52 protein-coding genes and 3 tRNA genes (1 of these 55 only partly in view) are annotated in these 56517 nt (G+C 65.1%); 41 read left to right on the top strand and 14 right to left on the bottom strand.

Going from position 1 to position 56517, the window contains the following annotated elements:
* Nucleotides 1-791: the 3' portion of a S49 family peptidase gene (locus tag PNO31109_RS05180; RefSeq protein WP_150554585.1), read on the top strand. The gene continues 265 nt to the left of window position 1, outside the view; only the last 791 of its 1056 coding nucleotides appear in the window; the start codon falls outside the window, past its left edge; it ends in the stop codon at nucleotides 789-791.
* A gap of 133 nt (nucleotides 792-924) precedes the next feature.
* Here the strand turns inward: PNO31109_RS05180 and PNO31109_RS05175 are convergent, their stop codons facing one another.
* A complete protein-coding gene (locus PNO31109_RS05175) occupies nucleotides 925-1641 on the bottom strand; it encodes an SAM-dependent methyltransferase (protein WP_150554584.1) in 717 nt (238 codons plus the stop codon).
* Nucleotides 1638-2258, bottom strand: coding sequence for a Maf family nucleotide pyrophosphatase (locus PNO31109_RS05170; protein ID WP_150554583.1), 621 nt, complete (start codon nucleotides 2256-2258; stop codon nucleotides 1638-1640). Before PNO31109_RS05170 ends, PNO31109_RS05175 begins: the two co-directional genes overlap by 4 nt.
* Nucleotides 2259-2436: 178 nt before the next feature.
* On the opposite strand from PNO31109_RS05170, the gene PNO31109_RS05165 reads away from it, so the two are divergent.
* The 21 genes from PNO31109_RS05165 (at nucleotide 2437) to nagZ (ending at nucleotide 22295) form a co-directional block, all read left to right on the top strand.
* Complete coding sequence (locus PNO31109_RS05165; RefSeq protein WP_150554582.1) at nucleotides 2437-3039, top strand: DUF177 domain-containing protein; 603 nt, start codon at nucleotides 2437-2439, stop codon at nucleotides 3037-3039.
* 128 nt (nucleotides 3040-3167) lie between these two features.
* Complete coding sequence (gene rpmF / locus PNO31109_RS05160; RefSeq protein WP_039405487.1) at nucleotides 3168-3347, top strand: 50S ribosomal protein L32; 180 nt, start codon at nucleotides 3168-3170, stop codon at nucleotides 3345-3347.
* Between the two features lie 118 nt (nucleotides 3348-3465).
* On the top strand, nucleotides 3466-4518 hold the full coding sequence (gene plsX / locus PNO31109_RS05155; RefSeq protein WP_150554581.1) for a phosphate acyltransferase PlsX: 1053 nt from the start codon (nucleotides 3466-3468) through the stop codon (nucleotides 4516-4518).
* A 39-nt stretch (nucleotides 4519-4557) separates the two neighbouring features.
* A complete protein-coding gene (locus PNO31109_RS05150; protein ID WP_150554580.1) occupies nucleotides 4558-5547 on the top strand; it encodes a beta-ketoacyl-ACP synthase III in 990 nt (329 codons plus the stop codon).
* Between the two features lie 143 nt (nucleotides 5548-5690).
* The gene (fabD, locus tag PNO31109_RS05145; protein WP_150554579.1) at nucleotides 5691-6620 is read left to right on the top strand and encodes an ACP S-malonyltransferase; all 930 of its coding nucleotides are present in this window, start codon (nucleotides 5691-5693) and stop codon (nucleotides 6618-6620) included.
* Between the two features lie 23 nt (nucleotides 6621-6643).
* A complete protein-coding gene (gene fabG, locus PNO31109_RS05140) occupies nucleotides 6644-7393 on the top strand; it encodes a 3-oxoacyl-ACP reductase FabG (RefSeq protein WP_150554578.1) in 750 nt (249 codons plus the stop codon).
* Between the two features lie 136 nt (nucleotides 7394-7529).
* Nucleotides 7530-7769, top strand: coding sequence for an acyl carrier protein (gene acpP / locus PNO31109_RS05135; protein ID WP_150554577.1), 240 nt, complete (start codon nucleotides 7530-7532; stop codon nucleotides 7767-7769).
* A gap of 143 nt (nucleotides 7770-7912) precedes the next feature.
* Complete coding sequence (gene fabF / locus PNO31109_RS05130; protein ID WP_150554576.1) at nucleotides 7913-9151, top strand: beta-ketoacyl-ACP synthase II; 1239 nt, start codon at nucleotides 7913-7915, stop codon at nucleotides 9149-9151.
* A gap of 168 nt (nucleotides 9152-9319) precedes the next feature.
* Nucleotides 9320-9919, top strand: a complete 600-nt coding sequence (gene rpoE, locus PNO31109_RS05125; RefSeq protein WP_010805230.1) for an RNA polymerase sigma factor RpoE — start codon at nucleotides 9320-9322, stop codon at nucleotides 9917-9919.
* A 38-nt stretch (nucleotides 9920-9957) separates the two neighbouring features.
* Nucleotides 9958-10653: a sigma-E factor negative regulatory protein gene (locus tag PNO31109_RS05120; RefSeq protein WP_150554575.1), complete on the top strand. Its 696-nt coding sequence runs from the start codon at nucleotides 9958-9960 to the stop codon at nucleotides 10651-10653.
* A complete protein-coding gene (locus PNO31109_RS05115) occupies nucleotides 10654-11709 on the top strand; it encodes a MucB/RseB C-terminal domain-containing protein (protein WP_150554574.1) in 1056 nt (351 codons plus the stop codon). It abuts the gene before it with no gap.
* Nucleotides 11710-11839: 130 nt separating this feature from the next.
* Complete coding sequence (locus tag PNO31109_RS05110) at nucleotides 11840-13324, top strand: DegQ family serine endoprotease (RefSeq protein WP_150554573.1); 1485 nt, start codon at nucleotides 11840-11842, stop codon at nucleotides 13322-13324.
* Between the two features lie 15 nt (nucleotides 13325-13339).
* Nucleotides 13340-13594 carry a glutaredoxin family protein gene (locus tag PNO31109_RS05105; protein ID WP_150554572.1) on the top strand — a complete coding sequence of 85 codons (255 nt, stop codon included), beginning with the start codon at nucleotides 13340-13342 and terminating at the stop codon, nucleotides 13592-13594.
* Nucleotides 13595-13781: 187 nt separating this feature from the next.
* Nucleotides 13782-15587, top strand: coding sequence for a translation elongation factor 4 (gene lepA, locus PNO31109_RS05100; protein WP_150554571.1), 1806 nt, complete (start codon nucleotides 13782-13784; stop codon nucleotides 15585-15587).
* A gap of 18 nt (nucleotides 15588-15605) precedes the next feature.
* Nucleotides 15606-16520, top strand: coding sequence for a signal peptidase I (lepB, locus tag PNO31109_RS05095; RefSeq protein ID WP_150554570.1), 915 nt, complete (start codon nucleotides 15606-15608; stop codon nucleotides 16518-16520).
* 255 nt (nucleotides 16521-16775) lie between these two features.
* Complete coding sequence (gene rnc, locus PNO31109_RS05090) at nucleotides 16776-18005, top strand: ribonuclease III (protein WP_217433182.1); 1230 nt, start codon at nucleotides 16776-16778, stop codon at nucleotides 18003-18005.
* A gap of 59 nt (nucleotides 18006-18064) precedes the next feature.
* Nucleotides 18065-18958: a GTPase Era gene (era, locus tag PNO31109_RS05085; RefSeq protein ID WP_150554569.1), complete on the top strand. Its 894-nt coding sequence runs from the start codon at nucleotides 18065-18067 to the stop codon at nucleotides 18956-18958.
* The gene (recO, locus tag PNO31109_RS05080) at nucleotides 18945-19946 is read left to right on the top strand and encodes a DNA repair protein RecO (protein WP_241013906.1); all 1002 of its coding nucleotides are present in this window, start codon (nucleotides 18945-18947) and stop codon (nucleotides 19944-19946) included. The genes era and recO overlap by 14 nt, the downstream gene beginning before the upstream one ends.
* On the top strand, nucleotides 19943-20704 hold the full coding sequence (gene pdxJ, locus PNO31109_RS05075; RefSeq protein ID WP_150554568.1) for a pyridoxine 5'-phosphate synthase: 762 nt from the start codon (nucleotides 19943-19945) through the stop codon (nucleotides 20702-20704). The genes recO and pdxJ overlap by 4 nt, the downstream gene beginning before the upstream one ends.
* A gap of 50 nt (nucleotides 20705-20754) precedes the next feature.
* Nucleotides 20755-21261, top strand: a complete 507-nt coding sequence (gene acpS, locus PNO31109_RS05070) for a holo-ACP synthase (RefSeq protein WP_150554567.1) — start codon at nucleotides 20755-20757, stop codon at nucleotides 21259-21261.
* Nucleotides 21261-22295 (top strand): beta-N-acetylhexosaminidase, encoded by a 1035-nt coding sequence (gene nagZ, locus PNO31109_RS05065; RefSeq protein ID WP_150554566.1) that lies wholly within the window; start codon nucleotides 21261-21263, stop codon nucleotides 22293-22295. Before acpS ends, nagZ begins: the two co-directional genes overlap by 1 nt.
* A gap of 201 nt (nucleotides 22296-22496) precedes the next feature.
* Here the strand turns inward: nagZ and efp are convergent, their stop codons facing one another.
* Entirely contained in the window at nucleotides 22497-23054 is a 558-nt protein-coding gene (efp, locus tag PNO31109_RS05060) for an elongation factor P (protein ID WP_150554565.1), read from the bottom strand.
* A 139-nt stretch (nucleotides 23055-23193) separates the two neighbouring features.
* Nucleotides 23194-24471, bottom strand: a complete 1278-nt coding sequence (gene earP / locus PNO31109_RS05055; RefSeq protein WP_150554564.1) for an elongation factor P maturation arginine rhamnosyltransferase EarP — start codon at nucleotides 24469-24471, stop codon at nucleotides 23194-23196.
* Nucleotides 24472-24676: 205 nt separating this feature from the next.
* On the opposite strand from earP, the gene uvrC reads away from it, so the two are divergent.
* Nucleotides 24677-26983, top strand: a complete 2307-nt coding sequence (gene uvrC / locus PNO31109_RS05050; protein WP_150554563.1) for an excinuclease ABC subunit UvrC — start codon at nucleotides 24677-24679, stop codon at nucleotides 26981-26983.
* A 40-nt stretch (nucleotides 26984-27023) separates the two neighbouring features.
* Here uvrC and kch read toward each other — a convergent pair whose 3' ends face one another.
* Nucleotides 27024-28250 carry a voltage-gated potassium channel protein gene (gene kch / locus PNO31109_RS05045; RefSeq protein WP_244958129.1) on the bottom strand — a complete coding sequence of 409 codons (1227 nt, stop codon included), beginning with the start codon at nucleotides 28248-28250 and terminating at the stop codon, nucleotides 27024-27026.
* Nucleotides 28251-28427: 177 nt separating this feature from the next.
* On the opposite strand from kch, the gene pgsA reads away from it, so the two are divergent.
* The 4 genes from pgsA to PNO31109_RS05025 all read left to right on the top strand — a co-directional run bounded on the left by pgsA (nucleotide 28428) and on the right by PNO31109_RS05025 (nucleotide 29585).
* Nucleotides 28428-29021, top strand: a complete 594-nt coding sequence (pgsA, locus tag PNO31109_RS05040; RefSeq protein WP_150554562.1) for a CDP-diacylglycerol--glycerol-3-phosphate 3-phosphatidyltransferase — start codon at nucleotides 28428-28430, stop codon at nucleotides 29019-29021.
* A gap of 177 nt (nucleotides 29022-29198) precedes the next feature.
* A tRNA-Gly gene (locus PNO31109_RS05035) sits at nucleotides 29199-29274 on the top strand.
* Nucleotides 29275-29322: 48 nt separating this feature from the next.
* Nucleotides 29323-29398 (top strand) — tRNA-Gly (locus PNO31109_RS05030).
* Nucleotides 29399-29511: 113 nt separating this feature from the next.
* Nucleotides 29512-29585 (top strand) — tRNA-Cys (locus tag PNO31109_RS05025).
* 89 nt (nucleotides 29586-29674) lie between these two features.
* On the opposite strand, the gene PNO31109_RS05020 is transcribed toward PNO31109_RS05025, so the two are convergent.
* Nucleotides 29675-32581, bottom strand: a complete 2907-nt coding sequence (locus PNO31109_RS05020) for an autotransporter family protein (RefSeq protein WP_150554561.1) — start codon at nucleotides 32579-32581, stop codon at nucleotides 29675-29677.
* Between the two features lie 299 nt (nucleotides 32582-32880).
* The gene (locus tag PNO31109_RS05015) at nucleotides 32881-33516 is read right to left on the bottom strand and encodes a GntR family transcriptional regulator (RefSeq protein ID WP_150554823.1); all 636 of its coding nucleotides are present in this window, start codon (nucleotides 33514-33516) and stop codon (nucleotides 32881-32883) included.
* A 258-nt stretch (nucleotides 33517-33774) separates the two neighbouring features.
* Between PNO31109_RS05015 and PNO31109_RS05010 the strand changes: the two genes are divergently transcribed.
* The 4 genes from PNO31109_RS05010 to PNO31109_RS04995 all read left to right on the top strand — a co-directional run bounded on the left by PNO31109_RS05010 (nucleotide 33775) and on the right by PNO31109_RS04995 (nucleotide 38402).
* Nucleotides 33775-34536: an alpha/beta fold hydrolase gene (locus PNO31109_RS05010; protein WP_244958128.1), complete on the top strand. Its 762-nt coding sequence runs from the start codon at nucleotides 33775-33777 to the stop codon at nucleotides 34534-34536.
* On the top strand, nucleotides 34533-35798 hold the full coding sequence (locus PNO31109_RS05005; RefSeq protein WP_150554560.1) for an iron-containing alcohol dehydrogenase: 1266 nt from the start codon (nucleotides 34533-34535) through the stop codon (nucleotides 35796-35798). The genes PNO31109_RS05010 and PNO31109_RS05005 overlap by 4 nt, the downstream gene beginning before the upstream one ends.
* 145 nt (nucleotides 35799-35943) lie before the next feature.
* The gene (locus tag PNO31109_RS05000) at nucleotides 35944-37326 is read left to right on the top strand and encodes an MFS transporter (protein WP_150554559.1); all 1383 of its coding nucleotides are present in this window, start codon (nucleotides 35944-35946) and stop codon (nucleotides 37324-37326) included.
* A 266-nt stretch (nucleotides 37327-37592) separates the two neighbouring features.
* Nucleotides 37593-38402, top strand: coding sequence for a fatty acid hydroxylase family protein (locus tag PNO31109_RS04995; protein WP_150554558.1), 810 nt, complete (start codon nucleotides 37593-37595; stop codon nucleotides 38400-38402).
* Nucleotides 38403-38574: 172 nt separating this feature from the next.
* Here PNO31109_RS04995 and PNO31109_RS04990 read toward each other — a convergent pair whose 3' ends face one another.
* Together PNO31109_RS04990 and gbd are read right to left on the bottom strand one after the other, a co-directional pair.
* Nucleotides 38575-40020, bottom strand: coding sequence for an NAD-dependent succinate-semialdehyde dehydrogenase (locus PNO31109_RS04990; RefSeq protein ID WP_150554557.1), 1446 nt, complete (start codon nucleotides 40018-40020; stop codon nucleotides 38575-38577).
* 133 nt (nucleotides 40021-40153) lie between these two features.
* Nucleotides 40154-41293, bottom strand: coding sequence for a 4-hydroxybutyrate dehydrogenase (gene gbd / locus PNO31109_RS04985; RefSeq protein WP_150554556.1), 1140 nt, complete (start codon nucleotides 41291-41293; stop codon nucleotides 40154-40156).
* A 121-nt stretch (nucleotides 41294-41414) separates the two neighbouring features.
* Between gbd and PNO31109_RS04980 the strand changes: the two genes are divergently transcribed.
* Both PNO31109_RS04980 and PNO31109_RS04975 read left to right on the top strand, forming a co-directional pair.
* On the top strand, nucleotides 41415-42353 hold the full coding sequence (locus PNO31109_RS04980; protein ID WP_150554555.1) for a LysR family transcriptional regulator: 939 nt from the start codon (nucleotides 41415-41417) through the stop codon (nucleotides 42351-42353).
* Nucleotides 42354-42549: 196 nt separating this feature from the next.
* On the top strand, nucleotides 42550-43893 hold the full coding sequence (locus PNO31109_RS04975; protein ID WP_150554554.1) for an MFS transporter: 1344 nt from the start codon (nucleotides 42550-42552) through the stop codon (nucleotides 43891-43893).
* Between the two features lie 66 nt (nucleotides 43894-43959).
* Here the strand turns inward: PNO31109_RS04975 and PNO31109_RS04970 are convergent, their stop codons facing one another.
* Nucleotides 43960-44787, bottom strand: a complete 828-nt coding sequence (locus PNO31109_RS04970) for an AraC family transcriptional regulator (RefSeq protein WP_241013904.1) — start codon at nucleotides 44785-44787, stop codon at nucleotides 43960-43962.
* A gap of 93 nt (nucleotides 44788-44880) precedes the next feature.
* On the opposite strand from PNO31109_RS04970, the gene PNO31109_RS04965 reads away from it, so the two are divergent.
* Nucleotides 44881-45498, top strand: a complete 618-nt coding sequence (locus PNO31109_RS04965) for an MSMEG_1061 family FMN-dependent PPOX-type flavoprotein (RefSeq protein ID WP_150554553.1) — start codon at nucleotides 44881-44883, stop codon at nucleotides 45496-45498.
* A gap of 41 nt (nucleotides 45499-45539) precedes the next feature.
* On the opposite strand, the gene PNO31109_RS04960 is transcribed toward PNO31109_RS04965, so the two are convergent.
* The 3 genes from PNO31109_RS04960 to PNO31109_RS04950 all read right to left on the bottom strand — a co-directional run bounded on the left by PNO31109_RS04960 (nucleotide 45540) and on the right by PNO31109_RS04950 (nucleotide 49067).
* Nucleotides 45540-46286 carry a FadR/GntR family transcriptional regulator gene (locus PNO31109_RS04960; RefSeq protein ID WP_150554552.1) on the bottom strand — a complete coding sequence of 249 codons (747 nt, stop codon included), beginning with the start codon at nucleotides 46284-46286 and terminating at the stop codon, nucleotides 45540-45542.
* Between the two features lie 229 nt (nucleotides 46287-46515).
* Complete coding sequence (locus PNO31109_RS04955) at nucleotides 46516-47688, bottom strand: porin (RefSeq protein ID WP_280525219.1); 1173 nt, start codon at nucleotides 47686-47688, stop codon at nucleotides 46516-46518.
* A gap of 95 nt (nucleotides 47689-47783) precedes the next feature.
* Nucleotides 47784-49067 (bottom strand): glucarate dehydratase family protein, encoded by a 1284-nt coding sequence (locus PNO31109_RS04950; RefSeq protein WP_150554551.1) that lies wholly within the window; start codon nucleotides 49065-49067, stop codon nucleotides 47784-47786.
* 309 nt (nucleotides 49068-49376) lie between these two features.
* On the opposite strand from PNO31109_RS04950, the gene PNO31109_RS04945 reads away from it, so the two are divergent.
* The 4 genes from PNO31109_RS04945 (at nucleotide 49377) to PNO31109_RS04930 (ending at nucleotide 53611) form a co-directional block, all read left to right on the top strand.
* The gene (locus PNO31109_RS04945; protein WP_150554550.1) at nucleotides 49377-50552 is read left to right on the top strand and encodes an ABC transporter substrate-binding protein; all 1176 of its coding nucleotides are present in this window, start codon (nucleotides 49377-49379) and stop codon (nucleotides 50550-50552) included.
* 121 nt (nucleotides 50553-50673) lie between these two features.
* Nucleotides 50674-51753, top strand: coding sequence for an ABC transporter ATP-binding protein (locus tag PNO31109_RS04940; RefSeq protein ID WP_150554549.1), 1080 nt, complete (start codon nucleotides 50674-50676; stop codon nucleotides 51751-51753).
* The gene (locus tag PNO31109_RS04935) at nucleotides 51750-52649 is read left to right on the top strand and encodes an ABC transporter permease (protein WP_150554548.1); all 900 of its coding nucleotides are present in this window, start codon (nucleotides 51750-51752) and stop codon (nucleotides 52647-52649) included. Before PNO31109_RS04940 ends, PNO31109_RS04935 begins: the two co-directional genes overlap by 4 nt.
* Before the next feature lie 53 nt (nucleotides 52650-52702).
* Nucleotides 52703-53611, top strand: a complete 909-nt coding sequence (locus PNO31109_RS04930; protein ID WP_241013917.1) for an ABC transporter permease — start codon at nucleotides 52703-52705, stop codon at nucleotides 53609-53611.
* 110 nt (nucleotides 53612-53721) lie between these two features.
* On the opposite strand, the gene PNO31109_RS04925 is transcribed toward PNO31109_RS04930, so the two are convergent.
* The gene (locus tag PNO31109_RS04925; protein WP_150554546.1) at nucleotides 53722-54756 is read right to left on the bottom strand and encodes a cation diffusion facilitator family transporter; all 1035 of its coding nucleotides are present in this window, start codon (nucleotides 54754-54756) and stop codon (nucleotides 53722-53724) included.
* A 205-nt stretch (nucleotides 54757-54961) separates the two neighbouring features.
* Between PNO31109_RS04925 and PNO31109_RS04920 the strand changes: the two genes are divergently transcribed.
* The 3 genes from PNO31109_RS04920 to PNO31109_RS04910 form a co-directional block, all read left to right on the top strand.
* A complete protein-coding gene (locus PNO31109_RS04920) occupies nucleotides 54962-55354 on the top strand; it encodes a COG4315 family predicted lipoprotein (RefSeq protein ID WP_150554545.1) in 393 nt (130 codons plus the stop codon).
* A 264-nt stretch (nucleotides 55355-55618) separates the two neighbouring features.
* The gene (locus PNO31109_RS04915) at nucleotides 55619-56203 is read left to right on the top strand and encodes an RNA polymerase sigma factor (protein ID WP_150554544.1); all 585 of its coding nucleotides are present in this window, start codon (nucleotides 55619-55621) and stop codon (nucleotides 56201-56203) included.
* The coding region (locus PNO31109_RS04910) for an anti-sigma factor family protein (protein WP_370749801.1) at nucleotides 56203-56517 on the top strand (315 nt) is incomplete at its 3' end. The genes PNO31109_RS04915 and PNO31109_RS04910, both read left to right, overlap by 1 nt.

Raw genomic sequence — 56517 nt, 5'->3', positions numbered from 1 at the left:
CGACCTCGACCGGTTCCGCGTCGGGCAAACACACGGCGCTCGTCACGCTGACGGGCGAGATCTCTCCGGATGGACAGGCCAGCGCGTCGAAAATCAACTCGGCGCTGGAATCGGCTTTCGAGGATTCGTCGGCCGCCGGCGTGATCCTGCGCATCAACAGTCCCGGCGGGAGTCCGGTGCAGGCCGGCATGATCTACGACGACATCGCGCGGTTGCGAGCGAAATACCCGAAGAAGCCGCTGTATGTCGTGGTCGAGGAGATCTGCGCCTCCGGCGGTTACTACGTGGCGGCGGCGGCCGACAAGATCTACGTCGACAAGGCGAGCATCGTCGGCTCCATCGGCGTTCTGATGGACGGCTTCGGCTTCACCGGGCTGATGGACAAACTCGGCGTCGAGCGTCGCCTGCTGACGGCGGGGCGCAACAAGGGTTTCCTCGATCCGTTCTCGCCGCAGACCGAACAGCAAAAGACCTACGCGCTCGACATGCTCGAGCAGGTGCATCAACAGTTCATCGGCGCCGTGAAGAAGGGGCGCGGCAATCGCCTCAAGGACGATCCGGACCTCTTCAGCGGCCTGTTCTGGACGGGCCAGCGCGCCGTCGATCTCGGCTTGGCCGACGGGCTCGGCACTGTCGATTCGGTCGCGCGCGATGTGCTCAAGGCCCCCGATCTGGTCGACTACACCGTCAAGGAAAACCTCCCCGAGCGCGTTGCGCGCCGGTTCGGCGCGGCCGTCGGGGAAGCCGCCATGAAGACGATGATGATGGGATCGGCCCTGACGCTCAAGTAACCGGCGTCGCATCGCGACGACCGGCAGGCGTTACGACAGCGCCCCACGGAAATTCCGATTTTCGTGGGGCACTGTCTCGTTTTGCGGCGGTCGCCGCGAGCACGGAAGGGCGGCGCAGTGGCGCGTTGGCCGATTATTGCGCGAGAAACAGGAAGATCGCGGGCCGTTTGTGAAGTTCGACGCGCGCCTGCGGCCAACCTTTGACGCGATGGGTGACGATCTGCTCGCCGTCTTGCGTCACGTCGACGGCCACGCACAGGAGCGTGGAGGCGTCGCAGTGCTGCAGCAACGCATCGAGCATGGCCTTGTTGCGGTAGGGCGTCTCGATGAAGATCTGCGTCTGTTTTTCCTTGCGCGAGCGCTGTTCCAGGTCGCGCAGGCGCTTGGCGCGTTCGCCGGCATCCGTCGGCACATAGCCGTGAAACGCGAAGCTCTGGCCGTTCAGCCCGCTGGCCATCAGGGCCAGCAGAATGGAGCTCGGCCCGACGAACGGCACGACGCGCACGCCTTTCTCGTGCGCGCGGCGCACCAGCAGCGCGCCGGGGTCCGCGACGGCAGGGCAACCCGCTTCCGACACGAGGCCGCCATCTGCGCCGGCCAGAATGGGGGCGAGCAGGGCGTCGACGGCCGCCTGCGGCGTATTGACGTTCAGCTCGCGGATATCGATTTCCTGAATCGGCGTGCTGGCCCCGACCAGTTTCAGGAACGCGCGCGTGCTCTTGGCCTGTTCGCCGACGAAGTACTTCAGGCCCGCGGCCACGGCGCGGACGTCCTCGGGCAGCACGGCCGGCAGCCCGCCGCGGGTGTTCGCGCCGAGCGTGTTGGGAATCAGGTACAGCGTGCCGCTCATGCCCGGCCTCCAGGCAGCCCCGGCCCGGGCAGGCGAACCCCTGCCTGCATCAACATCGTCGTGAGGGCGATGAGCGGCAGGCCGATGAGGGCCGTCGGGTCGTCGTTCTCGATGGTTTCCAGCAGCATGATGCCCAGCCCTTCGGACTTGGCGCTGCCGGCGCAGTCGTAAGGCGTCTCGGCGTGCAGGTAGGCGGCCAGCACGTCGTCGGGCAGGTCGCGAAACTTCACGCGCGTGACCACGTCCTTTGCCTGGCTCTTGCCGTTGCGGGCGTCGTGCACGCAAAGTGCGGAGTGAAATTCGACGACTTTGCCGCGCATGTCGCGCAGTTGCGACATGGCGTTCTCGAAGTTGCCGGGTTTGCCGATCTGGCGTCCTTCGAATGTGGCGACCTGGTCGGCGCCGATGACGATGGCCTCGGGGTGGCGCTCGGCCACGGCCCGCGCCTTTTGGCGCGCCAGACGCAGGGACGTGTCGTGCGGGGTTTCGCCGGCGGCGGGCGCCTCGTCGATGTCCGGGGCGACGACGGTAAACGGCAGGCGCAGGCGCTCGAGCAGTTCACGGCGATAGCGCGATCCGGAGGCCAGGATCAGCGATGGCAGGGGCTGTGCGGTCATCGGGTTTAAGTGTTTGACGAGAAACGAAAAACTATTTAGAATTCACGGCTTTTGCAATCTGGCGCTCGGTCCCGCCGGTTCGCGCGATACGGGTTCGAATGCCGGAAAACGGCGTCGGATCAAGGCGCGGCGAGCCAGTCGAGGCGTGAAATTCGCGGCCAGATGCGCCAAGGCAAGGATGAGCGTGATGAGCGAATATATCGTCGATCTGTTCGAATTCGCGCGTACCGGCCGGGTGGCGGAAGGCGACGTGCAACTTGCGGCGTTGCCGCGCATGGTAACCGAAGTGCCCGCCGAAGTCTCGGCGTCCGACCGTGCGAGGGGCGTGTTTCACTGGCGCGCCGAAGGCGCTGAAGAGCAGGTGCTGCGCGCAGACGGCAAGCCGGCGGTGGCGCAGTTCCTGACGCTCTCGGTCAAAGGGCCGATGTGGCTCGAGTGCCAGCGTTGCCTCACGCCGTACCAGGAGCCGCTCGACTCGCAGACGACCTTCGAGATCGTGCGCGACGAGGCTGCGGCCGAAGCCCGCCCGCTCGACGAAGACGAGCTCGAGGCGCTGGTCGGCTCGAAACATTTCGATCTGCGCGAGCTGATCGAGGAAGAATTGCTGTTGGCCCTGCCGATCGTTCCCAAGCACGAGGTTTGTCCGAGTGTTCACGATAGCCTGGCCACGGGCAGCGACGGGTTGGCCGAACCGGAACCCGCGCCCGAAGAAGAGGATAAGCCGTCTCCGTTCGCGGCGCTGGCAGCGCTCAAGCGCTCGCCGGACAAGGACGGAAAGTAATGTGCGGCCGGATTTCCGGCTCACCAAAGTACATGTTTGCGTTAGTCGCACAGGGCGGGCCGGCAGGCCGACACCGTAGGGCGGCGCTCGAACTGTGTTAAAATTTCGCGATATTTTGAGGAGTTATCATGGCCGTTCAACAGAACAAGAAGTCGCCGTCGAAGCGCGGCATGCACCGTTCGCACGATTTCCTGACCGCGCCGGCGACCGCCGTCGAGCCGACGTCGGGTGAGACGCACCTGCGTCACCACATCTCGCCGAACGGTTTCTACCGTGGTCGCAAGGTCATCAAGACCAAGAACGACTAACTCGGCCCAACAGGCGATACGCGCCCATCATGGCGCTGTTTGATCGTCCGATGTGGCAAAAGCGGCACTCATCCTGCCGCTTTTTTTGTTACCTGTACCGCAAGCCAATCACGTCGACATGACAGTCACCCTGACGATCGATTGCATGGGCGGAGATCACGGCCCATCGGTGACGGTGCCGGCCGCGGTGCGCTTCGTGCAATCCACCGACGACGTCGAACTTGTGCTGGTCGGACAGCAGGAGATCATCAACGCACAGCTCGCGAAGCTGCGCGTGGCGGATCACCCGCGGCTGTCCGTGGTCAATGCGAGCGAAGTCGTCGCCATGGACGACTCGGTCGAGACCGCCCTGCGCAAGAAGAAAGACTCCTCGATGCGTGTGGCGCTCAATCTGGTCAAGGACGCGCGCGCGCAGGCTTGCGTGTCCGCCGGCAACACCGGCGCGCTGATGGCCGTCTCGCGCTATGTGCTCAAAACGCTGCCCGGCATCGAGCGCCCGGCCATCGCCACGGTGCTGCCCAATCAGAAGGGCGGCTACACCACCATGCTCGATCTGGGCGCCAACGTGGATTGCGAGCCGACCCACCTGCTGCAATTCGCCGAGATGGGCCATGCGCTCGTTGCGGCGGTCGACGGCAAGGAGCGGCCGTCGATCGGCCTGCTCAACATCGGCGAGGAAGTCATCAAGGGCAACGACGTCATCAAGCAGGCGGGCGAGCTGCTGCGCGGCTCCACGCTGAACTTCTACGGCAACGTGGAGGGCAACGACATCTATCGCGGCACGACCGACATCGTCGTGTGCGACGGATTCGTGGGCAACGTCGCGCTCAAGACCTCCGAAGGGCTTGCCCAGATGCTCGGCGACATGATCCGCGAAGAATTCACCCGCACGTGGTGGACCAAGCTGATCGCCGTCGTTGCGCTGCCGATTCTCACGCGCTTCAAACACCGCGTCGATCACCGCCGCTACAACGGTGCGGCGCTGCTCGGACTGCGGGCGCTCGTCATCAAGAGCCATGGCTCGGCAGACGCCTATTCGTTTGAATGGGCTATCAAACGCGGCTATGATGCAGTTCGCAACGGCGTGCTCGAGCGCCTGTCGCACGCCATGCAAGAGAATCAGACCCAGCTCCAGGACACCAAGCCCGTGAGCGCCATCCCGGCGCTCTGAGCCAGGCGGCCCCGTCCCGGCGCGCTAACCGATCATAAGATGACCCAGTCCGCGATTCATTCCCGTGTCGTCGGTACCGGCAGCTACCTGCCGGCACGACGCGTGACCAATCAGCAGTTGGCCGACGAGCTCGCCACGCGCGGCATCGAAACGAGCGACGAGTGGATCGTTGCCCGTACCGGCATCAAGGCCCGCCATTTCGCCGCGCCGGAACAGACGACCAGCGACATGGCCGTGGAGGCCGCCAAGCGTGCGCTCGAGATGGCCGGACTGGAGGCCGGGCAGGTCGACCTGATCATCGTCGCGACCTCGACGCCCGATTTCGTCTTCCCGAGCACGGCCTGCCTCGTGCAGAACAAGCTCGGCATCACCAACGGCTGTGCCGCGTTCGACGTGCAGGCCGTCTGCTCGGGTTTCGCCTACGCGATGGCCACGGCGGACAACTTCATCCGCTCGGGCGCGTACAAGAACGTGCTCGTCATCGGCGCCGAAACGTTCTCCCGCATTCTCGACTTCAACGATCGCACCACGTGCGTGCTTTTCGGCGACGGCGCGGGTGCGGTCGTGCTGCAGGCGTCGGGCGAGCCGGGCATTCTGTCGAGCGCCCTGCACGCCGACGGCAGCTACGCGAACATCCTCTGCGTGCCGGGCAACGTGGACGCCGGCGCCGTGCGCGGTGAGGCGTTCCTCTATATGGATGGTCAGGCCGTGTTCAAGCTGGCCGTCAAAGTGCTGGAAAAAGTGGCCCAAGAGGCCCTGGATAAGGCCGGGCTGGAGCAGTCGGCGATCGACTGGCTGATTCCGCACCAGGCCAATCTGCGCATCATGTCGAGCACGGCCCGCAAGCTCGGGCTGTCCGAAGACAAGATGGTCGTCACCGTCGACCAGCATGGCAACACCTCCGCCGCCTCGATTCCGCTCGCGCTCGACGTCGCCGTGCGGGACGGGCGCGTCAAGCCGGGCCAGAACGTCATGATCGAAGGCGTGGGCGGCGGCTTTACGTGGGGCGCGGTGTTGTTCCGCATGTAAGCGTTCCGGCGCCTGAGCGCCACGCGGCGCCCGCCGCGCATGGCGGCGCGGCCCACGCGTCGGGGGGGGCTCCCCGGTGCGTCACACCGACGCGCGATACCACGCCGCCATGTTTCTGAAAAATTGACTGTAAAACCAGCGCCATGACATTCGCTTTCGTTTTCCCGGGACAAGGTTCCCAGTCGGTCGGCATGCTCGACGCCTTTGCGGACAACGCCATCGTGCGCGAGACGCTGGCCGAGGCCTCGGACGCCCTCGGGCAGGACGTGGCCCAGCTGATCGCGGCAGGGCCAGCCGAGGCCCTCAATCTGACGACCAACACGCAGCCGGTGATGCTCACGGCCGCCTACGCGATGTATCGCGCGTGGCTTGCCGAGGGCGGCGCCAAGCCGGCGTTCGTGGCCGGTCACAGCCTGGGCGAGTACACCGCGCTGGTCGCAGCGGGCGTGATCGCGTTCAAGGACGCCGTGCCGCTCGTGCGCTTTCGCGCGCAGGCCATGCAGGACGCCGTGCCGGTCGGGCAGGGCGGCATGGCTGCCGTCCTGGGGCTCGACGACGACACGGTTCGCAACGTCTGCGCCGAAGCGTCGGCGGCGGGCGTGGTCGAAGCCGTCAACTTCAATGCGCCGGCACAGGTCGTGATCGCCGGGGCGAAAGCCGGCGTCGAGAAGGCCTGCGAACTGGCCAAGGCGGCGGGTGCCAAGCGCGCGCTCGTGCTGCCGGTGTCGGCGCCGTTCCACTCGTCGCTGCTCAAGCCTGCGTCGGATCGTCTGCGCGAGTACCTCGCGAACGTGACGTTCAGCGCACCGCAGATCCCGCTCGTCAACAACGTCGACGTGGCCGTGGAGACGGACGTGGCGCGCATCAAGGACGCCCTCGTGCGTCAGGCTGCTGCGCCGGTGCGCTGGGTCGAGTCGGTCAAGTGGCTCGCGGCGCAAGGCGTGAGTCAAGTGGTGGAGTGCGGCCCGGGCAAGGTGCTGACCGGTCTGACCAAGCGCATCGACGGCAATCTGACCGGCCTGGCGATTACCGATCCGGCCTCGCTCGCCGACGTGCGCGGCCAGCTAGCGTAAGTCACAGACAGGATATTTCTGACATGAGCAAGCAACTCGACAACCTCGTGGCGCTGGTGACGGGCGCCTCGCGCGGCATCGGCCGCGCCATCGCCCTCGAACTCTCCCGTCAGGGCGCCACGGTCGTGGGCACGGCTACAAGCGAAAGCGGCGCCCGGGGCATCGATGCCTACTTCGCCGAAGCCGGCCTCGCCGGCAAGGGCATCGTCCTGAACGTGACCGACGCCGAAGGCGTGGCCGCCGCGCTCGACGACATTCTCAAGCAGCACGGCAAGCTCGACATCCTCGTCAATAATGCCGGCATCACGCGCGATAACCTCGCGATGCGCATGAAGGACGACGAGTGGGACGACGTGATCGACACCAACCTGAAGGCGATCTTCCGCCTCTCGCGTGCCGTGATCAAGCCGATGATGAAGGCCCGCAGCGGCCGCATCATCAACGTCACGTCGGTGGTTGGGTCGGCCGGCAACCCGGGGCAGGCGAACTACGCCGCCGCCAAGGCCGGCGTTGCCGGCATGTCGCGCTCGCTCGCCGCCGAGATCGGCAGCCGAAACATCACGGTCAACTGCGTGGCGCCGGGCTTCATCGACACCGACATGACCAAGGCGCTCGGCGAAGCGCAGCATGAAGCGCTCAAGGCGCGGATTCCCCTGGGACGCCTCGGCGCACCGGAAGATATCGCGAACGCCGTGGCGTTCCTCGCGTCGCCGCAGGCCGGCTACATCACCGGCACGACGCTCCACGTGAACGGCGGCATGTTCATGAATTGATGGTTGTTCGCGCAAATTGCGATAGAATTGCGCGATTTTGCGTGGCGTTGAACATTATTTGGCGCAGGCTAACTTTGCACGGCAAACCTGTTAAAATGCGCGCACTTGTCTGAACTAACTACCCCGGAGGGTTTGAATGGATAACATTGAGCAACGCGTCAAGAAGATCGTCGCGGAACAACTTGGCGTTGCCGAGGCCGAAATCAAGAACGAATCCAGCTTCGTGAACGACCTGGGCGCCGATTCGCTCGATACGGTCGAGCTGGTGATGGCCCTGGAAGAAGAGTTCGAGACGGAAATCCCGGACGAGGAAGCCGAGAAGATCACCACGGTGCAACAAGCCATCGATTACATCCAGGCCGCCCAGAAGGCCTAAGGGCCCACGGATCACTGGCCGGCCGGGGTGCCGACCGGTTTCCCGGTGCCAGGCACGCCTGTCAGCCGCAGGGAGCACAGGGTCGGACCCTGTCGCCTCTGTGGCTTTTGTTTTGTATGACCCAGCAGAAGAAGGGGAGTATCGTGAGTCGTCGTCGCGTCGTCATTACCGGTCTGGGCCTGATCTCGCCGGTCGGCAACACTGTTGCCGAAGGTTGGGAGAATCTGGTCGCGGGCCGTTCGGGCATCGCTAACATCACGAAGTTCGATGCAAGCGCCCACAAGGTGCGCTTTGCGGGCGAAGTCAAAAACTTCGAGACCGAGAAGTACCTGTCGGCCAAAGAAGCGCGCCGCATGGACACGTTCATCCATTACGGTCTCGCCGCCGGCATTCAGGCCTTTGAAGACAGCGGCCTGCAAGTCACCGAAGAGAACGCTGAACGCATCGGCGTGCTGGTCGGCTCGGGTATCGGCGGCCTGCCGATGATCGAAGACACCCAGACCGATCTGCTCCAGGGTGGACCGCGCAAGATTTCCCCTTTCTTCGTGCCCGGTTCGATCATCAACATGATCTCCGGCCATCTGTCGATCAAGTACGGCCTGAAGGGCCCGAACCTCGCGATCGTCACGGCGTGCACGACCGGCCTGCACTGCATTGGCCAGGCCGCGCGCATGATCCAGTATGGCGACGCGGACGCCGTGCTCGCCGGCGGTGCCGAAGCGACGGTGTCGCCGCTGGGCATCGGCGGTTTCGCCGCGATGACCGCGCTGTCCACGCGTAACGACGACCCGGTGACGGCGAGCCGTCCGTGGGATCGCGACCGCGACGGCTTCGTGCTGGGCGAGGGCGCGGGCGTGATGATGGTCGAAGAGTACGAGCACGCGAAAGCGCGCGGTGCGAAGATCTACGCCGAAATCACGGGCTTCGGCATGAGCGCCGACGCGAACCACATGACGGCACCGTGCGAGGACGGCGACGGCGCGCTGCGTGCGATGAAGAATGCGCTGCGCGACGCCGGCCTCAATGCCGACGCCGTCAACTACATGAACGCGCACGGCACGTCCACGCCGCTGGGCGACATCGCCGAGACGGTGGCCATCAAGCGCCTGATGGGCGACGACGCCAGGAAGGTCGTGGTGAACTCGACCAAGTCGATGACCGGTCACCTGCTGGGTGGCGCGGGCGGCCTGGAGTCGGTGTTTACCGTGCTGGCCGTGCATCATCAGAAGTCGCCGCCGACGATCAACATCTTCAATCAGGACCCCGAGTGCGACCTGGACTACTGCGCAAACGTGGCCCGCGACCTGAAAATCGACGTCGCATTGAAGAACTCTTTCGGATTTGGCGGGACTAACGGCACGCTGGTCTTCCAGCGCGTCTAAGTTCGCGGGACGCCGCGCAGGCGTCCCGTCCCGCTGACCCACGCTCCGGTGAGTGTGCCCGGGCGTGCGGCGTTACAGACACTTCCAGCCGCGGCGGCCATGCGCTGCCGGGGTGCAAACGGGCCCGTGCCGGGCTTACAGATCAGAGAAAATACGGATCCATATCAGGTGAGTGAACGAGAAATCGACCAGGCGCTCGTCGAGCGCGTGCAAAAGGGCGACAAAGCCGCCTTCGAGCTGTTGGTCGCGAAATATCACCGCAAGATCATCCGCCTCGTGTCGCGACTCGTTCGCGACGCCGCCGAGGTCGAGGATGTGACGCAGGAGGCCTTCATCAAGGCCTACCGTGCCTTGCCGCAGTTTCGCGGCGAGTCGGCGTTCTACACCTGGTTGTATCGTATTGCTGTCAACACGGCGAAAAACCACCTTGCGACCCAGGGCCGCCGTGCGCCGACTTCGACTGAAGCAAACGCTGAAGAAGCTGAAACTTTTGCCGAGGCCGATCAACTAAGGGATATCAACACGCCTGAGTCGATGCTGATGAGCAAGCAGATTGCTCAGACCGTCAACACAGCGATGGAGGCTTTGCCCGATGAACTTCGGACGGCAATTACCCTGCGGGAAATCGAGGGGTTGAGCTACGAAGAGATCGCCGAAGCCATGGGGTGCCCGATCGGAACGGTCCGTTCGCGAATTTTCCGGGCGCGTGAAGCGATTGCCAGCCGGTTGCGGCCGCTGCTGGACACGCCTGACGGCAAGCGCTGGTGAGCGCGCCGCCGGGGAAGTTATTTTCGTTGGGGGATATCATGGGATCAGCGACGGTGCAAACGCAGCGGGGGCTGCAAGCCGAGCGGATTTCCGCGTTGATGGACGGGGAATTCGATCCGGACGAGCTGGCTGCCCTGCTGGACGAGGCCGACACCTCTGGCCGGCCTCTGTGGGACGAGTACCATCTGATCGGGGACGCACTGCGTTCCGATGAGCTGACGCTGCCGCGTTCGGAGTCGGCCTTCATGGCCTCCTTCGCCGCGCGCCTCGAAGCCGAGCCGCATCTGCTCGCGCCGGCCGCGCTGGCCGACGCCCAGGCCAATGCCGGGCAAGGCGCGAAAGCGACGGGCTCGCGCGTCACGCGAATCAATCCTTTCCTGCGTGTTCGCCGTGTACTGCCGACGGCTGCCGCCGCGGCAGCGGTCGCTGCGCTGTCGTGGGTGGTGGTGCCGCGTCTGCAGGACCATCCGGCAGGCGGCGCCCAGCCGCAAGTACTGGCCCAGACGGCAACGCCAGCCGCCGCCGGCTCCAGCCTCACGCGTGTGGCGCTCACCCAGCAGCCGCAGACGGCGGTGGCGGCCAATGGCGCGAGCGCCGGCGCGACGAACGACCTGATCGTGTTGCGCGATGCGCGTCTCGACCAGTATCTGGCGGCGCATCAGCAATATGCCCCGGCGCCGATCGGCCAGGGTGTCTCCCCCTACATGCGAGCCTCGGCGCAAGCGGACGAATAAATGCAGCGTCTGAGTACCGAATCCTTGCCGCGTGCGCCCTTCGGGCGCACTTTCTTCCTCTTTGCTTTTCTGCTCGCGACCACGCTGCAAACGCAGGCGTGGGCGCAGGCTTCGTCGGCCTCCGATCCGCTGATCGAGCGCCGGGAAGTCGGTGCGTGGCTCACGAAGATCCATCGCGCGGCGCAGACGCAGAACTACATCGGCACCTTCGTTTATCAGCGTGGTTCGACCATGCGTTCGTCGAAGATCAGTCACTTTGCCGACAAGGGGAACGAATTCGAAGAACTCGAGACGCTCGACGGCCGTCAGCGCCGCATTCTTCGCCAGAATGAAGACGTCTACACGCTGATCCCCGAACAGAAGACCGTCTTCCAGGAAAAACGCGAGAGCAAGGACTCGTTCCCGGCGCTGCTCGCCACGCCCAATCGCGACGTTCTCGACTACTACGCGCCGAAGGTGTTGCCCAACGAACGTATGGCCGGCTTCGACTGCATGGTGATCGAACTCACGCCGAGGGACGACTACCGCTTCGGCTACCGCCTGTGGGCGGACCGCAATACGGGCCTGCTACTGCGTGCGCAGACCCTCGATGCCGAGGGGCATCTGCTCGAGCAGGCCGCCTTCTCGCAGATTTCGATCGGCGTGCCCACCGAGAAGGCGCGCATCCTGCACGCCATCCAGGCCACGCATGGCTGGCACGTGATCAAGCCGCAGATCGCGCCGACGCATCTGTCCGACGCCGGCTGGAGCATCGACGTCGACAAGAAGGTGCCGGGATTCAAGGCGGTTCGCGAGGTGCGCCGCACAATGCGCTCGAGCGCCGAGGGCAAGCCGCTCGAAGTCCAGCAGGTGGTATATTCCGACGGCATGGCCGGCCTTTCGGTGTTTATCGAGCCGGCCACGCGTGAGCGCAAGGAAGGCCACGGTAGCGCGGGGGCGACGAACATCCTCATCAAGCGCTACGGCGACTATTGGCTGACCTTGCTGGGCGAGGTGCCGCAGGCCACGCTGCAACAGTTCGCCAGTAGCATCGAGTACAAACAGCCGGCGAAGTGACCGGCTGTCGGGTGGGCCGCGACCGGCGACGGCGCGGTCCGGGCAGCCAGGCGCATCGAGACGCGACGCCCGTGTCGGATGCCGGGCCGTCCTCAGGGATTCCCAGACTATCGCGCATCACGATCTTCCAATGAAGAAGACTCTCCTGCTTCGTGTCATTCTCGGCGGCGCCATTGCCGCGCAACTGGCGGGCGCACCCGCCGCCTTTGCCGCTCCGGCGTCGGCGTCGAACGCGCCGCTCGTCACCAATCTGCCCGACTTCACTCAACTCGTCGACCGGGTCGGCCCCGCCGTCGTGAACATTCGCACGACCGAGCGCGTGAGCCGCACTCAGCGCGGCCTGCCGCCGGGCATGGACGACGACATGGCCGAGCTGTTCCGCCGTTTCTTCGGCGTGCCTCTGCCGCAGCCGGGCCCGAAGGGCGGTGCGCCCAAGCGCGGCCAGCCGCAGCCCGACGAAGAGCAGAACAGCGGCGTGGGCTCCGGTTTCATCGTGTCGGCTGACGGCTATATCCTCACCAATGCTCACGTCGTCGATGGCGCCGACAGCATCTACGTCACGCTCACCGACAAGCGCGAGTTCAAGGCAAAGCTGATTGGTGCGGACAAGCGCACCGACGTCGCCGTGGTCAAGGTCGAAGCCAAGGATCTGCCCACGGTGCCGGTGGGCGACTCCAACAGGCTGCGCGTGGGCGAATGGGTGGTGGCCATCGGCTCGCCGTTCGGCCTCGAGAACACGGTGACGGCCGGCATCGTGTCGGCCAAGGGGCGCGACACCGGCGACTATCTGCCGTTCATCCAGACCGATGTGGCGGTCAACCCCGGCAACTCGGGCGGTCCGCTCATCAACATGCGCGGCGAGGTCGTAGGCATCAACTCGATGATCTACAGCCAGACCGGCGGCTTCATGGGCATTTCGTTCGCCATTCCGATCGACGAAGTCATGCGCGTGGCCGATCAGCTCAAGAAGACCGGCAAGGTCGTGCGCGGGCGCATCGGCGTGGCGATCAGCGAGGTCAGCAAGGACGTCGCCGATTCGCTCGGCCTGCCGCGCGCGCAGGGGGCACTCGTGCGCAGCGTCGAGCCGGGCAGCCCGGCCGAGAAGGCGGGCGTGCAGCCCGGCGACATCATCATGAAGTTCGAGGGGCGTGCCGTCGACCACGCGACGGATCTGCCGCGCATGGTCGGCGAGACGAAGCCGGGCTCGACCGCTACGCTGCAAGTGCTGCGCAAGGGCAAGAATCAGGACCTGCGCATCACGATCGCGGAGGCCGACGCCGACACGCCGAAGGCCTCCAAGGCGCAGGGCGGCAGCGCCGAAGCGCCGCATCCGAACGCACTGGGGCTGGTCGTCTCGGACCTGTCGGACGCACAGAAGAAGGAGCTGAAGCTGCGCGGCGGCGTTCAGGTCGAACTCGCCGAAGGTCCGGCCGGACGCGCCGGTCTGCAGCAGGGCGACATCATCCTGCGTGTGGGCGACGCCGACATCACCAGCGCCAAGCAGTTCGAGGAAGTGGTCAAGTCGCTCGATTCGAGGCGTCTCGTGCCGATCCTCGTGCGCCGCGGCGACGCCACGCAGTTCGTGCCGCTGCGCCCGCGCACGCCGGCCAAGTAAGTCGACGACCACCCCATGACCGCGCCGGCGCTCACGCTTTACGGCCGCAAGTGGTGTCACCTGTGCGATGACATGCTCGCGGCGCTCGAAGCGATGCGACCGGCGTGGAATTTCTCCGTCACGATCGTGGACGTCGACAGCGACCCGGCGCTGGAAGCGAAGTACGACGAAATCGTGCCCGTACTGGCGCTGGGCGAACGCGAGCTGTGCCGCTATCGGTTCGACGCCGCCGCCGTCCTCGCCGCCGTTCCGACCCTGCGGGCGGCCTGACGCCGCGCACTGCCGCCATTTCGGAGCCCACGCCCGGACCTTCCCGTGATTGCCGATATAACGCTGCGATGCGCGCGATTTCAGACGGAATGGGCGCGCTTTCGGCTAAAATATCGTGTTTGCCGATTCTCTCGAAAGCCGCTGCCGAGCCGAATCCGATGGCACCGACTTTTCTATAGCCCGCCTCATGGACCACATTCGCAATTTTTCGATCATCGCCCACATCGACCATGGGAAATCGACCCTGGCCGATCGCATCATCCAGTTGAGCGGCGGTTTGTCCGATCGTGAAATGGAAGCCCGGGTCCTCGACTCGATGGACCTCGAGCGCGAGCGCGGCATCACCATCAAGGCACAGACCGCGGCGCTGCAATACAAGGCGCGCGACGGCAAGGTCTACAACCTGAACCTCATCGACACCCCGGGACACGTCGACTTCTCTTATGAAGTGAGCCGCTCGCTATCCGCCTGCGAAGGGGCGCTGCTCGTCGTCGACGCCTCGCAGGGCGTGGAGGCCCAGACGGTGGCGAACTGCTACACGGCCATCGAGCTTGGGGTGGAAGTCGTGCCGGTGCTCAACAAGATCGACCTGCCCTCGGCCGAGCCGGAGAACGCGATTCAGGAAATCGAGGACGTCATCGGCATCGAAGCCGTCGACGCCGTGCGTTGCTCGGCCAAGACCGGCTTCGGCGTGGAGGACGTGCTCGAAGCCCTCATCGCGAAGGTGCCGCCGCCCAAGGGCGATGCGAGCGGCCCGCTGCAGGCGCTGATCATCGACTCGTGGTTCGACAACTACGTTGGCGTGGTGATGCTCGTGCGCGTGGTCAACGGCACGCTCAAGCCGAAGGAGAAGATCCAGTTGATGGCGACGGGTGCGACATATCCCGTCGAGCAGGTGGGCGTGTTCACACCGCGCTCGCAACAGCGCGAGTCGCTCTCGGCCGGCCAGGTGGGCTTCATCATCTCGGGCATCAAGGAACTGCACGCGGCCAAGGTGGGCGACACCGTCACGCATGCGGTGACAACCACGACCAAGCCGGCGCCCGAGCCGCTGCCGGGCTTCAAGGAAGTCAAGCCGCAGGTATTCGCGGGCCTGTATCCGGTCGAAGCCAACCAGTACGACGCGCTGCGCGAATCGCTCGAAAAGCTCAAGCTCAACGACGCGTCGCTGCAATACGAGCCGGAAGTCTCGCAAGCACTGGGCTTCGGTTTCCGTTGCGGCTTCCTGGGCCTGCTGCACATGGAAATCGTGCAGGAGCGTCTCGAGCGCGAATTCGACATGGACCTCATCACCACGGCGCCGACTGTGATTTATGAGGTTGTCCTGCGCGACGGCACGACCATCTCCGTCGAGAACCCGTCGAAGATGCCGGACCCGGGCCGCATCGAGGAAATTCGCGAGCCGATCGTCACCGTCAACCTGTACATGCCGCAGGAATACGTGGGCGCGGTCGTCACGTTGTGCCAGCAAAAGCGCGGCATCCAACTCGACATGCAGTACCACGGCCGTCAGGTCAAACTGATCTACGAGATTCCGATGGCGGAAATCGTGCTCGACTTCTTCGATCGCCTGAAATCCGTCTCGCGCGGTTATGCGTCGATGGACTACGAGTTCAAGGAGTACCGTTCGTCTGACGTGGTCAAGGTCGACATGCTCATCAATGGCGACAAGGTCGATGCGCTGTCGATCATCGTGCACCGCTCGGAGAGCCGCCGCCGCGGCAACCAGGTGGCGGCGAAGATGCGTGAGATCATCCCGCGCCAGATGTACGACGTGGCGATCCAGGCGGCGATCGGGGCGAACATCATTGCCCGTGAGAACATCAAGGCATTGCGCAAGAACGTGCTGGCAAAGTGCTATGGTGGCGACATCACGCGAAAGAAGAAACTGCTCGAGAAACAGAAGGAAGGCAAGAAGCGCATGAAGCAGGTGGGAAGCGTCGAGATTCCCCAGGAGGCGTTCCTTGCCATTTTGCAAGTCGAAGACAAATAACGTAGCGACAGGTCCCGCATGAATTTCGCCCTGATTCTTTTGATCCTGGTGCTGGTGACCGGGGTGGCCTGGGTGGCCGACAAGTTGGTGTTTCAACCGGCGCGCCGCCGGGCAGCACAGCAAGCCGTGGCGCAATTCGACCAGCAGCAGTTCGCGCTGGAAGGCTCCGGCGTTCAGGGTTCCGGTTCGCAGGACAGCAATGCCGTGGCCAGCGCGCGAGCGCGCCTGCGCGACGAGAAACTGCGTCAGCCGTGGTGGCTCGAGTACTCGGCGAGTTTCTTCCCGGTGATTCTGGCGGTGTTCGTGCTGCGCTCGTTCGTGGTCGAGCCGTTCAAGATCCCGTCGGGCTCCATGATTCCGACGCTGCTCGTGGGCGACTTCATCCTGGTGAACAAGTTCGACTACGGCATCCGTCTGCCGGTGATCAACAAGAAGATCATCGAGGTGGGCGAGCCCAAGCGTGGCGACGTGGTGGTGTTTCGCTACCCGAAGGACGAGTCGATGGACTATATCAAGCGCGTGATCGGCGTGCCGGGCGATGTGGTCGCATACGAGAACAAGCGCCTCACGGTAAATGGTCAGCCGGTGCCCGAGACGGCCATGCCCGATTACTTCGACGACGAGCATATCGCCTACTTCAAGCAGTTCGAGGAGACGGTGGGCGGCGTGAAGCATCGCATCCTGAACGATCCGAACGTGCCGCCGTACATCATTGGCGCGGACGACTTCCCGAACAAGCAGAACTGCCAGTACAACAGCCAGGGTGTGATCTGCAAGGTGCCGCCCGGCAACTACTTCATGATGGGCGACAACCGCGACAACAGCGCGGACAGCCGCTACTGGGGCTTCGTGCCGGAGCAGAACATCGTGGGCCGGGCCTTCTTCATCTGGATGAACTTCTCCAACCTCAAGCGTCTGGGCAGTTTCCAGTAAGCGCGCGTGCGGGGAGCGCCGCGTGAAGCGGTCGGATGTTCGGTTTGATTGATGCGGAAATTGACAATAAAAAGTCAGTTTCCGCATTATTGTTTTCAATTTTGATTTAAATAGTGCGACGAGGCGGCCCTGCCTCGGAAACGTCCGATCCATCGCCCTCACGCGGCTCCGAAAAGCCCGCCGCACGGCGGCCAAGCCCGTCGTTTCTTGGCGACGGCGCGCGCCGGGGCAGGAGCGTCGCGCTATACTTGCGCCATGCCTCAATCTCTGAACCAACTGGAAGAACGTCTCCAGTATCGTTTCCACGATGCGGAATTGCTTAGCCAAGCACTGACGCACCGTAGCCACAGTGCCGCCAACAATGAGCGGTTGGAGTTTCTCGGCGATTCCATTCTCAACTGTTCGGTCGCAGCGATCCTGTTTCGCCGTTATGGCAAGCTCGACGAAGGCGATCTGTCGCGCGTGCGCGCCAATCTGGTCAAGCAGCAGTCGCTCTACGAGATTGCGCAGACGCTGGGGGTGTCCGATTTCCTGAGGTTGGGCGAAGGCGAGCTGAAAAGCGGCGGATTCCGCCGCCCGTCGATTCTGGCCGACACGCTCGAGGCGCTGTTCGGCGCGATGTACCTGGACGGTGGTTTCGAGAAGGCCTATGAAGTGATCGAGCGACTGTACACGCCGGTGCTCGAACACGTGGACCCGAAGACGCTCGGCAAGGACGCGAAGACGCTGCTGCAGGAATATCTGCAGGGCCACAAGATCGCGTTGCCGCAGTACACCGTCACCGCCACCCATGGCGCGGCACACAACCAGCAGTTCGAGGTCGAGTGCACGGTGCCGAAGCTGGACATCAAGGTGGGCGGCTCGGGTGCGAGCCGTCGCGCTGCCGAACAGGCGGCAGCCAAGAAGGCGCTCGAGGAAGTCCAGAAGATGCCGGCCCTCGCGAAACCGAAGGCCGAGAAGAGCGCCAAGGCCGCGAAAAAGCGTGCGGCCAAGGCGGCGGCCTCCGAAGCGAAGAAGGCCGAGCGGGCCGCGGCTGCGGGCGAGCCCAAGGACGCAAAGGATGCGCGCGACGCCGCGCTAGGTGCCGTCGTGGCGAGCGCCGGCGCCATGAGTGCGCCGGCCATGACCGCGTCCGCGAGCAACGGTGCGACGCGCGCGCCGGTGGCAGTCCCGGCGCTGAGCGTGGCGCCGGACAGGAGCGGCGACAAGAGCCCCGACAAGAGCCCCGACAAGAGTGCTGAGAAGGGTGTGGACAGGGGCGGCGAGAAGGCGGACAAGGGCGATAAGGTCGATAAGGCCGATAAGGTCGATAAGGCCGATAAGGTCGACAGGGCCGACCGAGTCGAGAAGGGCGGCGACAAGGCTGCCGCCGAGAAAGTCGCGGAGAAGCCCGCCGAGAGGGGCGCCGAGAGGGGCGCCGAGAAGATCGCTGAGAAGGTCACTGAGAAGGCCGACGTGGCCAAGCAACCGCCGGCAGCTGCCTGAGCGTCCTATTCAAGGGGCGGGCGCGAAGCGCCGGCGCCTTTTCAAGAGAGTTTCCAACCATGAACGATAAGACGGATTTTCGCTGCGGCACCGTGGCGATCGTCGGGCGTCCGAACGTCGGCAAGTCGACGCTGCTCAACGCCCTCGTCGGTCAGAAGATCAGCATCACCTCGCGCAAGGCCCAAACCACGCGCCACCGCATCACGGGCATTTGCACGACGCAAGACGCGCAGTACATCTTCGTCGACACACCGGGTTTCCAGACACGCCACGCCAGTGCGCTCAACCGTTCGCTCAATCGCGCGGTGACGTCCACGCTCGCGAGCGTCGACGTCGTGCTCTTCGTCATCGAGGCCGGCAACTTCGGTGCGGACGACGAGAAGGTGCTCAAGCTGTTGCCCGAGACCACGCCGGTGCTGCTGATCGTCAACAAGCTCGACCGCATCGCCGACAAGGCGCAGATGCTGCCTTTTCTGAAGACGGTGGGCCAAGCGCGCGATTTCCGCGAAGTGGTGCCGCTCTCGGCCAAGCGCCCGGAAGACATCAAGCGTCTGCTAGACGTGCTGCGCCCGTATCTGCTCGAAGGCGAGCCGATCTACGGCGAGGACGATCTGACCGACCGCAGCGAGCGCTTTCTCGCCGCCGAAATCCTGCGTGAAAAGGTGTTTCGCTGGACGGGCGACGAACTGCCGTATACCAGCACCGTCATCATCGACAAGTTCGAGCAGGAAGGGAATCTGCGCCGCATTTTCGCCACGATCCTCGTCGATCGCGACAGCCACAAGGCAATGATCATCGGCAACAAGGGGGCCAAGCTCAAGCAAATTTCCACCGACGCGCGCCTCGACATGGAAAAGCTTTTCGACGGCCGCGTGTATCTGGAGGTCTGGATCAAGGTCAAGGGCGGTTGGGCCGACAACGAGGCCGGCCTGCGGGCGTATGGCTACGAGTGAGCTCGATACCGCACGCGACGAGATTGCCGCGCCGGACGAGCTGACGTCCGCCGGGCAAGCGAGAAAGGCCGGGCGAACCGAATCGGCCGCCTCACCGCGTGCGCCTCGCACGGGCGCACGCACCCGCCGTACCGGCAGCGCTCGGGCGCGCGCCGTGGACGACGAGGCCTCCGAAGCTTTTCACGAAGCCGAAGCCTCCGCCGAAACTGCCAAAGGCGCGCCCGCGCGCGCGCGTCGCGCACCATCGCCCGCGAGGGCCGCCGAGCGTGAGCAAAGCCGCGTGGCGGAGCAGCCGGGCTTCGTACTGCACAGCTATCCCTACCGCGAAACCAGCCTGATCATCGACGTGCTCACGCGTGACTACGGGCGCATTGCGCTCGTCGCCAAGGGAGCGAAGCGTCCGCACTCGGCGCTGCGCGGCGTGCTGCAGACGTTCCAGCCGCTCTCGCTCGCGTGGCTGGGCAAGGGCGAATTGCGCACGCTGACCAGGGCCGAGTGGGTCGGCGGCCTGCGTCCGCTCGAAGGCGACGCGCTGCTTTGCGGCTTCTACCTCAACGAACTGCTCGTGAAGTTCTGCGCGCGCGACGATCCTCACGACAGGTTGTTCCAGCACTATCTCACCACGCTGCACCATCTCGCGCACGGCGAGCCGGCGGGGGTCATCCTGCGGGCGTTCGAGCGCGTGCTGCTGCGCGAGACGGGGTATGCCGTGGCGTTCGATCGTTGCACGCAGACCCGCGGCAAGGTCGCGCCCGAGCGTCGCTACGTATTCCACCCCGAGTGGGGCGTGCGGCCGGCGCGCGGCGACGAACCGGCTGACTGGCCGGTGATCAGCGGGCAAACGCTGCTGGACATGGAGCAAGACGACTACTCGCGGGCGCAGACCGTGCAGCAAAGCAAGCTGCTCATGCGCTTTCTTCTCAACCACCACCTGGGCGGCGTACCGCTCAATACCCGGCAGATCCTGCTCGACCTGCAAAAACTATGAGCCTCTTCTTCCACGGCAGCCCCATCGATCTGGGCGTCAACATCGATCACGTGGCCACGGTACGCAACGCGCGCGGCACGACCTATCCCGATCCGATCAAGGCGGCGCTGTTGGCCGAAGCGGCGGGCGCGGACGTCATCACGCTCCATCTGCGCGAAGATCGCCGCCATATTCGCGACGAGGACGTGACGAACCTGCGCGACAAACTGCGCACGCGCATGAACCTCGAGTGCGCCGTGACGGATGAGATGCTGGCGATCGCCTGCAACGTCAAACCGCATGACGTCTGCCTGGTGCCCGAGCGCCGTCAGGAACTGACGACCGAAGGCGGGCTCGACGTCGTGGGCCTGTACGATCGTGTGGCGGCCGCAACGCAGCAACTGACGCGGGCGGGCAGCCGCGTGTCGCTGTTCATCGACCCGGACGAGGCGCCGATCCGCGCGGCCGCCCGCATGGGCGCGCCGGTGGTGGAACTGCACACGGGACGCTACGCCGAGGCGCACGACGAGGCCACGCGCGAAGCCGAGTTCGCCCGGATCGAGCGCGCGGTGGCGCTCGGCGTCTCGCTGGGTCTGCGCGTCAACGCGGGGCATGGTCTGCATTACGAAAACGTGCAGCCGATCGCAGCGATCGAAGGCATCTCCGAGCTGAACATCGGCCACGCCATCGTCGGCCATGCGATCTTCGCGGGATGGGAGAACGCCGTGCGCGAGATGAAGGCCATCATGGTCGCCAGCCGCCTGGCCGGGCGCGGCTGAGCCGCCATGCATTCGTCACCGCGCTACCGCTACCGAATCGCTCGCCGCACATGACCGACCCCAATCCGTCAACGTCCGCACCTGCCGACGCCACACCGTCGCACGCCGCCGGCATTCCCGTTTGCGCGCCCGCGCATGGCGCGACGGCAGTGTTCGGGGTGGGCACCGACATTCTCCAGATCAGCCGTGTCGTGGGCGTCATGTCGCGCACGAACGGCCGCTTCGCGCAGCGCATTCTCGGGCCGGAGGAACTCAAGGTTTATCACGCCCGTCAGAAGCGCTCCGAGGTGCGCGGCCTCGCCTATCTGTGCACGCGGTTCGCGGCAAAGGAGGCCGTGTCCAAGGCGATCGGACTGGGTATGCGCTGGCCCATGACCTGGCGCGCGGTGCAAACGCTCAACGCGCCGTCGGGCAAACCCATGGTCGTGGTGTCCGAGGAGTTGGCGCAGTGGCTGGCCGAGCGCCAGTTGTCCATCGAAATTTCGATCACGGACGAGAAAGACTATGCGGTCGCGTTCGCGATCGCTTCACGCAACATTGCATCGGAGAAAACGTAATGACGAAGCGCAGGCCGGGCCCGGTGATGCTCGACGTCGTCGGGCTGACCCTCAGCGAGGACGACATTCGCCGCATCGACCATCCGCTGACCGGGGGTGTCATCCTGTTTAGCCGCAACTTCGACGATCGCGCGCAACTGTGTGCGCTCACGAAGCAGATTCGCGACGTGCGCGACGACATCCTGATCGCGGTCGACCATGAGGGCGGGCGTGTGCAGCGCTTTCGCACGGACGGCTTCACGCACCTGCCGGCCATGGGCAAGCTCGGCAAGCTCTGGCACGAAGACGTGTTCAAGGCCACGCGCGTGGCGACGGCGGTGGGCTATGTGCTCGCGTCCGAGCTGCGCGCGTGCGACATCGACCTGAGCTTCACGCCGGTGCTTGACCTGGACTACGGCACTTCGACCGTGATCGGCGACCGTGCTTTCGACGCCGATCCGCGCGTCGTCGCCATGCTGGCCAAGAGCCTCAATCACGGCCTGCTGCTCGCGGGTATGGCGAACTGCGGCAAGCACTTTCCGGGGCACGGTTTCGTCGCAGCCGATTCGCACCACGAGATTCCGGTGGACGAGCGTTCGCTCGACGAAATCCTCTCGGTCGACGCGCAGCCATACGACTGGCTCGGCATGTCGCTGTCGGCCGTGATGCCGGCGCACGTGATCTACCCGCAGGTCGATCCGAACCCGGCCGGTTTCTCGCCGAAATGGCTCAAGGAAATCCTGCGCGGCAAGTACGCGTTCGACGGCGTGATCTTCAGCGACGATCTGTCGATGCAGGGCGCGAGTGCCGCAGGCGACGTGGTGAGCGCGGCGCACGCCGCAATGGACGCCGGCTGCGACATGGTGCTGATCTGCAACAGCCCCGAGTTGGCGGACCGCCTGCTGCGCGAAATGAAGACGGTGCCCGACACCGCGTCGCAACGCCGCATCAAGCATCTCAAGGGGCGCGGCAAGGTGCACGGCTGGGAGAAGATGCTCGCACAACCGGAATATCAGGCCGCGAAGCGGTTGATCGCGCAGACGTTCGGCGCTTGACGCCGGGCGCGCCGGTGGCCGCCGACGCAGGCGCCACCGCGCAAACAAAAAGCGCTCATCCCGGGAGGGAGAGCGCCTTTTTTGATGCGTAGCCCGAGCGCGGTGCATTGCATCGCCGCAGGGGCGATCGGGCGGCGTGTCGCGACTTAGCGGCGGCTTAGACGCAACTTGGACGCAGCCTGGACGCAGCCCGGACGCAGTTTAGACGCGGCTGCGGTACTCGTCGGTGCGCGTGTCGATTTCGATCTTGTCGCCGGTGTTGACGAACAGCGGCACCTGGATTTCCAGCAGATCGTTGATCTTGGCGGCCTTGAGCACGCGGCCCGACGACGTATCGCCCTTGACGGCCGGTTCCGTGTACTGCACTTCGCGCACGAGCGAGGTCGGCAGGTCGACCGAGATGGCCTTGTCGTTGTAGAACACGACTTCGCACTGCATGCCGTCTTCCAGGTACTTGATGGCGTCGCCCATGTTCTCGGCTTCGACTTCGTACTGGTTGTAGTCGGCGTCCATGAAGACGTACATCGGGTCGGCGAAGTACGAGTAGGTCACTTCCTTCTTGTCGAGCACGACGACGTCGAACTTGTCGTCGGCCTTGTAGGCGAATTCGCCGCGGCCTTCCGACAGAAGCTTCTTGTACTTCATCTTCACGACGCTGGAGTTGCGGCCCGACTTGACGTATTCGGTCTTCAGCACGACATTGGGCTCACCGTCGATCATGACGACGTTGCCGACGCGGAGTTCTTGAGCGGTTTTCATAAAAAAACGAGATCCTGTGACGAAATAAGCGATTTGCCGCTTGTTGAGCGCTTCCATACGCCCATTCGCCGCTTGATTCCCGCATCCGCCTGGAAGGGTCCGGGGCAGCAGGTTCAGCAGCAAAGCGTTGAAGAACCAGCTATTTTACCTGATTTTCCACGAAGCTCGCCAGTTGTCGCGCGAGGTCCGGCAGCGCCGTCTGCCGGTCCGCCCAGGCGCGTGCGTGGTGGTTCAGCTCGGGCAGGCGGGCGGCCAGCGCGGGCCAGTCGGGCGCCGTGCTGGCGTAGCCGTTCCACAGATGCCAGAAGGTGCGCAGCGCCTCGCGCGCGGCGTGGGGCAGCGGCTCGGCCTCCGGCCCGGTCTCGGGCGCGCCGCATGCCGTTTCGCCCAGATAGCGCGCCAGAAAGGCGTCCAGTTTGACGTGATGGGCGTTCTCCGCCTGCGGGTAGATGTGCCACACGAAGGGCTTCGCCGCCCACTGGGCGCGCACGAACGAGTCCTCGCCGCGCACGAAATTCACGTCGCAGGCCCACAGGAGCGTGTCGAAGTCGGCCTGGGGCACGAATGGCAGTCCGTAAGCGGTCAGCGCGCCTCGATTCGCCGATTCGCCGGGGGCGAGCGCCTCGCGTCCGAACCATGCGCCGGCGGCCGGCGCGATGCGGCCTTGCGGCACGAGACAGACGATCGGCGTCCGGCTCGCGGCCCACTGCCCGAACAGCGCCGGCAGCGCTTCGTTTTCGTAGGCGAAGAGCGAGACGACGAGCGCGTCGCGCGGCGCGGCCGGCAGGCCGAGGGTGCGCTGCCACCAGGCGTCGCGCAGGGCCGGCGAGGACAGAAAGGCGTCGCGGCGCGAGAGCAATTCCCGCTCGCGCGCAAGGCCGCCGGTGCGCACGGTGAAACCGGGGAAGAAGAACGTCTTGACGAGGCCCAGTTGCGGGTGCGTCGATTTCATCAAATGGCAGTCGTCGACCCAGTCTTCCGCGCTGAGGTACTCGAGATTGATCCAGACGGGCGGGTTGCCGGCGAGCTTGCGGGCGTGCATCGCGTGGACGTAGGCGTCGGGAATGTTGCAGGCGAATGCCTCGATGACGACGTCGCCGGGCGTGTTGTCGTCGGCGGCCGTCCCCGACGTGGCTTGCGCCGCGCCCGGGGCTCCCAGGTCGGCGTCCCAGCGCCGTACATCGACGCCGTCGCAGCGCTGACGGGCCAGCGCCGGATCGATGTCGGGGCGCAGATACCGGAAGCTCGCGAGATCGTCGACCCATAGCCGCACCGACCAGCCGTGTTCGCGCACGAGCTGGCGGGCGAGGCGCCAGCACACGCCGATGTCGCCGAAATTGTCGACGACGGTGCAGAACAGGTCGCAACGCGGCACGAGGGGCCGCGCGGCGGGAGCCGCCGTGGTGGATGAGGGCATCGAGGGTAACGAGGGGCGCGCGGCGGACAGGGACATTGAGAAGCGGTGACGCGGATTGGTCTAAACTTTGGATTTTAGTCCCTGCGACGCGCGATGATGGCGCCGGGCGGCCGCGCCGGCGAGCCCGACGAACACCGTCGATCGCCCCCACGATCGCCCCCGTCGATCGCCCATCGATCGCGGGACGCACCGAATTTCAGAGTTCATGACCGAAGACGCCCACGACGTCACCCCTGCGCGCAAGCCCCGCAAAGCGAAATCCGCTGCTGCTGGTGAAGGCGGCGCGCCCGCTGCCGAGTCCGCATCGTCGCAAGCCAACGATGCGCCGGTGTTCGACGCCCGCAAGGTACTGGCGCAACTGCCGAATCTGCCGGGCGTGTATCGCTACTACGACGCCGCAGGCAACGTGCTGTACGTCGGCAAGGCGCGCAATCTCAAGAAGCGCGTCTCGAGTTATTTCAACAAGACGCAGCTCTCGCCGCGCATTGCGCTGATGGTGGCGCGCATCGCCAGGCTCGAAACGACCGTGACGCGCTCGGAAACCGAGGCGTTGCTGCTCGAGAACAACCTGATCAAGGCGCTGCATCCGCGTTACAACATCCTGTTTCGCGACGACAAGTCCTATCCGTTCCTGAAACTCACGCAGCACAGATACCCGCGCATGGCGTACTACCGCGGCTCGGTGGACCGGCGCGGCCAGTATTTCGGGCCGTTCCCGAGCGCCTGGGCGGTTCGCGAGAGCATCCAGATCCTGCAGAAGGTGTTCCAGTTGCGCACCTGCGAGGATTCCGTCTTTGCGAACCGCACGCGCCCATGTCTGCTGCATCAGATCGAGCGCTGCAGCGCGCCGTGCGTCGGCGCGATTGCGCACGAGGATTATGCGCGCGACGTCAGCAACGCGGCGGCCTTCCTCTCCGGACGCCAGAACGAAGTGCTCAGCGCGCTCGAAAGCAAGATGATGGCGTATGCCGAAGCGTTGCAGTTCGAGCAGGCGGCGGCGGTTCGCAACCAGATGCAGGCGCTGTCCGGCGTGCTTCAGCAGCAGTCCGTCGAGACGGCGGGCGACGTCGACGCCGACATCCTTGCCGTGGCCTATGCCGGCGGCCGTGCATGCGTGAATCTTGCGATGGTGCGCGGCGGCCGCCACCTGGGCGACAAGGCGTACTTCCCGGCGCACGTGGAGCGCGGTGTGGAGGGTGGCATTGCCGACGAGTTCGAGGACGACGAGGAGATGCCGGCCCCGGATGCATCCGTCGCGGAAGTGGGCAATGAAGTGGGCAATGAAGTGGGCAATGAAGCGGGCAATGAAGCGGACGTCGCCCAGGCGATGCCGTCGGATACGCCGGCGGCATCGCTCGAGTCGCGTCTGCTCGAGGCGTTCGTCGCGCAGCACTATCTGGGCCAGCCGGTGCCGCCGGTGCTCGTCGTGAGCCACCCGTTGCCGAACGACGAACTGCTCGCCGCGCTGTCCGAGCAGGCGGGGCGCCGCATTGCGATGGTGCGCCAGCCGCAGGGCCAGCGCCGCGCATGGCTCGACATGGCGCAGCAGGGCGCACGGCTTGCGCTCACGCGCCTGCTCACGGAGCAGGGCAGCCAGCAGGCGCGCACACGCGAGCTGGTGCAGACGATCGGGCTCGACATCGACGACCCCGCGCAGTTGCGCGTGGAGTGTTTCGACATCAGCCATACGCAGGGCGAGGCAACGCAGGCCTCCTGTGTCGTGTTTCACCATCACAAGATGCAGACGAGCGAGTACCGTCGGTACAACATCACCGGCATTACGCCGGGCGATGACTATGCGGCCATGCGTCAGGTGCTCACGCGGCGCTACGGCCGTCTGATGGAAGCGGCGGCGAACACGCTCGGCGATGCGGCCGATCCGTCGTCCGTCGCGGCCGACGTGGCACGCGCCGAAGCCGAAACCGCGGTGCTGCCGGACAGCGAGGGGGCGGGCGGCGAGTTCACCGGGGCGCAGGCCCTCGACGCGGCCGGTGCGTCCGCGCAGCCGTGCGCGCCGGAGGCATCGGACGCATCGGGTGCATCGAGTGCATCGGACGTTGAGGCGAACCTCCCACAACTGGTACTGATCGACGGCGGCAAGGGACAGGTGGAGGTGGCGCGCCAGGTCTTCGTGGAGCTCGGCATCGACATCGGGCGGCTCGTCGGCGTGGCCAAGGGCGAAGGGCGCAAGGTCGGGCTCGAGACGCTGATCTTTGCCGATGGGCGTCCGCCGCTGGAACTCGGCCGCGAGAGCGCGGTGCTGATGCTCATCGCCCAGATCCGCGACGAAGCGCACCGCTTCGCGATCACCGGCATGCGCGCCAAGCGGGCCAAGGCGCGTCAGACGTCACGTCTGGAAGAGATCGAGGGGATCGGGGCGAAGCGGCGTCAACGCCTGCTCATGCGCTTCGGGGGTTTGCAGGGCGTGGCATCGGCGAGCGTGGACGAACTGGCGAGCGTCGAGGGCATCTCGACGACGCTGGCCGAGCAGATCTATCGCCAGTTGCACTGAGCGGCCGCCCGGCGCATTGCGGCGTGCCGCGTCGCACGGCTCAGGTATCGCCGTGGAACAGGAGCCGCATCACCGTGTCGTTGTCGACCGTCTCGCCCGAGAGCGTGCGCGCCAGCAGTTCTCCGCCCACGACCGGCGGCGCGAAGATCATGTCCGGCTGCACGCGCTTGAGCTTGCTCAGATGCTTGCTGTCGTTGACCGATGCGATGGTGCGCACGTTCGGCGCGATCTCCTTGGCGGCGAGCACGATGAACGCGTTCTCCGAGTCGTCCGCGCGCAGGGCGAGCACCGCCTTCGCGCGCTCGATGCCGGCGTGCATGAGCACCGTGTTGTCGCTCGCGTCGCCGTGCATGACGTCGGCGTCCTCGGGGAACGGGCTGTCCACGCCGGTGGCGATGATCACCGTGACGGGTCGTCCGCGCCGGGTGAGCTCATGGTGTACGTTGATGGCGAGCGGCGACGCGCCTGCCACGATGAAGTGGTCTCTGCGAATCACGTGAGTGAACCTCCCCGCGAGAATTTTCTTGAGATTGCCACCGACGAGCGGGCCGATGACGACGGTGAGCGACGTCGCGAACACGCTGATCCCGAAGACGATGACCGACGCCGTGAAAAGCCGCGCATCGGTCGTGTGCGGCACGATGTCGCCGTAGCCGACGGTCGTCATGGTGACGATGGCGAAGTAGAAGGCGGTGGCCAGATCGGTGACGGGGGGCGCGAATTCGCGTCCGAGATAGAGCGTGCCGAACGTCGAATAGACGAGCAGTGCGAAGACTGCCACGAGCGTGTACAGCGTGGCGGCCGCGAAGCTCGCGCGATCGAACTCGCGCCAGTACCAGAGCAACAGCGCGAGACACACGAGCGAGAGAGCGAACGTCAGGTCGAAGCGGATGTTCAGGTGAAAGTTGATGATGGCGGCCAGCGCGAGCATGACAAGCGAGAACGCCCAGGCGGTGCGCGCGCGAATGACGAGACCGCAGGCGAGGGCGACGAGGGACACGCCGACGAGGGCGCGCGGCAGGTGAGAGAAGTCGATGCGCTCGATGGCGTTCAACCCGAAGAGCAGGCGCGGCAAATGGCGGGCCTCGATGCGCTCCAGTGCGTGGAGATCGCCGCGCAGGAAGAGGTCGAGAAGGACGGCGCCGGGCACGCGCAACAGCACGGACGCGACGAGCAGCATGCCGTTGAGCCCCACGAGTCCCGCGATGAGCGCGTGCGGGGGCAGCAGCGGTCGCCGGAGTGCGGGCAGGGGCCAGGGCAGTTTCACGAGATCGGCGCTAATGGCGGGTGGTTGCGAGCAAGATAGGGGCACACTGGCGCACATGTCAACAGCGGCGCCGGCGCATCGGCCTTGTCGCTGCGGGGCATACACGGCACAATGCGGGTCTGGTACGGCTGCCGAGGGCGCCGTGTGTCGACTGCCGTTTGCCGAACTCATGCTGCCATGCCTTTCAACGTCCCCATTTTTCTGACCTGGCTTCGGATCGTGCTGATTCCGCTGGTGGTCGGCGTCTACTATCTGCCGGCGACCTGGCTGTCGACGGAGGAAATGAACTGGGTGGCTTGCGCGATCTTCGTGCTGGCCGCGCTCACGGACTGGTTCGACGGCTTTCTGGCGCGGCGCTGGAACCAGACGTCGGCGTTCGGCGCATTCCTGGACCCGGTGGCTGACAAGCTGATGGTCGCCGCGGCGCTGCTGATGCTGCTGCAGATGGGCCGGATCAACGCGTTGGTGGCGTTGATCATCATCGGTCGGGAGATCACGATTTCGGCGTTGCGCGAATGGATGGCGCAGATTGGCGCGTCGCGCAGCGTGGCGGTGCATCAGTTGGGCAAGATCAAGACGGCTGCGCAGATGGTCGCGATTCCGCTGTTGCTGTTCAACGGCACGCTGGTGTGGAATGGGCTGCGTTTCGACTCGCGCTTCTGGGGCACGTGGCTGATTTACGTGGCGGCGGTGCTCACGTTGTGGTCGATGTTGTATTATCTGCGCCGCGCGTGGCCGCAGATTCGAGAAAGAGGCGCGGGCAAGATGTGAGCGTAAGTCCCTGAAGGCGCGGGAATTACGCGGTGAGGGAGAAAAATCTTCACAAATTTTCGGTGCAGGTGCTTGACACTGAATCGTGGTTTGGACATAATCTCCTTCTCGCTGCTACGGCACTAGCCCGGCAGCGAAGTTTTAAGAAGTGGTTGGATAGGCAGTACGCATGAAAATGCGGGAGTAGCTCAGTTGGTAGAGCGCAACCTTGCCAAGGTTGAGGTCGCGAGTTCGAGACTCGTCTCCCGCTCCAGTTTCGCGCTGGACATTGAGTGAGTGATTCCTTGGTGTTCGGTGTCATGCGGGAGTAGCTCAGTTGGTAGAGCGCAACCTTGCCAAGGTTGAGGTCGCGAGTTCGAGACTCGTCTCCCGCTCCAAATCCAGAGGGAAGCCTGGCTTCCCTTTTTATTTGCCGAAGAGCCCACGGCGATCGATCCGAAGGGCGCCCTCGATGGCAACAGCGAGTGGTTACAATGCGGCATATCCCGATGGCGGGATGGCAGAGTGGTTATGCAGCGGCCTGCAAAGCCGTGTACGCCGGTTCGATTCCGACTCCCGCCTCCAAAATTCAAAAGCCCTGACTTGTCAGGGCTTTTTCTTTTGCTGCACCGTTCCTGCACCGTTCCTGCGCCGTTTGTCACGGCGCGCCATTCTCAAAAGCGTTGTTGCAGTCGCAGGCTCGCCGTTTGCGAAACGAAGCGCGAGCCCACCTGTAGCTCGTAACGCGCGGTGAGCGACAGGTTGCTGCTGCGCACGAGCGTCGCACCTAGCGTGAGGTCAGCGAGGTCGCGCACCGGCGACGGCCCCACCGCCGTGAACGCCGTCTCGCCCGTAAAGTCGCCTGCATAGCTCGCGCCAGTGACGGCACGCGAATTCACGAATTCGTGAATCCATTGCGCTTGTGCGAACGGCACGATGTCGCCGTAGCGTGTCGCAAATGCGCGTTCCAGTCGTGCGCCCAATGCACTGCGCAAGGAGCTCGCGTGCGAGGTGCCGACAGATAGCGCAGCCCCATTGCCGCCGGTCTCCGTATAGCTGCCTTGATGCAAGTAGCTATAGGTCAGGCTCGCGAGCGGCGTGAGCGTGCCGCTGCCCAGCGCAAGTGGATACCCGAACTCGGTGCGCGCGACGTACTGCTGTCCCGAGAACGCGCCACTCGCCACGCCGGAGAATCCCGTGAAGTCGACCACGCGCGTGGTGTTGTAGCGCTGTTGCACGATACCGCCCGACAGATTCACATACCACGGTGACCCAAGATAACTGGCGTAAGCGAGCAAGCCATAGCCGTTGACCTGCGTTGAACTGCCCGAGTTGTCGTCCGAACCGTTGATTTTCGTGTGACTGAATGAGAATGCGCCGCCCGCGAGCCATTTGTCGCCGAGCGCCCGGTCGACACCGAGCATCAGGCCGCCATAGTTCGCGCTGTAGCCGGAGATGTCGTCGACCATGCCCTGGCTGGCGTGCCCGCCGAACGCTTGCCCCCACACGCCGAACGTCGGTCCGCCATCACCGGTGGCAACGCCGCTGTGGCCGGATTGCGCCAGCCGCAACGCATCGGCACGGGCGCCAGTGAGCGCCAGCGCGTTGAGCGTCGGTGCAGCCGCGGCTCGCGATGCAGCGAGTTGCTGCGCTGGCGAAAGCTGCGATCCGGCGCGATTCGCTTCGCTCACGCTGCCAATGGCAAGCGAGGCGTTGTAGAGACCGAGCAGCCCTGGATCGCTGATCCCGGTGTAGTTTTGCAGGCCGCCAAACGAAGCGACGGCGTTGCGCATGGTTGGCCGGATCGGTGCCGGGGCGGCGGGCGGGTTGGGCGTTGAGGTTTGTGGGGGATTCGACGGTGTGGTGCCGGTCCCGGGGTCGGTTGGTGCCGTCGGGTCCGGAAGCTCCTCACCAACGGTGACGACCAGATTGTCGGTGCCGGTTGCCGCATCTCTGACCTCTGCCCCAGTCACCGCATAGCGGGCACCACGAATGCCGTAGTTGAGCGAACCGGCGTTGTAATTCACGGTGGCCGCCGTCGGCGCCTGCATCACCACGAACCGTTGTCCCGGAGCGAAGCCATATGTGGCGCCGGTGCCGGTGCTGGTCAACTGGACGCTCGCGCCGGGATCGATCGTCGCATTGCCGGAGACGACCAACCTGCCATAGCCGGTGTCGGTCGTCAGGCCATTGGCGCTCGCACCATTCGACACCCCGATAAGTAAGGTGGCATCCGAATGCTGGTTGTAGTTGCCGGTGATGGTGATCGGGTTATTGACCTGAAGGACCCCGGCAGTATTGACCAGCGTTCCGGTCATGACATTGTCGTTAAGCAGCAAATTGCCTGAGAGCGTCAGATTGCTGGCTCGGCTGTCGATCAGACCAACGGGGTCCGGCGTGCCAGGGCTGCCGCCATATCCGGTCAGCGTGCCGAATATCGAAGTGCCGCCGCTGATGGTCATGTCACTGATGCTGTGGTTTGAGATCGAGCCGGCAATAACTCCAGTGTTGGCAATCGTGGTGAACAACGATCCGGCGATGGAGCCAACATTGAAGATGGCCACGGCCGAGCCAGAAATCAGGCCAGAATTGATCAACGCGCCGATCGTTCCCGATCCGTCGACACCGATGGCATACGCGCCGCTAATGGTGCCGGAATTGGTCAGCGTGCTGATTGTTCCCGTGTTCATAACGGCAGAGCTCAACGTAGACGTTTGCGTGATAGTCCCGGCGTTGAGCACCGAAGTGATGAACCCTGAGTTGGACAACGATCCGATGACTCCCGCGTTGTACACGCCCGCTCCCGAGGTTGAGGCGTGAGTGATCCTTCCGCGATTCGAAATCTCGGTGATCGTGCCCCTGTTTTGAATGCCCGACGTGTCACCAGAGATTGTTCCCGCGTTGATCAGCCAACCAATGCTCCCGAATTGACCCACGGAAATGGCAACGCCCCCGCCCTGAATCAATCCCGAGTTGGTTATGGTTCCGATCGATCCGCCATTGTCGATGCCGCTGCCGGTCCCTGAGATCAGGTTGGTGTTGTTGATGGAATCGATAGCGTACTCGTTGTAGATGGCGGATATGGTTCCGGAAATGGTGCCGTCGTTTTGAATGGTTCCTATCGTGCCCGTATAACCCGTGGCGCCCATGTTCTCCAAGACACCATTTTGCACGCCATACCTTCCAGCTACAGTGCCGGTAGCGTTATTTTGAACTTCACCGGTATAGCCAATATTGAGAAAGCCGGCTTGGTCGCCGCTCGAATAGCCGCTGTTCTCCAGCAGGCCCAACGTGCCCTGATTCGCCACGGCCGAAAAAAGAAGGCTTATACGGGAGCCCTGGTCCAAGGAGATAGACTGCAATTGCATGGCGTTGAATACGCCGTATGCGATGGAACTGAGGGTCACGTTCGGAATCCCGACTCCAATATAACCCGGGGCAGATACCAAGTAACAATCGGTCGTGACGTCCATCACGGTACAGGAAGTGGCGATGGCGGTATTCGAGATACAACTCGCGACCATCGCAGACGTGGCGATAGCGAGTGCTTTTCGCTTCGGAAGGTATTCGGAGCGCGGCATGTTGTGTCGTTGTCTTGTTGTTCGGCGGGAAGGCGCGATGTCGAGGCGCTTTGTAAGCATCCTGTGGTGGAATCCCGGCGGTGCTCCCCACCCCCGATTTTCCCGGCTATACGAAATCTGACCCAGTTGAACCTGCGGCGCATTGGACTAAAGTCCTAGTCGGTCGAGATTATTCGGCCGCACGCGGGAGATCCGTGCCGGGGGCAGAGCGCTGTTGCGGACCGTCCGTTCCGTGGACAAAAAGCGGACACCGGAGCGTATGGTGAGAGCGGTTGTCGGTGCCCAGCGCTCCGTCCGGCCTAGGCCCGATCCCCCAACACCGTGGCCCGCGTGAATGCCTCGATGTTGTCGAGCAGCGCGTCGAGGGCGTCGCCGGCCCGCTTCACTTCTCCGGCAGCGATCGCTTCGGCCACTTCTGCGTGGAGCCGCGCCATCGTCGGCAGATCTGCCGCTTCCTGATAGTGGTAGTACCAGAACCGGCGCGACAGTCCGTGCATCAGACGCATCGCACCTTCGGCGAATTCGTTGCGGGCTGCCACCAGGCATAGTTCGTTGAACTCACGGTCCGCGCGCACGAATTCCACGTCTTTGCCCGTGCGGGCCGAACTTCTGAACTCCTTTGCCAGACGCGCGAAATGTGCGCGCTGCTCCGCCGAGGCCTTCCTTGCGGCGCTGCGGGCAATGAGTCTTTCCACTTCGCGTCGCGTCTCGAGCAGACGCAACTGCTTCGAGACGTCCATCGGCGGCACGAGAAGGCCGCGCTGCGGCAGCACCACGATCAGATGCTCGCGAGCCAGACGCTGAATGGCCTCGCGAATCGGCGTGCGACCGAACCCCGTCATTTCGCTCAACTGCAACTCCGACATCGTCGAACCCGGCGCCAGCCGCAGTGTCACGATCGCCTCTTCGATCCACTCGTAAGCCATGTCAACCATCCGACCCCGCGGGATGGCGTCCACGTCGAGCACTGCGGCTTCCGATTTTCCCGTCCGTTGGGTCGCTTTCCTTGTCGCCATTTCATCAATGTTCAGAGCAAATGTTAATTGTATATCACCTGCATCTGACGATAGCGACGTCCCATCACGGCGCCGTTCCACGCCCACCACTACGGGCTTTCCCGGTGTTTTGTCCGGTTGTCGCCGCCTTCTGATGTGCTATTATGAATCAACTAATATATTACTGGGGCGAGGGCGGTGGATATCAGACGGGAGGGCAACCCGGACGGTTTTCCGGTGATCGCGCTGCATGGCATTCAGGGGACAAACGCCTCATGGGGGGCGCTCGCTGCGGCGCTGGGCGACACGTTCCGTTTCATCCTTCCAAACATGCCCGGACGCGGCGACGCCGGCGCACCGGCTTCGCCGCAAGCCTGCAGTGTTCACGCGTTCGCGCGCGTGGCGAGTGCGATCATCGAACAGGAGATCGGCGAGGGCCCTTACGCACTCGCCGGCTGGAGCATGGGGGTGTCCGTGATTCTCGAGTTGATGGCGCATCTGGCGCACGGCGCGGCACGCCATCGTGCGCCGGTCGCCGCCGTGCTCATGTCAGGCACTGCGCAGCTGAGCGACGTGTCGTGGTTCGTATCGACCGACGAGACGGCGCTCCTTGCCGAGATCCGGCAGCGCGAGCGGCGTCTGAACCTCAGGCAGGCGGCGGAGCCGCGTGCCGTGGCGTGGACGTGGCGCGCGCTCAAATCGGTCTCGCACTTGCCGAATCTGGCGTTCGTCACCATGCCGACGCTCATTGTGCACGGCGGCAACGACGAAGATTGCCCGATCGTTCACGCCCATCGCATGCAGGCGGGCATTCGTCACGCCTCGCTGCACGTGATCGCTGACGCAGGTCATTCGATCCTGACGCAAAACACGCAGGAGGTCAGTGCCGTCGTGCGCGGCTTCCTGACGAAACACTGCGAAGCGCCGGCGCCACGGCGCACCCCATCGGAGACCCCATGAGAATCGACGACTGTATTCATTTCTGCGCGCCATCCCGGCTCATCATCGAACTGGGGTATCGCCGCAAGCTGCCCAATCTCGTGCGCACGCTGGGCTATCGGCGAGGGCTGCTCGTCACCGACCGCTTCTTCGCGGAGAAAACGCCGTGGGTGACGGAGTACGTCAGCGCCTGCGAGCGCCTCGGCATTCGCATCGACGTCTACGCCGGCGGCCAACCCGACCCGACAACCGACCTGTGCGATCGCGCGACGGCCGAATTGCGCAGCACCCTCGGCGCTCAGTTGCCGGACCACGTCGTGTCGCTGGGCGGCGGCAGCAACATCGATCTGGCCAAGGCGTTGTGCGTCACCCTGCCGGCGGGCCGCCCCATCCGTGAGTTTGGCAGCAGTGTCGCGAGCGACGCGCCCGTCATCGACCATATCGCGATACCCACCACGGCCGGCACCGGCTCCGAACTCACGCCGGGGGCCATCCTGTTCGATCCGGCGACCGGCATCAAGACAGCGGTGATGGACAATCGATTGCGTCCCGTGGTCGCGGCGATCGACCCCGAGCTCACGTTCACGTGTCCGCCGAAGGTCACGGCCGAATCCGGAATCGACGCCCTCACGCACGCGATCGAATCGTTCGTCACGCTCGACTCCGCGCAGTTCGATCGCAACGGCAGCTTCGATCCCGGCTACAGCGGGCGCAGCGCGCTGACGATGCTCTTCGCGCGCGAATCGATCCGGCTCGCCGCCGCCTATCTGCTTCGCTGCTATGAGGACGGCAGCGACGTGCAGGCGCGCGTCGGCATGTGCTACGCGAGCGTCTATGCCGCAATGTCGTATGGCAGCGCCGGCCTCAACGCGGTGCACGGCATCGCGTATGGCGTGGCGGCGCTCACGCACCAGTCGCATGGCGCCACGAACGCCGTCGTTCTGCCCTACGCCATCGACGCGTTGCGCGATTCGCGGCACGCCGAGCTTCTGGAGGTGGCGCGCCTCTTCGGTATCGGGACAGCCGACGAGGTGCAGGCCGTTCGCGAGCTGCCGGGTACGTTGCGGGCGCTTGTCGGCAAGCTCGGCATCCCTACCGATCTCAATGCTTTCGGCGTCGCCCGAGCATCCCTGAACGAATTGCTGACCGACTCCCTTGGCGTGACCCGGTTGGCCAAAGCATTCCCCGTTGGGAATATCGAAGAAAGCTACGCGCAAATCATCGACAACGCGTGGCATGGAGGTCTTCGAGACGAGAAGGCGGAGAGACGCCCGGCCGCCTGATCGACGCGATTCCCCTCGCTTCGTCGGGCTGCCGCCGGCACGCAAAGACACATTCATCATTCGGCCGGATACACGGGCCACTTTGCGCCTCGCCGTCTAATATGTTAGCTGATGATCAGCGCCATGTATTGGAGGAGACACAAGCATGGATATGTCCGCAGCCGCGTCGCGGCTAGGTGTTGACGTCGTCGCGCGCCTCGAGCGGTTGCCGATGACGAACTATCAACGAACGCTTTTCTCTATCATCGCCACCGCCTGGTTCTTCGATTCCATGGACCTGGGGCTGATGACGTTCGTCCTCGGCTCGATCAAGGCGGAATTCGGTCTGTCCGCGTCGCAGGCGGGGCTGCTCGCCAGCGCCAGCTTTCTCGGCATGTTCGTGGGGGCTGCCACAGCGGGGCTGCTTGCCGACAAGTTCGGACGCAAGCCGGTCTTCCAGGTGAGCATGATTTTCTGGGGGGTAGGCAGCCTGATGTGCGGCTTCGCCCACAGCGTCGAATCGCTGATGCTGTACCGCGTGCTGCTCGGCTTCGGCATGGGCATGGAATTCCCGATCGGGCTGTCGATGGTCTCCGAGATCGTGCCTGCCAGGAGTCGCGGCAAGTACGTGGCCATCCTGGAAGGCTTCTGGCCGATCGGGTTCATCGCGGCAGGCGCGTTTTCGTACTTCATGCTGCCGGCGATCGGCTGGCGCGGCATCTTCATCGCGTTGGCGATCCCGGCTGTCTTCGTGTTCGTTGTCAGACGCATGGTGCCCGAGTCGCCCCGCTGGCTCGAGGACACCGGACGCATGAAGGAGGCCGCCGATGTGATGAATCACATCGAAGCGAGGGTCCAGCGCGCCCATGGCCGCCAGTTGCCCGAGCCGGCCATTGCCGCGGGCGTGCGCCATGGGCCGGCCGATCGCAAGGCGCTGTTCGCGGAAATCTGGCGCGGGGAGTATGCGAAGCGCACGCTCATGCTGTGGACCACCTGGTTCTTCGCGCTGCTCGGCTACTACGGGCTCACCACATGGCTTGGCGCGCTGCTGCAGCAGGCCGGCTACGAGATCACCAAGTCGGTGCTGTACACGGTCTACATCTCGCTGGCGGGCATTCCCGGCTTCCTCTTCTCCGCGTGGCTGCTTGAGAAATGGGGACGCAAGCCGACCTGCGCGTTGATGCTGCTCGGCAGCGCCGTCGCCGCGTATCTTTACGGTCAGGCGGCGGGCACCCGGGCCCCGATCGAGCAACTGATCGCCGCGGGCCTGATGATGCAGTTCTTCCTGTTCGGGATGTGGTCCGTGCTGTACGCCTACACGCCAGAGCTCTATCCGACGCGCACACGCGCGACCGGCTCTGGCTTCGCGTCGTCCATCGGGCGCGTCGGCTCTCTCGCCGGCCCCTTCGCGATCGGCGTGCTGCTCCCGACGTGGGGGCAGACGGGGGTATTTACCATGGGGGCGCTCTCGTTCGTGATCGCCGCGCTTGCCGTGCTGCTGCTCGGCGTCGAGACGAAGGGCCGCTCGCTGGAGGACGTCTCGCACTGAGTCGTTGCCGGAACGTCATCGGCTTCCCGGGGGCAGGGCGCCGTCCCTGCTCCCGCCGCGCGCGAGGCGATCGCGCTGACAACGCCCGCCAACGGGTGTCGTCGGCGCGCCGCCCCGGGCATGCGCACTCTCCCGAGTCATTCCATCGCTTTCCATCCCATTGTGCAAACCGGCGAAGACCGCCCGGTTGACTTTTATCACGATGCAACTAACATATTAGTTGTGCATTTCATGACGAGCGCCGATTCCGAGAAAGGAGACAAATCATGGTTACCGAGCGTCAGTTGAAGTTCAGGGAGCAGTACAAGTCCGGCATCAGTCCGATGTACAACGGCCTGCTGCATATCACGGTGATGTACGTCGTGGCTGTCGGCGCCGTCTGGTACGCCGTGAGCCGTCTGCAGCATCCCACATGGGAATGGCTGCTGATCGTGCCGGTGTTTCTGGCGGGTAACTTTGCCGAGTGGTTCATGCACCGGTTCGTGATGCACCGGCGGGTGGACGTCTGGGGGCTGCGCGAGATTTACAACCGCCACACGCGCCAGCATCACCAATACTTCACGGATCAGTTGTCGACGATCGATACGACGCGCGAATTCCGGATCGTGTTCTTCCCGTGGCGCGTGCTGGTCACGCTCGGGGTGGGCGGCGGCGTGCTGGGCTACGTGACGTCGTGGATCCTGAACGCCAATGCGGGATGGATGGTGTTTCTGACGATGGTCGGCCAGTACGTGATCTACGAGACCTTTCACTACTGCTGCCACTGCCACGAGAACTGGTTCGTGCGCAACATGCCGTTCATCAACACGATCCGCCGGCATCACACGGCCCATCACAACATGGGCATCATGATGAAGTACAACATGAACCTGACGTTCCCGATCGCCGACTGGTTCATGGGAACGAGCGATCTGCGTCGCGGCCTGCTCGGCCATCTGTTCAACGGCTACAGCGAGGCGCACATCAAGAGCGAACTCAAGCCGATCATCGCGAAGTTCAGGGACGATCACTCGCGCGTCACGCTCGACGGCCCAGTTCTGACCGACGAAGAACGCAAGGCGATGACGGCGATTTGAGCGGCGTGCGCCCCGGCCCCGAGGGTTCCGTGGCTTGCCGCACGGCGCCGCAATCGCACGGACTTACACCCGCCGGCCGTGCGAAAGCCCCGGCATGTCGGGGCTTCGCGCATACGCCGGCGGCGTGCCGATCGCTTCGCGCACGATCGGGGGCGGGGCTTTGCCTGTCTGCTTATCCCGCCATGACCGATACCGCCTTGGTGACGAGGTACGCCTCCATCGCTTCCGGCCCGCCTTCCGAGCCGTAGCCGGAATCCTTCACGCCGCCGAAGGGCATCTCGGGCGAGGGCGCGGCCGGCTGGTTGATCCACAGCATGCCGACTTCCAGTTGCTGCGAGAGCAGATGCACGTTGCGGACCGATTCCGTGAACGCATAGCCGGCCAGCCCGAACGGCAGGCGATTGGCTTCGGCGATCGCGTCCTCGAGCTTGTCGAAACCGCGGATCGCGGCCACCGGGCCGAACGGCTCGTTGTTGAACACGTCGGCCTCGAGCGACACGTCGGTGAGCACGGTCGGTGCGAAGAAGTTGCCCGCCGTTCCCACGCGCTCGCCGCCCGTGGCAATCGTGGCGCCGGTCTTGCGAGCGTCCTCGACGATGCGGCTCATCGCCGTCAGGCGACGGGCGTTGGCGAGCGGCCCGAGCGTCGTGCCTTCGGCCAGACCGTCGCCGAGCTTCAGGCTTTGCGCGTGCTTGACCAGCGCCTTGGCGAACTCGTCCTTCACGCTGTTGTGCACGAGAAAACGCGTCGGCGAAATACACACCTGACCGGCGTTGCGGAACTTGGCGCCGCCCGCGGCCTTGACGGCCAGCGCCAGATCGGCGTCCTCGGCGACGATCACCGGGGCGTGGCCGCCCAGCTCCATCGTCGCGCGCTTCATGTGCAGGCCCGCGAGCGAGGCAAGCTGCTTGCCGACCGGCGTCGAGCCGGTGAACGTGACCTTGCGGATCACCGGATGCGGAATCAGATAACTCGAAATCTCCGCCGGATCGCCGAACACCAGACCGACCGTGCCGGCCGGCACGCCGGCTTCGACGAACGCCTGCAGCAGCGCGGCGGGCGACGCCGGGGTTTCTTCCGGGGCCTTGACGAGGAACGAGCAGCCGCTCGCGAGCGCCGCGCTCAATTTGCGCACGACCTGGTTGACCGGGAAGTTCCACGGCGTGAAGGCCGCGACCGGGCCGATCGGCTCCTTGAGCACGAGTTGCTGGGCGTTGAGGTTGCGCGACGGCACGATGCGGCCATACACGCGCATCCCCTCGTCGGCGAACCACTCGATGATGCCCGCCGCGGCGAGCACCTCCAGGCGCGCCTCGACGAACGGCTTGCCCTGCTCCTGCGTCATCAGGCGACCGATGGCGTCGGCTCGCTCCCGCACCAGCGCGGCGGCCTTGCGCATCGTGGCGGCGCGCTCGACGGCGGGGATCTTGCGCCAGGCGGCGAAACCGCGTTGCGCGGCTTCGAGGGCGCGGTCCAGATCGGCAATGCCGGCGTGCGCGACCTTGCCGATGGTGTTGCCCGTTGCCGGGTTGACGACGTCGATCGTCTTGCCGCTCGCGGCGTCGCACCACTCGCCGTCAATCAGAAGGCGGGTGTCTGTATATCCTGATGTGGCCATGTTGGGTTTCCTTGAAAAGGGGGCACAAAGCGGAAAATCGGAAAAGCGGAAATCGGGCGCGCGGGCGGTGCAGGCCGCACGGGCCGCACGGGAGGCCGCGACGCGAAGCGCGCCCGCGGCGCGCCTCGTCACTTTACATCGAAGCTTCGAGCATTTCCCGGTAGTCCTGCGCCGAGGCGTCCCGCGGGTTGGTCTTGTGACTGTGATCCTTCAGTGCGCCCTCGATGATGCGCGGAAACATTTCCGCTGTCACGCCAAGTTCCGCGAGTCCGCGCGGCAGCCCCAGCGTTGCCGTCATCCGGGCGATCGCCGGGCCGACATCGTCGCCCGATGCGAGCCCCATCGCCTGCGCCAGGCGCCCGAGCTTGCCTTCTTCCCGCATCGACGGCGCCTCGCGGTTGAACGCGATCACCGCCGGCAGCAAGATGGCGTTGAGCGTGCCATGATGCAGGCGCGGATCGATGCCGCCGAGCGAATGGCTCAGGCTATGCACGCACCCCAGTCCCTTCTGGAACGCCAGCGCACCCTGCATGGAAGCGCTCATCATGTTCAGCCGCGCGGTGCGGTCGCCGGGCTCGCGCGTGGCGCGCTCGATGTGCCGCCAGGCGCGCCAGAGGCCGTCGAGCGCGATGCCGTCGGCCGGCGGATTGAAAGACGGCGCCATGAAAGTCTCGATACAGTGCGCAATGGCGTCCATGCCGGTCGCGGCCGTGAGGCCGGCCGGCAGACCGAGCGTGAGCGTCGGATCGCAGATGGCCACGCGCGGCACGACGTGCGGCGAAATTACGCCGACCTTGCGGCCGTCATCGAGGATCAGGATCGCGCCGCGACCGACTTCGCTGCCGGTGCCCGCGGTCGTCGGAATCGCGATGACCGGTGCGGTGGCCGACGTGATGCGCGCCGCGCCGCCTTCAATGACCGCGAAGCGCTGAAGCGGCCCCTCGTGCGTGGCACACACCGCAACACCTTTGGCCAGATCGATCGACGACCCGCCGCCCAGCGCGATCACGCCGTCGCACTCGTTTGCCTTGTACAGCGCTACCGCATCGCGCACGACCGATTCATTCGGATTGGGCGGCGTGCCGTCGAACACCGGCACCGGGGCTGTCGCGCCCAGGGCGGCGAGCACCGTGTCGAGCAGACCGGCGGCACGAATGCCAGCGTCGGTCACGATCAGCGGGCGGCCAATGCCGATGCGCTCGCATTCCGCGGCCAGAAGGCGGATCGAGTCGAAGCCGAACTGGATCTGCGTGATGTAGTTGATGAGGGACATGGTAGATGACGGAAAGTTATAGGAAGGCTATGCTGTTGCCGAGACTCCGCAGTGTATGCCCCATAGCGGCGCGCCGGAATTGACAGCATTTGATAGTGATATAACTTTCCATCAGTTCAACATGCCCCCGACCCTCAACTCGATCATCTCCCGCCTGCACGTCAAGCAGCTTCGCCTGCTGATCGCCATCGAAGAGCACGGCTCGCTGCTGGGCGCGGCCAAGCAACTGGCCATGACGCAGCCCGGCGCGAGCAAGGCGCTGCACGAGATCGAGACGACTTTCGGGGCGTCGCTGTTCGAGCGCTCGAATCGCGGCCTCGAGCCCAACGCCGTGGGGCGCTGCGTGATTCGCTACGCGCGGCTGATCCAGTCCGATCTCGCCCACCTGCGCGAGGAGATGGTAGGGATCATGCGCGGCCACGGCGGCAGGGTCTCGGTGGGCGTGATCATGGGCGCGGTGCCGTTGCTGACCGACGCCATCACCGTCGTCACCGACGCGCAGCCGGACATGTCGATCGAGATCGTGGAGGATACGAGCGCCACGTTGCTCAGCCTGATCGACGCCGGCCGGCTCGACCTGGCCATTTGCCGCACGAGCGTGAGCCAGACGCCTTATCTCTATGACAGCACCTTCGTGCGCGACGAGACGCTGGCTGTCATTGCCAATGCCGCGCATCCGCTCGCGCACGAGGCGCGCGTCGCGCTTGGCGATCTCACCGACTACCGATGGGTCGTCTACCGCGCGAACATGCCGATGCGGCTGCTGCTCGAGCGCGAGTTCCACGACGCCGGATTGCGCTTTCCCGCACAGCTTCTGGAGACGACCTCCGCTTTTGCAACGGTGTCGCTGCTGCAGAAAAACGCGTCGCTGGTGGCGCTCGTGTCGACGGACGTGGCGCGTTTCTATACCGGGCACGGCGTGGCGTGCACGCTGCCGCTGCAACTCGCATCGCGCAGCGAGCCTTACGAACTGGTGACGCGCCGCGGCGCGCCGCTCTCGCACGGCGCGCAAATGCTCATGGAGGCGATCGTCTCGCGCGGCGCGCAACAGGTCGAATGACGCGCGCGGCGCGCCGTCCCTCGCGCCCCCTCGCGCCGGCTTGCGATGGCCCAGTATGCGTGACCGGCATGGCGGCGGCAGGCCCTGCCGGCGCAGGGTATAGCGAAGAGTTATATCGATAACGCAAACCGTCAGTGTACGGGTGCGATACGCCTTTGTAGACTTCGTTCGTTTGCAAAATAACGAGGTGGAGACAATGAGCGGAATTGCGCCCAACAGCGCCGGCAATGCCGGGCTGACGGCAGACATCAAAGAGACCATGGTTCCCGATGCCGAGCGCCGGCGCGCCCTGCTCGGCAGTGCGGTCGGCAGCACGATCGAGTGGTACGACTACTTTCTCTACGGAACCATGGCGTCGATCATCTTCGCCAAGCAGTTCTTCCCGAGCACTGATCCGCTGGTCAGCCAGTTGCTGGCGCTGGCGGCGTTCGCGCTGGCGTTCGTCATCCGGCCGCTGGGCGGCGTGATCTTCGCGCACATCGGCGATCGCGTCGGTCGCAAGAAGACGCTGGCCATCACGCTGTCGATGATGGGGATGTCGACGGTATGCATGGGACTGCTGCCCAACTACGACCAGATCGGCGTCTGGGCGCCGATCCTGCTCTCGCTCCTGCGCCTGATGCAGGGGCTCGCGCTTGGCGGCGAGTGGGGTGGCGGCGTGCTGCTGGCGGTCGAATATTCGCCGCGTCATCGCCGGGGCTTCTATGGTGCGGTGCCCCAGACGGGCGCGGTGCTCGGCCTGGCCCTGGGCAACATCATCACGTCCGCGATGAGCAACACGATGAGCGACGCGGACTTCCAGAGCTGGGGCTGGCGCATTCCCTTCGTGGGCTCGATCGTGCTGGTGCTGATCGGCATGTGGATTCGCAATGCGGTCGGTGAAACGCCGTCGTTCAAGAAGATCCTCGCCACGCGCAGTCATGCGCGCATTCCGCTCACCGAGACGTTGCAGGACCACTGGCGTTCCGTGCTCATCGCCATCGGCGCGAAGGTCGTGGAGACGTCGACCTTCTTCCTGTACGCCACGTTCACCGTGTCGTACATGATCGGCCACGGGTTCCAGCGCTCGGAAATCCTGAACATCGTGCTGGTCTGCGCGCTGATCGCCTTTCCGTTCATGCTGTACTTCGGGCACCTGTCGGACAAGGTCGGCCGCAAGAAGGTGTTCATCTACGGCAGCATCGCGTTCATCGTGTGGATCGCGCCGTTCTTCTGGCTGCTGAACCAGAAATCGATCCTGCTCGCGGCGCTGGCCGTCGGCGTGGGGCTTGGCGTGATCTGGACAACCTACGGCTCGATGATCGGCACGCTGCTCGCCGAGGCCTTCCCGGCGACGATCCGCTACACGGGCATGTCGCTCGGCTACCAGATCGGCGCGGCGCTGGTGGGCGGTCCCATGCCGCTTATTGCCACGGCGCTGGTCGCCTACTTCGGCGGCAGCTACGTGCCGGTGGTCGTCTTCATGATCGCGTGCGCACTCGTGTCGATCGTCGCGGTCGCCTGCGTGAGGGATCGCAGCGGCATGCCGCTCGACGACTGACGGCGCTGAGCGCGGCGGCTCGATCACGGACGCGCCGCGCGCTTGAGGCGCGTTGCGACGCGCGGGTCATCCGGCGGTCTCGTCGACCACCCGCGCCGCGGTGGCGCCTGACGAAAAATACTTGCCCGGCGTGGTGTGGAACGTGCGCCGAAAGAGCGAGATGAAGGCGCTCGCGTTGTCGTAGCCGAGATCGAGCGCCACGGTGCCGACCGGTTGTCCGGACGCGAGCAACTCCAGCGCGCGCAGCAGTCGGGCGCGCTGACGCCATGCCGTGAACGTGAGTCCCGTCTCCTCCACGAACCGGCGGCTCACGGTGCGCGGCGCCGCATTGGCCCACGCCGACCACTCGTCGAGTGTTCGCGCATCGGCGGGGTTGTCGACCAGGGCCGAAGCAATGCGGCGCAAACGCGCGTCGCCCGGCATGGGGAGACGGAACGTGTCTGCCGGGCTCATCGCGATCTCGTCGAGAATGACCTGCATGACGTTGGCCTGCACGCGGTCCGGCACCCCGATCTCCCACGGTGCGGCGCGCGCCACGGCTTCGCGAAGGAGCCCCGAGACCTCGATGGCGCGCGGCTGCGCCGGCAGCCCCTCGCATTTGTCGGGCCGCACGTACACCGCCCAACCAAAGAAAGGCCCGTGAGAAAAGGCCGCATGAGGATGATTGGGCGGCACCCATACGGCGCGCGTCGTCGGAATCACCCACCCGCCCAGACCCGTGCGCACCGTCAGCAAACCGGTGAACAGCCCGAGCAGTTGGCCCGGGGCGTGCCGGTGCGTCTCGGACACGCGCGGCACGCTCTGTCGCCCGACCAGGGCGAGCAACGGGGGGTCGTGCTCGCCCATGTGGTGCACGCGCTCCATCTTTCGTTTGAGCAGGGCAGGCAAACTCATGGCGTCATTGCGCTATTGAATGTCTGCAATAGTCTATCAGCGCCATGGGCGGCGGCGATATGCTCGGGCCGTATTCATGAAGGAGCGTCCCGTATGTCTCAGTCCCGCCAACCCCAGGTAAATCTCGACGCGCTGTATGACCCGCCGTCGGAGACGATCGTCAAGGGAGTGATGTCCCGCCTGCTGCCGTTTCATATCGCGTATCTCGATGTGGCCACGTTCTTCTGTCTTGCCACCGGCAGCGCGCAAGGCCTCGATGCTTCGCCGCGCGGCGGCGAGCCCGGCTTCGTCAAAGTGCTCGACGAGAGGACCGTCGCGTTCGCCGACTGGCCCGGCAACAATCGCATCGCCTCATTGCGAAATCTGACCGAAGACGATCGCGTCGGCATGCTGTTCCTGTTTCCGGGACTGGAAGTCTTCATGCGCATCAACGGCCGCGCACGCATTTGCGTCGACGCCGATCTGCTTTCGAAACTCGGGGAAGGGGGGCGCACGCCGAAGACGGGGATTGTCGTCGCCATCGACGAAGTGCTGTTTCACTGCGGCAAGGCGATCAACCGCGCGAAGCTGTGGAAACCCGAGTCGCAACTCGAGCGCAAGGCCGTACCGTCGATGGGTGAGATGAAGGCGGCGCTCACGGGCATCGACCCCTCGAAGGCGGGCGAGATCGATGCGGGGTATTACCGCGCGGTGCGCGGCGACCTGTACTGACCTGTACTGAGCTGTGAGATGGAAAAACGGCGCGCGCGGACTTACCCTTGCGCGCCCGCCGATTCCTGCGCGCGGCGCAGGCGCTCCCGGCTGTTGGTCAGGTGCGTGCGCATGGCGGCGCGCGCCGCTTCCGGGTCGCGGCGCGCAATGGCGTTGTAAATGTCCTCGTGCTCGCGATTGACGCGATTCAGATACGAGACCTGATCGTCGTCGGCCAGCGCGGCGGAGTTCACGCGCGTGCGCGGAATGATCGTATTGCCGAGCTGTTCGAGAATGTCATGGAAATAGCGGTTGCCGGTCGCGCTCGCCACATGCAGGTGAAACGCCACGTCGGCCGTGACCGCGTTGCCGGTGCGCTGGCGCACGTGCATTTCGAAATCGTCGAGCGACTGGCGCATGAGCTTGAGCTGCGCGTCGGTGCGGCGGTTCGCCGCCAGCCCGGCCGCTTCGGTTTCCAGCGAAATGCGCAGCTCGAGAATCGCCATGACGTCGAGCATTGTCAGAATGCTGTTGGTGTCGACCTGCAATGCGTTCTCGCGCGGCGCCTCGAGCACGAAGGTGCCGATGCCGTGACGCGTCTCCACCAGCTGCGCCGCCTGCAGACGCGAGATCGCCTCTCGCACCACCGTGCGGCTCACGCCGAGACTCTCCATGATGGCCGACTCCGTCGGCAGCTTGTCGCCTGGCCGGAACGTGCCGGCGCGAATCTGCTCGGACAAGGCGCTCACGACCTCTTCCGTGAGACTGCGAGACTTGCGGCGAGGGCGTGCGGGCAAGGGGCTGGTCATGGACATGGCGTCGGCTGGAATGTGGGTGACGAGAACGTCCCCAGTTTACCTTATCGACCGCTCGATACCTATCAATACATACGACGACCGATAAGAATCGACCGCCGACGCCGCACACCATTGCTGTGCGGCGTCGGCGGCCAAAGTACGGCTTCTCGCGACCACTCTCGACCGCCGGACGCGCGTCACGCGACGCTCGCCCGGCGGGTGTGCTGCTCTGGGAAAGACGTCAGAAGTCGACCCGGATCCCGAGCATGCCGACGAACTGCGAACTCGTCGACGACGGCGTGCTGTTCTGCGAGTCGCCCACCACCGGGCCCGCGTTGATGATGCTCGACGCGTTCGCGGAGAGCGACTTGCCGCTGGCGTGCTGCCAGGCTTCGAGCGCGTACAGCGACGTGCGCTTCGACAGCGAATACACCTGCGCCAGCGAGACCTGGTGATAGGTCGCCGCATCGCTGATGCCGTTGGACTTCGACGCTGCCGTGTAGCTGTACGCCGCCGCCAGTCGCCACTGCGGCGCGACGATCCACGACGCATGCACGCCGGCCGTATTGAAGACGGCCGTGTCGTGGAACAGCGACGCCGCGCCCGGTTTGTACTGCACGTTGCTGTAGGAGGCGCCGAGCGTCACGTTGCCGATCGTGTAGATGCCCGCGACTGCCATGTGCTGCAGCACGTCGGCTGTCACGTAGCCCTGGTTGACGGCGGAGGTGCCGAACGAGCCCGTCGACGCGCTGTTCCAGCTCGTGCCGCCGCCCACGTTGTTCATGCGCAGGTAGCCGGCCGCGATGGACAGCGGGCCGCCGTCGTAGCGCAGCGCGCCCGAGTACATGTTGCCCTTGCTGAACGCGCCCGCCTGACCGCCGAAGCCGTACTGCAGGCTGGCAGTCACGCCCCACAGCACCGGCGACGTGTACGTCACGGAGTTGTTGATGCGGATCGTCGTGTCCAGGCCGTCGATATCGCCCGGATGCGCGCCGGTCGCGCCGGTGAGGTATGTCGTGGGGCCGATCGTGCCGACGAGCAGGTAGTACGGCGTGTACTGGCGGCCGATGGTGAGCGTGCCCAGATTGTCGTTCTTCAGGCCGACGAACGCCTGGCGGTTGAACATCACCCCCGACGTGCTGAAGGCGCCGCTATTGACGTCGAAACCGTTCTCCAGCTGAAACAGCGCACGCGTGCCGCCGCCCAGGTCCTCGGTGCCGCGCAGGCCCCAGCGGCTACCGGCCAGGTTGCCGTTGCGCAGATAGGTGTTCGACTTGCCGTTCTGGTTGCTGCTGTAGGTCAATGCGTCGTCGATGATCCCGTACAGCGTCACGTTCGACTGCGCCATTGCCGGCACGGCGCCGGCGGCGAGACCGGCCAATACGAGCCCGGCAAACAGTGTCTTTTGTCTCACGACTTCTCCTCTTGTGATGTGTCTTCTTGTGATTCGATTAGTACACCGATATGACAACGATGGCGCCGGTGCGCGCGAAGGCGTCCGGCTGCCGGTCAGAAGCGGGGTGCCTTGCCGCTCCAGTCCGGCTGGTACTTGCGCATCTGTACAGCATCGTTGCGGGTGCGCAGTCCGCAACGCAGGTATTGCTCGTGCAATTTGGCCAACTGGTCAGGGTCGATCTCCAGTCCGAGTCCCGGCGCCTTCGTCACGGCAACGGCCCCGTTGCGGATCGCGATCTTGCCGCCGCGCACGACTTCCTCGTCGGGCGCCTGCCACGGGTAGTGCGTGTCGCATGCGTATGACAGGCGCGGCACGCTCGCGGCCAGATGTGTCATGGCCATCAGGCTGATGCCGAGATGCGAGTTGGAATGCATCGACAGGCCCAGATCGAAGGTCTCGCACATGCGTGCGAGCAGCTGCGTGTCGCGCAGGCCGCCCCAATAGTGGTGATCGGAGAGAATGATCTGCGCGCCGCCAAGGCGCACGTTTTCGCGGAACTGGCGCAGGTCGGTCACGACCATGTTCGTGGCGAGCGGCATGCCGGTAGCGCGATGCAGCTCGGCCATGCCTTCGAGCGTGGGCGTGGGGTCCTCGTAGTATTCGAGATCGCCCGCGAGTTCGCGGCCCATGGCGATTGCCGTCGCGAGCGACCAGTTGCCGTTCGGATCGATGCGCAGCGGCTTGTCGGGAAACGCGCGCTTGAGCGCCTTGAGGCACTGCACCTCCTGCGCCGGCTCGAGCACACCGGCCTTGAGCTTGATGCTGCCGAAGCCGTAGGTGTCGATCATCGTGCGCGCCTGTGCCACGAGTTGCTCGGCGTTGAGCGTCTCGCCCCACGGATCGACGGGATAGCCGCTCGCGGGCGCATCGATATGTTGCGCGTACTTGAAGAACAGATAGGCGCTGTACTGCACTTCGTCGCGCACCGCACCGCCGAGCAGCTCCACGAGCGCAATGCCAAGATGGCGCGCCTGCAGATCCAGGAACGGGACTTCGAAGGCGGAGTAGATTTTCTCGGCGTCCTTGCGCGGATCGGTGCCCGGCGCCAGTTCATACTCCACGCGCTCGCCGCCAACGCCTCGCCGCACCACCGCCGCCACGCGCTCGCGCAGCCCGTTCGTGTCGAACGGGTCCATGCCGATCAGATGGGGGCGGGTATTTTCGAGCAGCGCGAGCACCGGCGCATCGCCATACGTCTCCCCAAGGCCGACGTGACCGTTGTCCGTCTCGATCTCGATGATCGAGCGCAGGGCGTAGGGCTCGTGAATACCCGCCGCGTTGAGCAGGGGCGGGTCGCGAAAGGCAATGGGGGTGATCGTGATGCGCTGAATTTTCACGGCAACTTGTCCTTGGCCACCGGCCGGCGGCGAGCGCCGAAACGGTGATGAGGTGAAAGGTATCTGGCAGCTTTTACGTCATCGTATGACTGGGCGTAATTTAGGTGACGCGGGGAGAGTCCCTCTATCGGTGAAATCCCTGACAAAAGATGATGAATTTGTACGCAACACCAAAAAATAGTGCGTGAAAACAAGGTTCTATTGACGCCTTAGGGAAATCTCTGAGGCGATTCGCCATGTCGCACGATTGCAAATTCAACGACTCAGTCATATGATGACTTACGAGAATTTCAACGTAAAGGAGACAGCATGGCCTTCAGCCGCAGGGGATTCTGGCAACGCACGCTTGGCGCACTGGCATGTGCCGCCGTATTGGGGGGTGTCGCGACGGGCGCGTGCGCCGCGCCGGTTACGCTGAACATCGTGGACGTGGCGGGCAATCTGGCGCTCACGCAAAAGGGCTTCGAAGCCTTCCGCGATAAATATCCGGATCTCGTCTCGAAGATCACCTTCACGAACGCTCCCGCGCCTCAACTGCCGGGCAAGATCAAGGCCATGCAGGCCGCCGGGCGGTCCGATATCGACATCGTGCTGACCGGCACGGACGCGCTTGCCGCCGGCATCCAGCAAAACCTCTGGCAGCGTCTGCTGCCCGATTACAGCGCCAGGCTGCCGGGCGTGCTCGACAAGTACGCCCCGAACGTGCGCGCGATGCAGGAGCTCTCCAAGGGATATGGTTTGACGGTGACGTTCATGCCGGCCGGCCCCCTCGTCGAATACAACCCGGCCAAGGTGCCGAACCCGCCGAAAACGCCGGCCGAGCTGCTCGCGTGGTGCAAGGCGAATCCCGGCAAGCTGATCTATGCGCGTCCGGCCAACTCGGGCCCGGGCCGCACGTTCCTCATGGGGCTGCCGTACCTGCTCGGCGACAAGGATCCGCACGATCCGGTCAAGGGCTGGGACAAGACGTGGGCCTTCCTCAAGGAGCTCGACACGTGCATTCCGTATTACCCGGGCGGCACGTCGGCCGTGATGAAGGAACTGGGCGAGGGCAGCCGCGACATGACGCTGACCGTCACGGGCTGGGACATCAATCCGCGTGCGCTGGGTATCGTGCCGGCGGCCTTCAGGATTCAGGCGTTCGACCATATGACGTGGGTCAACGACGCGCACTACATGGTCGTACCCAAGGGCGTGCCGAAGGAAAAGATGGACGTCATCCTCAAGCTGATCAACTTCATGCTCGAGCCGGCGCAGCAGGCCCTCACGTATGACGACGGCTACTTCTATCCCGGCCCGGCGGTGAAGGACGTGCCGATCACGTCGGCGCCGGCGAAGAGTCAGGAAGTGATCGTCAAGTACGGCCGTCCGGAGTACCGGAAGATGATCGCCGACTTCCCGCACGCCGTGCCGCTCGATGCCACGGCAATGGTCGCCGCCTTCCAGAAGTGGGACGCCGAGATCGGCGCGCAGAAGTCGAAGTAACGCAGTGCGGCGGCGCCGGAGTGGCGCCGCGGTGGGGCGCGGCGGCAACCGGAGGCGGTTGCCGTCGTGCCGCGTAGGCCGGCGCACAGGGCGCCGGGGTGAGAGTCTCAAGGGTTTCGTCATGAAGCACAACTTTCAGCAACTGCGCCTCGATCACGTGGCGCGCAGTTTCACCAATGCCGAAGGACAGTCCGTGGCCGCGTTGAACGGCCTCGATCTGACCATCGAACGAGGTGAGTTCATCGCATTGCTCGGGCCGTCCGGCTGCGGCAAGTCCACCGCGCTCAATTGCATCGCCGGGCTCACGCCGCTGACCGGCGGCGCGATCTGGCTCGACGACGAGCGCATCGACGTGCTGCCGAGCGAGAAGCGCGGTTTCGGCATGGTGTTTCAGAACTACGCGCTGTTTCCGCACATGAGCGTGCTCGAGAACGTGGGCTTCGGTCTGCGCATGCGCGGCGTGCCGCGCGCCGAAATCGAGGCGCGAGCTCGCGAGGCGCTGCAGCTCGTGCAGCTCGTCGGCCACGAGCGCAAGCTGCCGGGGCAGCTCTCGGGCGGCCAGCAGCAGCGTGTGGCGATCGCCCGCGCCATCGTGATCGAGCCGCCGGTCGTACTGATGGACGAGCCGCTGTCGAACCTGGACGCGAAGCTGCGCATCGAGATGCGCGCCGAGATTCGCCGCATCCACGGCAAGCTCGACCGCGCGACGATCTACGTCACGCACGATCAGGACGAGGCGCTGTCGATGGCCGATCGCATCGTGGTGATGAAGGAGGGGGTGGTGCAGCAGATCGGCGCGCCGCGTGAAGTGTACGGCCGTCCGCGCAACCTGCACGTGGCGCGCTTCATGGGCTATCGCAATGTGCTCGACGTCTCGATCACGTCGGCGCAGGGCGATCATGCGCGCGTGTCGTGCGGCGGCGCGTCGTTCGAGGGCGTGCTGATGGAGCCGCCGGGCAACGGCAAGGTCAGCGTGGCGATTCGTCCGGACGATTTCGAGCACGCGCAGGCGGCCAACGACAATGCGTTCGAAGCGGTCGTCGAGACGGTCGAGTACGGCGGCCGCGATTCGTTGCTGCGCGTCGCCTCGCCTTTCGGGCCGCTGTACGCCCGCCTGCCCGGCGACTACGCCGTGGGCGAGCGGGTCCCGCTGCGCGTGCCCGCCGAGCGCACGCTCGTGTACGCGGGAGAACGCGCATGAGTGCCGTCGCTTCCACGGCTTCGAGCACCCGCGTGCTCACGCCGGCCGCGCGCTTCGATGGCCGGGGCTGGCTCGTTGCGCCGGCGCTCGTGTGCCTGCTCGCGATGTTCGTGTACCCGTTCGCCTACGGCCTGTTTCTGTCGTTTCAACCGATGGAAGGCGGGGGTGTCCTCGCGAACTATCTCAAGTTCTTCTCCGAGCCGACGCTGTGGCCGACGGTGCTCATCACGCTCAAGCTCGCCGTGCCGGCCACCCTCATCAACGTGGGCGCCTCGATTCCCGCGGCGTTCGCGCTGCGCCGAAGCACGCGCGCATCGAAGTTCGTGACGATGCTGCTGGTCGTGCCCGTCACCCTCGGCACCGTGCTCATCGCCGACGGCATGCTGACCTACTATGGCCCGAACGGCTGGTTCCCGCAGGCGCTCCACGCGCTGCATCTGTACAGCGATGAAGTACGGCTCACGCACAACTACTGGGGCGTGCTGATTTCGCTCGTGATCTCGGGTTTTCCGTTCGCGTTCCTGCTGATCCTGTCGTATGTCACCGGCATCGATCCGACGCTCGCCCGAGCGGCCGGCACGCTCGGCGCCGGCCCGTGGCAGCAGTTTCGCCTGATCTATCTGCCGCTGCTCGTGCCTGGGCTGACCATGGCCGCCTGCCTGTCGTTCGTGCAGGCCTTCTCGGTGTTCCCGTCGGCCGTGCTGCTCGGCGTACCGGCGGGGGCTACGCGGGTCGTGTCGATTGCCGCGTATGAGGCGGCGTTCGAGAGCTACGACTACTCGCTCGCCTCGTGCGTCGCGATCGTGATGGGCTTCGTCCAGCTGCTGATCGTGGCGGGCATGCTCGGCGCACGGCGCGCGTTCTACAGTGGCCCCACCACGGGAGGCAAGGGATGAGCACCGCAGACAAACCCATGGCCGGCACGCTGGCCGCGCAGAACGGAGATTTCATGACCACGCCTTCGCCCCTGAGCCGTCCGGCGACGGCCCCTGCTGCACCCGCAAGGCGCGCTCGCATGCGCCGCGAAGGCCCGGGTTCGCGCCTGTGGCGCGCGGTGGTGTGGGGCGCGATGATCTTCTTCCTGGTGAACGTGGGGTTGATGATCGCGACCGTGGCGATGAATTCGTTTGCCACACGCTGGTTTGGCACCCCGCTGCCCGAAGGCTTCACGTTGCACTGGTACGCGCAGGCGTGGCGCGACTTCCAGCTCGCCGATGTGCTGTGGGTCACGCTCGAAGTCGTCGGCGCCGTGGTGGTGCTGTCGATCGCACTGGGCGTGCCCGCGGCCTATGCGCTGGCACGGGCGCAGTTCCCCGGCAAGAAGCTGGCGATGCTGGTATTCCTGCTGCCGCTGATGGTGCCGCCGGTCACCTACGGCATTCCGATGGCGACCGTGCTCTACAAGATCGGCCTGGGCGGCACGCTCGCCGGCGTGATCCTGGCGAACCTCGTGCCGTCGCTGCCGTTCGTGATTCTGGTGATGACGCCGTTCATCGAGCAGATCGACCCGAATCTGGAAGCCGCTGCCCGCATCTTCGGGGCCAATACGCTGAAGTACTTCCGTCACGTGTTGCTGCCGCTGCTGGTGCCCGGCATTCTCGCCGCCGGCCTGCTCGTGCTCGTGCGCACCATCGGCATGTTCGAGCTGACGTTCTTCACCGCGGGGCCCGATACGCAAACGCTCGTCGTGGCGCTTTACTACGCGGTATTCTCGACCGGGGTGCGCGCGCCGCAATCCATCGACGCGATGGCGATGATCTACATGGCCATCACGTTGCTGTGGGTGCTGATCGCGCTCCAGTTCGTGAGCCCGACGCAACTGGTGAGCCGCGTGAAGGAAGCGCCCAAGGGCGAGTGATTCCGGCAAGTCGTTGCGCGTTCGGGGCGAGTGCCACGGGGCGTTTCGGGGCGCGCTCCAACGCGCTCCAACGCATTCCGGACGCACTCTGCGCCGGGAGGGATGTCCGTTCAGCACCGGCCCTCGGGTCCGGGGCCGTCCGGGCATCCTTCGTCTTCCACCTGCACCGTGACGTGATCGACCGCGAAGCGCGTCGCGAGACGCTGCTGCACGGCGACGACGGCCTGGCGGGTGCTTACGCCCGCCGCGGGATATACATGCAACGTCACCATGTGCCGCTCGCCCGTGATCGACCACGCGTGGATGTGGTGCGCATTCCTCACTTCGGGTACGTTGGCTTCCAGATCCCGTTTGATGTCCTCCGAGCTGAGTTCGGCGGGCGCGCCTTCGAGCAGGATGTGCGCCGAGGACTTCACGATGCCCCAGGCGCTCTTGAGGATGATCACCGCCACGAAGATCGACAGGATCGGGTCGATGGGCGTCCAGCCCGTGGCGAGAATCACGCACGCGGCCACGATGGCGGCAACCGAGCCGAGCATGTCGCCCAGCACATGCAGCCATGCGCCGCGCATGTTGAGGTTGTCGCGGTTGCCGCCGTGCAGCACGGCGAATGCGGCAATGTTCGCGAGCAGGCCGGCGAACGCAACGACCAGCATTGGCATGCCGACGACCGGCACCGGTTGGTAGAAACGCCGGATTGCCTCGAAAACGATCCACGCCGCAATGACGAATAACGCGCAGCCGTTCACGAACGCGGCAAGCACCTCCAGTCGCTTGTAACCGTATGAGAGTTGCAGCGTCGCCGGTCGCTTGCCGTAATGGATGGCGATCCAACTGAACGCCAGCGCCGCGGCGTCGCTGACCATGTGCCCCGCGTCGGCCAGCAGTGCGAGCGAGCCGGAGAGCAGGCCGCCGATGAGCTCCACGACCATGAACGCCGCGATCAGCACGAACGCGATGCCGATGCGCTTTTGGTCGGTAACGCCGCTGGTGTGGCTGTGCCCGTGCCCATGGCTGTGCCCATGCTCGTGCCCATGGCCGTGAGCGCTGCGATTGGGAGGCTGTGCGTGGGCGTGCGCATGCCGCGACTCGGCGTCGTGACGGTGCGCATCCTGATTCACGGGGTCGTGGGGAGCATGGGGCATCGCGGTCCTCGCGCGGTGGCGGTGTACGTTGGGCTGAACGACATGCTAACCGAGCGGCCGGAAAATCGCTGCCGGCGGCGCCCCGGGGGTGGCCGCTCGCCGTCGACGCACGGCGCCCGAAAATAATCCGGGCCGAAGGGAATAAAGCCTGGTGGCCGCACGTTCTGAGAGTGTCGACCCCGACAAATCACTCAGGAGCCATGACATGAATCAACGCCAAACGATGTCTGCCGTCTTCTCTTCGCTGCTCGCCGCCGCAGGCCTGTTCGCGGCCGCCGTCGCTCACGCGCAAACGCCGCTCAAGGCCGCCGGCGGCATGCTCGTCGACAGCCAGAACCGCACCGTGTACACGTTCGACAAGGACGTGGCGGGCAGCGGCAAGAGTGTCTGCAACGGCCCGTGTGCCGAGCTGTGGCCGCCCGTGATGGCGCCGGCCGGCGCGAAGGCCGAAGGCGACTACACGCTGGTCACGCGCGACGACGGCAAGATGCAGTGGGCCTACAAGGGCAAGCCGGTGTACCTGTTCAAGAACGACGCGGCCGCCGGAGACACGAAGGGCGATGGCTTCAAGGACGTGTGGCACGTCGTCAAGCCCTGACGCGTCGCGCTGCGTGGCGCCGGGGGGCAAAGCGGGGAGCCGGCCGAAGGGCCTGAGGTGTAGTGGTTCAATGGCGCGCCAAGCGCATGAGGCAGCGCACAGGCTGCAAGGGCGGGTGAGCGGATGCGGGCGGGATGGCAGGCCGGGCGGCGCCATGCAAAGTCGACGCGGCTCAGTATAATTTCGCGGCAACCGTCGGCGATGGGCGCCGGCGCTGCTTCGGACTGGCTCGCCACCCCGCCCTCTTCGCCAGGAAACCCGCCGATGACCGGTCAGGACCTACCCGGGGCGCTCCCCGACTTGCTCCCGGGCTTGCTGCCGCGCCTCTGGGCGTTCTCGCTGCGCATTGCCGGGGATCGCCACGACGCCGAGGATCTCGTGCAACGTGCCTGCGTCCATGCGCTCGAGCGCGAACATCAGTGGCAGCCGGGCACCTCGGCGTTGAGCTGGATGTACCGCATCGTACACACCACGTGGATCAACGAGATCCGCGCGCGGCGCGTCCGCTCGCGAGGCAGCCTCGCGTGGGAGGACGCCGACGTCGAATCCATCCCCGATTTCCATGCATCCACGCCCGAAGACCTGGCGAGCTGCCACCAGGTGTTCGGCGCGGTCGATCGTCTGCCGGAAGCGCAGCGCCTCGTGCTGCTGCTCGTGGCTGTCGAAGGGCTGAGCTATCAGGAGGCCGCACTGGTGCTCGACGTGCCGGTCGGCACCGTCATGAGCCGCCTGTCGCGAGCGCGTCGCACGATCGGCGATCAGTTTCGCAACCCGGAAGCCGGGCCCCGCCGCACCGACCGCACCGACCGCGTCGATCCGGCTAGCGGCGCACGTGAGGAGGACGCGTGATGCACGAAGACGATATCCGCCTGCTCGCGTTTGTCGATGACGAACTGCCCGCCGAGCAACGTGCCGAAGTGGAAGCGGCCATTGCCGCTTCGCCCGATCTGGCCGACGTGGTCGCGTCGTTGCGCGCGTCGCGCCTGCCATATGCCGCGGCCTTCGCGGCACAGTCGATGCCGCCGCTGCCCGAACGCCTCGTCGCGAACGTGGAATCGCTGCTGCGCACACATGCACAGCGCAAGACCCCGGGTGTGCAGACGGCGGGCGCGACGCCGGACGCCCTCGGGTCGCCCGCGGCCGGCGCGCGCGTCGGCGAGGTG

The sequence above is a fragment of the Pandoraea nosoerga genome, assembly GCF_902459585.1.
Classification (GTDB): Bacteria; Pseudomonadota; Gammaproteobacteria; order Burkholderiales; family Burkholderiaceae; genus Pandoraea; species Pandoraea nosoerga.
Note: the sequence above shows the minus strand (reverse complement) of the source record. Positions and strands in the feature narration are given on the sequence as shown.

Bases quoted from the DNA above. Each gene is read 5' to 3' on its own strand.
- PNO31109_RS05175 (WP_150554584.1), bottom strand. From the start codon at position 1,641: ATGAGCGGCACGCTGTACCTGATTCCCAACACGCTCGGCGCGAACACC.
- PNO31109_RS05170 (WP_150554583.1), bottom strand. From the start codon at position 2,258: ATGACCGCACAGCCCCTGCCATCGCTGATCCTGGCCTCCGGATCGCGC.
- PNO31109_RS05165 (WP_150554582.1), top strand. From the start codon at position 2,437: ATGAGCGTGATGAGCGAATATATCGTCGATCTGTTCGAATTCGCGCGT.
- rpmF (WP_039405487.1), top strand. From the start codon at position 3,168: ATGGCCGTTCAACAGAACAAGAAGTCGCCGTCGAAGCGCGGCATGCAC.
- plsX (WP_150554581.1), top strand. From the start codon at position 3,466: ATGACAGTCACCCTGACGATCGATTGCATGGGCGGAGATCACGGCCCA.
- PNO31109_RS05150 (WP_150554580.1), top strand. From the start codon at position 4,558: ATGACCCAGTCCGCGATTCATTCCCGTGTCGTCGGTACCGGCAGCTAC.
- fabD (WP_150554579.1), top strand. From the start codon at position 5,691: ATGACATTCGCTTTCGTTTTCCCGGGACAAGGTTCCCAGTCGGTCGGC.
- fabG (WP_150554578.1), top strand. From the start codon at position 6,644: ATGAGCAAGCAACTCGACAACCTCGTGGCGCTGGTGACGGGCGCCTCG.
- acpP (WP_150554577.1), top strand. From the start codon at position 7,530: ATGGATAACATTGAGCAACGCGTCAAGAAGATCGTCGCGGAACAACTT.
- PNO31109_RS05120 (WP_150554575.1), top strand. From the start codon at position 9,958: ATGGGATCAGCGACGGTGCAAACGCAGCGGGGGCTGCAAGCCGAGCGG.
- PNO31109_RS05115 (WP_150554574.1), top strand. From the start codon at position 10,654: ATGCAGCGTCTGAGTACCGAATCCTTGCCGCGTGCGCCCTTCGGGCGC.
- PNO31109_RS05110 (WP_150554573.1), top strand. From the start codon at position 11,840: ATGAAGAAGACTCTCCTGCTTCGTGTCATTCTCGGCGGCGCCATTGCC.
- PNO31109_RS05105 (WP_150554572.1), top strand. From the start codon at position 13,340: ATGACCGCGCCGGCGCTCACGCTTTACGGCCGCAAGTGGTGTCACCTG.
- lepA (WP_150554571.1), top strand. From the start codon at position 13,782: ATGGACCACATTCGCAATTTTTCGATCATCGCCCACATCGACCATGGG.
- lepB (WP_150554570.1), top strand. From the start codon at position 15,606: ATGAATTTCGCCCTGATTCTTTTGATCCTGGTGCTGGTGACCGGGGTG.
- rnc (WP_217433182.1), top strand. From the start codon at position 16,776: ATGCCTCAATCTCTGAACCAACTGGAAGAACGTCTCCAGTATCGTTTC.
- era (WP_150554569.1), top strand. From the start codon at position 18,065: ATGAACGATAAGACGGATTTTCGCTGCGGCACCGTGGCGATCGTCGGG.
- recO (WP_241013906.1), top strand. From the start codon at position 18,945: ATGGCTACGAGTGAGCTCGATACCGCACGCGACGAGATTGCCGCGCCG.
- pdxJ (WP_150554568.1), top strand. From the start codon at position 19,943: ATGAGCCTCTTCTTCCACGGCAGCCCCATCGATCTGGGCGTCAACATC.
- acpS (WP_150554567.1), top strand. From the start codon at position 20,755: ATGACCGACCCCAATCCGTCAACGTCCGCACCTGCCGACGCCACACCG.
- nagZ (WP_150554566.1), top strand. From the start codon at position 21,261: ATGACGAAGCGCAGGCCGGGCCCGGTGATGCTCGACGTCGTCGGGCTG.
- efp (WP_150554565.1), bottom strand. From the start codon at position 23,054: ATGAAAACCGCTCAAGAACTCCGCGTCGGCAACGTCGTCATGATCGAC.
- earP (WP_150554564.1), bottom strand. From the start codon at position 24,471: ATGCCCTCATCCACCACGGCGGCTCCCGCCGCGCGGCCCCTCGTGCCG.
- uvrC (WP_150554563.1), top strand. From the start codon at position 24,677: ATGACCGAAGACGCCCACGACGTCACCCCTGCGCGCAAGCCCCGCAAA.
- pgsA (WP_150554562.1), top strand. From the start codon at position 28,428: ATGCCTTTCAACGTCCCCATTTTTCTGACCTGGCTTCGGATCGTGCTG.
- PNO31109_RS05020 (WP_150554561.1), bottom strand. From the start codon at position 32,581: ATGCCGCGCTCCGAATACCTTCCGAAGCGAAAAGCACTCGCTATCGCC.
- PNO31109_RS05015 (WP_150554823.1), bottom strand. From the start codon at position 33,516: ATGGTTGACATGGCTTACGAGTGGATCGAAGAGGCGATCGTGACACTG.
- PNO31109_RS05005 (WP_150554560.1), top strand. From the start codon at position 34,533: ATGAGAATCGACGACTGTATTCATTTCTGCGCGCCATCCCGGCTCATC.
- PNO31109_RS05000 (WP_150554559.1), top strand. From the start codon at position 35,944: ATGGATATGTCCGCAGCCGCGTCGCGGCTAGGTGTTGACGTCGTCGCG.
- PNO31109_RS04995 (WP_150554558.1), top strand. From the start codon at position 37,593: ATGGTTACCGAGCGTCAGTTGAAGTTCAGGGAGCAGTACAAGTCCGGC.
- PNO31109_RS04990 (WP_150554557.1), bottom strand. From the start codon at position 40,020: ATGGCCACATCAGGATATACAGACACCCGCCTTCTGATTGACGGCGAG.
- gbd (WP_150554556.1), bottom strand. From the start codon at position 41,293: ATGTCCCTCATCAACTACATCACGCAGATCCAGTTCGGCTTCGACTCG.
- PNO31109_RS04980 (WP_150554555.1), top strand. From the start codon at position 41,415: ATGCCCCCGACCCTCAACTCGATCATCTCCCGCCTGCACGTCAAGCAG.
- PNO31109_RS04975 (WP_150554554.1), top strand. From the start codon at position 42,550: ATGAGCGGAATTGCGCCCAACAGCGCCGGCAATGCCGGGCTGACGGCA.
- PNO31109_RS04970 (WP_241013904.1), bottom strand. From the start codon at position 44,787: ATGAGTTTGCCTGCCCTGCTCAAACGAAAGATGGAGCGCGTGCACCAC.
- PNO31109_RS04965 (WP_150554553.1), top strand. From the start codon at position 44,881: ATGTCTCAGTCCCGCCAACCCCAGGTAAATCTCGACGCGCTGTATGAC.
- PNO31109_RS04960 (WP_150554552.1), bottom strand. From the start codon at position 46,286: ATGACCAGCCCCTTGCCCGCACGCCCTCGCCGCAAGTCTCGCAGTCTC.
- PNO31109_RS04945 (WP_150554550.1), top strand. From the start codon at position 49,377: ATGGCCTTCAGCCGCAGGGGATTCTGGCAACGCACGCTTGGCGCACTG.
- PNO31109_RS04940 (WP_150554549.1), top strand. From the start codon at position 50,674: ATGAAGCACAACTTTCAGCAACTGCGCCTCGATCACGTGGCGCGCAGT.
- PNO31109_RS04935 (WP_150554548.1), top strand. From the start codon at position 51,750: ATGAGTGCCGTCGCTTCCACGGCTTCGAGCACCCGCGTGCTCACGCCG.
- PNO31109_RS04930 (WP_241013917.1), top strand. From the start codon at position 52,703: ATGACCACGCCTTCGCCCCTGAGCCGTCCGGCGACGGCCCCTGCTGCA.
- PNO31109_RS04925 (WP_150554546.1), bottom strand. From the start codon at position 54,756: ATGCCCCATGCTCCCCACGACCCCGTGAATCAGGATGCGCACCGTCAC.
- PNO31109_RS04920 (WP_150554545.1), top strand. From the start codon at position 54,962: ATGAATCAACGCCAAACGATGTCTGCCGTCTTCTCTTCGCTGCTCGCC.
- PNO31109_RS04915 (WP_150554544.1), top strand. From the start codon at position 55,619: ATGACCGGTCAGGACCTACCCGGGGCGCTCCCCGACTTGCTCCCGGGC.